The sequence below is a fragment of the Nostoc sp. genome (genome assembly GCF_036919495.1).
Taxonomy (GTDB): Bacteria; Cyanobacteriota; Cyanobacteriia; order Cyanobacteriales; family Nostocaceae; genus Nostoc.
This window is the reverse complement of the sequence record NZ_JBALBZ010000123.1, coordinates 1-57,671: the sequence shown is the minus strand read 5'-3', so window position 1 is coordinate 57,671 and position 57,671 is coordinate 1. Positions and strand designations below refer to the sequence as shown.

Annotated in this window: 35 protein-coding genes and 4 pseudogenes (1 of these 39 running past the window's edge); 20 read left to right on the top strand and 19 right to left on the bottom strand. The window is 41.8% G+C overall.

All coding sequences use genetic code 11. The annotated features are described in order from the left end of the window. Both V7K25_RS16950 and V7K25_RS16945 read right to left on the bottom strand, forming a co-directional pair. Nucleotides 1-881 carry the beginning of a type I polyketide synthase gene (locus tag V7K25_RS16950; RefSeq protein ID WP_335159706.1) on the bottom strand. 2,851 nt of this gene lie to the left of the window's left edge, so the window shows 881 of its 3,732 coding nt (coding positions 1-881); the start codon lies at nucleotides 879-881; the stop codon falls past the left edge of the window. Further along, nucleotides 878-13,846, bottom strand: a complete 12,969-nt coding sequence (locus V7K25_RS16945) for a non-ribosomal peptide synthetase (RefSeq protein WP_335159705.1) — start codon at nucleotides 13,844-13,846, stop codon at nucleotides 878-880. Before V7K25_RS16945 ends, V7K25_RS16950 begins: the two co-directional genes overlap by 4 nt. A gap of 727 nt (nucleotides 13,847-14,573) precedes the next feature. On the opposite strand from V7K25_RS16945, the gene V7K25_RS16940 reads away from it, so the two are divergent. From V7K25_RS16940 to V7K25_RS16925, 4 genes are all read left to right on the top strand, one after another. Continuing rightward, the gene (locus V7K25_RS16940; RefSeq protein ID WP_335159704.1) at nucleotides 14,574-14,681 is read left to right on the top strand and encodes a transposase family protein; all 108 of its coding nucleotides are present in this window, start codon (nucleotides 14,574-14,576) and stop codon (nucleotides 14,679-14,681) included. Nucleotides 14,682-15,900: 1,219 nt separating this feature from the next. Further along, entirely contained in the window at nucleotides 15,901-16,077 is a 177-nt protein-coding gene (locus tag V7K25_RS16935) for a hypothetical protein (RefSeq protein WP_335159703.1), read from the top strand. Nucleotides 16,078-16,337: 260 nt separating this feature from the next. Continuing rightward, complete coding sequence (locus V7K25_RS16930) at nucleotides 16,338-17,495, top strand: AAA-like domain-containing protein (protein WP_335159702.1); 1,158 nt, start codon at nucleotides 16,338-16,340, stop codon at nucleotides 17,493-17,495. 703 nt (nucleotides 17,496-18,198) lie between these two features. After that, nucleotides 18,199-19,614 (top strand): AAA-like domain-containing protein, encoded by a 1,416-nt coding sequence (locus V7K25_RS16925; RefSeq protein WP_335159701.1) that lies wholly within the window; start codon nucleotides 18,199-18,201, stop codon nucleotides 19,612-19,614. A gap of 303 nt (nucleotides 19,615-19,917) precedes the next feature. Here V7K25_RS16925 and V7K25_RS16920 read toward each other — a convergent pair whose 3' ends face one another. From V7K25_RS16920 to V7K25_RS16880, 10 genes and pseudogenes are all read right to left on the bottom strand, one after another. Continuing rightward, nucleotides 19,918-20,070 (bottom strand): hypothetical protein, encoded by a 153-nt coding sequence (locus tag V7K25_RS16920; protein WP_335159700.1) that lies wholly within the window; start codon nucleotides 20,068-20,070, stop codon nucleotides 19,918-19,920. 131 nt (nucleotides 20,071-20,201) lie between these two features. Beyond that, nucleotides 20,202-20,693 (bottom strand): HARBI1 family protein, encoded by a 492-nt coding sequence (locus V7K25_RS16915; RefSeq protein ID WP_335159727.1) that lies wholly within the window; start codon nucleotides 20,691-20,693, stop codon nucleotides 20,202-20,204. A 61-nt stretch (nucleotides 20,694-20,754) separates the two neighbouring features. Further along, entirely contained in the window at nucleotides 20,755-21,123 is a 369-nt protein-coding gene (locus tag V7K25_RS16910) for a helix-turn-helix domain-containing protein (protein WP_335159699.1), read from the bottom strand. A gap of 171 nt (nucleotides 21,124-21,294) precedes the next feature. Next, nucleotides 21,295-22,326, bottom strand: a complete 1,032-nt coding sequence (locus V7K25_RS16905; RefSeq protein ID WP_442948094.1) for an ABC transporter substrate-binding protein — start codon at nucleotides 22,324-22,326, stop codon at nucleotides 21,295-21,297. Nucleotides 22,327-22,341: 15 nt separating this feature from the next. Further along, a pseudogene (locus tag V7K25_RS31645) lies at nucleotides 22,342-22,470 on the bottom strand (class II aldolase/adducin family protein); the annotation flags it as partial. Between the two features lie 154 nt (nucleotides 22,471-22,624). Then, complete coding sequence (locus tag V7K25_RS16900; RefSeq protein ID WP_335159697.1) at nucleotides 22,625-23,698, bottom strand: aliphatic sulfonate ABC transporter substrate-binding protein; 1,074 nt, start codon at nucleotides 23,696-23,698, stop codon at nucleotides 22,625-22,627. Between the two features lie 440 nt (nucleotides 23,699-24,138). Then, a complete protein-coding gene (locus tag V7K25_RS16895; RefSeq protein ID WP_335159696.1) occupies nucleotides 24,139-25,377 on the bottom strand; it encodes an acyl-CoA dehydrogenase family protein in 1,239 nt (412 codons plus the stop codon). A 271-nt stretch (nucleotides 25,378-25,648) separates the two neighbouring features. Continuing rightward, on the bottom strand, nucleotides 25,649-26,986 hold the full coding sequence (locus V7K25_RS16890; RefSeq protein WP_335159695.1) for an LLM class flavin-dependent oxidoreductase: 1,338 nt from the start codon (nucleotides 26,984-26,986) through the stop codon (nucleotides 25,649-25,651). 510 nt (nucleotides 26,987-27,496) lie between these two features. Beyond that, on the bottom strand, nucleotides 27,497-27,634 hold the full coding sequence (locus V7K25_RS16885; protein ID WP_335159694.1) for a hypothetical protein: 138 nt from the start codon (nucleotides 27,632-27,634) through the stop codon (nucleotides 27,497-27,499). Nucleotides 27,635-27,731: 97 nt separating this feature from the next. Further along, nucleotides 27,732-28,841, bottom strand: coding sequence for an LLM class flavin-dependent oxidoreductase (locus tag V7K25_RS16880; protein WP_335159693.1), 1,110 nt, complete (start codon nucleotides 28,839-28,841; stop codon nucleotides 27,732-27,734). 646 nt (nucleotides 28,842-29,487) lie between these two features. On the opposite strand from V7K25_RS16880, the gene V7K25_RS16875 reads away from it, so the two are divergent. From V7K25_RS16875 to V7K25_RS16855, 5 genes and pseudogenes are all read left to right on the top strand, one after another. After that, the gene (locus tag V7K25_RS16875; protein WP_335159692.1) at nucleotides 29,488-31,035 is read left to right on the top strand and encodes an FAD-binding oxidoreductase; all 1,548 of its coding nucleotides are present in this window, start codon (nucleotides 29,488-29,490) and stop codon (nucleotides 31,033-31,035) included. Nucleotides 31,036-31,058: 23 nt separating this feature from the next. Continuing rightward, nucleotides 31,059-31,763, top strand: coding sequence for an actin-binding WH2 domain-containing protein (locus tag V7K25_RS16870; protein ID WP_335159691.1), 705 nt, complete (start codon nucleotides 31,059-31,061; stop codon nucleotides 31,761-31,763). Between the two features lie 42 nt (nucleotides 31,764-31,805). Beyond that, nucleotides 31,806-32,090: pseudogene (locus tag V7K25_RS16865) on the top strand (actin-binding WH2 domain-containing protein); the annotation flags it as partial. Between the two features lie 859 nt (nucleotides 32,091-32,949). After that, nucleotides 32,950-33,390, top strand: a complete 441-nt coding sequence (locus V7K25_RS16860) for a response regulator (protein WP_335159690.1) — start codon at nucleotides 32,950-32,952, stop codon at nucleotides 33,388-33,390. Between the two features lie 356 nt (nucleotides 33,391-33,746). Further along, entirely contained in the window at nucleotides 33,747-37,976 is a 4,230-nt protein-coding gene (locus V7K25_RS16855) for a chemotaxis protein CheB (RefSeq protein ID WP_335159689.1), read from the top strand. A gap of 174 nt (nucleotides 37,977-38,150) precedes the next feature. Here V7K25_RS16855 and V7K25_RS16850 read toward each other — a convergent pair whose 3' ends face one another. Continuing rightward, nucleotides 38,151-38,384, bottom strand: a complete 234-nt coding sequence (locus tag V7K25_RS16850; protein ID WP_335159688.1) for a hypothetical protein — start codon at nucleotides 38,382-38,384, stop codon at nucleotides 38,151-38,153. 497 nt (nucleotides 38,385-38,881) lie between these two features. Between V7K25_RS16850 and V7K25_RS16845 the strand changes: the two genes are divergently transcribed. The 3 genes and pseudogenes from V7K25_RS16845 (at nucleotide 38,882) to cruF (ending at nucleotide 40,699) form a co-directional block, all read left to right on the top strand. Next, nucleotides 38,882-39,151, top strand: a complete 270-nt coding sequence (locus V7K25_RS16845) for a hypothetical protein (RefSeq protein WP_335159687.1) — start codon at nucleotides 38,882-38,884, stop codon at nucleotides 39,149-39,151. 136 nt (nucleotides 39,152-39,287) lie between these two features. Continuing rightward, a pseudogene (locus V7K25_RS16840) lies at nucleotides 39,288-39,680 on the top strand (fatty acid desaturase); the annotation flags it as partial. Nucleotides 39,681-39,778: 98 nt separating this feature from the next. Further along, entirely contained in the window at nucleotides 39,779-40,699 is a 921-nt protein-coding gene (gene cruF / locus V7K25_RS16835; protein WP_335159686.1) for a gamma-carotene 1'-hydroxylase CruF, read from the top strand. A 119-nt stretch (nucleotides 40,700-40,818) separates the two neighbouring features. Here cruF and V7K25_RS16830 read toward each other — a convergent pair whose 3' ends face one another. The 3 genes and pseudogenes from V7K25_RS16830 to V7K25_RS16820 all read right to left on the bottom strand — a co-directional run. Beyond that, nucleotides 40,819-41,859 carry a chemotaxis protein CheB gene (locus V7K25_RS16830; protein ID WP_335159685.1) on the bottom strand — a complete coding sequence of 347 codons (1,041 nt, stop codon included), beginning with the start codon at nucleotides 41,857-41,859 and terminating at the stop codon, nucleotides 40,819-40,821. 132 nt (nucleotides 41,860-41,991) lie between these two features. Next, nucleotides 41,992-44,280: an NACHT domain-containing protein gene (locus tag V7K25_RS16825; protein ID WP_335159684.1), complete on the bottom strand. Its 2,289-nt coding sequence runs from the start codon at nucleotides 44,278-44,280 to the stop codon at nucleotides 41,992-41,994. A gap of 297 nt (nucleotides 44,281-44,577) precedes the next feature. Continuing rightward, nucleotides 44,578-44,658, bottom strand: a pseudogene (locus V7K25_RS16820) (response regulator); the annotation flags it as partial. Between the two features lie 385 nt (nucleotides 44,659-45,043). On the opposite strand from V7K25_RS16820, the gene V7K25_RS16815 reads away from it, so the two are divergent. Next, the gene (locus V7K25_RS16815; RefSeq protein ID WP_109009783.1) at nucleotides 45,044-45,448 is read left to right on the top strand and encodes an NIL domain-containing protein; all 405 of its coding nucleotides are present in this window, start codon (nucleotides 45,044-45,046) and stop codon (nucleotides 45,446-45,448) included. A gap of 37 nt (nucleotides 45,449-45,485) precedes the next feature. Here the strand turns inward: V7K25_RS16815 and V7K25_RS16810 are convergent, their stop codons facing one another. Further along, the gene (locus V7K25_RS16810) at nucleotides 45,486-46,553 is read right to left on the bottom strand and encodes a DUF3616 domain-containing protein (protein ID WP_335159683.1); all 1,068 of its coding nucleotides are present in this window, start codon (nucleotides 46,551-46,553) and stop codon (nucleotides 45,486-45,488) included. Between the two features lie 283 nt (nucleotides 46,554-46,836). Between V7K25_RS16810 and V7K25_RS16805 the strand changes: the two genes are divergently transcribed. Beyond that, nucleotides 46,837-47,820, top strand: a complete 984-nt coding sequence (locus V7K25_RS16805; protein WP_335159682.1) for a CHAD domain-containing protein — start codon at nucleotides 46,837-46,839, stop codon at nucleotides 47,818-47,820. A gap of 230 nt (nucleotides 47,821-48,050) precedes the next feature. Here the strand turns inward: V7K25_RS16805 and V7K25_RS16800 are convergent, their stop codons facing one another. Continuing rightward, nucleotides 48,051-49,376, bottom strand: a complete 1,326-nt coding sequence (locus V7K25_RS16800; RefSeq protein ID WP_335159681.1) for a calcium-binding protein — start codon at nucleotides 49,374-49,376, stop codon at nucleotides 48,051-48,053. A gap of 633 nt (nucleotides 49,377-50,009) precedes the next feature. Between V7K25_RS16800 and V7K25_RS16795 the strand changes: the two genes are divergently transcribed. The 6 genes from V7K25_RS16795 (at nucleotide 50,010) to V7K25_RS16770 (ending at nucleotide 57,098) form a co-directional block, all read left to right on the top strand. Further along, nucleotides 50,010-51,596 (top strand): B12-binding domain-containing radical SAM protein, encoded by a 1,587-nt coding sequence (locus tag V7K25_RS16795; RefSeq protein WP_335159680.1) that lies wholly within the window; start codon nucleotides 50,010-50,012, stop codon nucleotides 51,594-51,596. Between the two features lie 26 nt (nucleotides 51,597-51,622). Further along, nucleotides 51,623-51,868 (top strand): hypothetical protein, encoded by a 246-nt coding sequence (locus tag V7K25_RS16790; RefSeq protein ID WP_335159679.1) that lies wholly within the window; start codon nucleotides 51,623-51,625, stop codon nucleotides 51,866-51,868. A gap of 27 nt (nucleotides 51,869-51,895) precedes the next feature. Next, complete coding sequence (locus tag V7K25_RS16785) at nucleotides 51,896-52,936, top strand: DUF2891 domain-containing protein (RefSeq protein ID WP_335159678.1); 1,041 nt, start codon at nucleotides 51,896-51,898, stop codon at nucleotides 52,934-52,936. A gap of 302 nt (nucleotides 52,937-53,238) precedes the next feature. Next, a complete protein-coding gene (gene gap / locus V7K25_RS16780; RefSeq protein WP_190731386.1) occupies nucleotides 53,239-54,282 on the top strand; it encodes a type I glyceraldehyde-3-phosphate dehydrogenase in 1,044 nt (347 codons plus the stop codon). Between the two features lie 232 nt (nucleotides 54,283-54,514). Further along, a complete protein-coding gene (gene pyk / locus V7K25_RS16775; RefSeq protein WP_335159677.1) occupies nucleotides 54,515-55,945 on the top strand; it encodes a pyruvate kinase in 1,431 nt (476 codons plus the stop codon). A gap of 148 nt (nucleotides 55,946-56,093) precedes the next feature. Then, nucleotides 56,094-57,098, top strand: a complete 1,005-nt coding sequence (locus tag V7K25_RS16770) for a transaldolase (protein WP_335159676.1) — start codon at nucleotides 56,094-56,096, stop codon at nucleotides 57,096-57,098. 58 nt (nucleotides 57,099-57,156) lie between these two features. Here V7K25_RS16770 and V7K25_RS16765 read toward each other — a convergent pair whose 3' ends face one another. Continuing rightward, the gene (locus V7K25_RS16765; protein ID WP_335159675.1) at nucleotides 57,157-57,531 is read right to left on the bottom strand and encodes a hypothetical protein; all 375 of its coding nucleotides are present in this window, start codon (nucleotides 57,529-57,531) and stop codon (nucleotides 57,157-57,159) included. Nucleotides 57,532-57,671 lie beyond the last annotated feature (140 nt).

The window sequence follows — 57,671 nt, the reverse complement described above, 5'->3', positions numbered from 1 at the left end:
ACACTAGGAGCAGTGAAGCCCACTTTCATTGCACCATCATTATTAATTGCCGAACCTTTAATGATTGCATGGATGTGGTCGCGGTCTGCGATCGCATCCTTTAATCTTTTCAATACCACAATCCCAGCACCGCTACTGGCAATTGTTCCTTGTGCCTTAGCATCAAAAGCACGGCAGTGTCCATCAGGAGAAAGAATCATTCCCTCTTGATGCAAATAACCTATTTTTTGGGGAATGCTGAGAGTAACTCCACCAGCTAAAGCCATGTCACATTCACAATTTAATAGACTTTGGCAAGCTAAGTGAACAGCAACCAAAGAAGTAGAACAGGCTGTTTGCACATTCACTGCTGTTCCAGTCAAATTGAGTTTATATGCAACTCGTGTTGGCAAGAAATCTTTATCGTTGGAGATTGTTAATTGCAGTGGATCAACTGTCTCTAATAATTGATGATGAGGATAGAGATTGTTGACAAGATACCTGTTCATTCCCACACCAGCATAAACCCCTATTAACCCATTATAGGTATGCGGATCGTAACCTGCCTTTTCTATTGCCTCCCAAGCCAATTCTAAAAATAGGCGTTGTTGGGGATCTATTAACTCAGCTTCTTTCGCGCTATAAGCGAAAAAATTGGCATCAAACAATTCAATATCTGATAAAACAGCACTAGCCTTTACATAATTAGGATTATTCAGTAAATCTAGAGAAACGCCAGAATTTATCAATTCTTCATTCGTCAATCTGGAGATAGATTCTACGCCATCACGCAAATTTTGCCAAAAAGAGTCAATATCTTTGGCTTCTGGGAATCTACCAGCAAGAGAAATTATTGCTATTTCAGAATTATTGAAATCATTAATATTAAGGGAATTTATCATAATTTTTTACCCTTCCTTTGAGAAAGATACTGCTGCCTAAGCTGTAATTGTTGATTTCTGAAAGCTTTACTTTCAGTTGGAGATTGAGGGCGAGAATTATTTTGTTTTAATGTATCTCCTTTATTAAGTTTAGTGCTTAAGTATTGGCTTAATCTATGGATAGTTGGGTAATTAAACATATCAACTATTGACACTTCCAAACCAAATTTTTCTTGCAATTGCTGATTAATTCGTATCAGTAGTAACGAATGACCTCCTAGTTCAAAGAAATTATTGTAAATTCCCACCTTTTCTACTTCCAGTGTGTTTTGCCAAATGCCAGCAATGATTGTTTCTACTTCAGTATCTGGCATTACATAATTTGATAGTTCCTGTTGTAAATCTGGAGCAGGCAAAGCGCGACGGTCTACTTTGCCGTTGGGTGTCAGTGGTAAGGACTCCAGCATCACAAAAACACTTGGCACCATATACCCAGGCAGTTTATCGGAAAGAAACTGACGCAGTTCGTCCGTTGTGGGTGTCATCTGTAAATGCGGCACTACGTAAGCGACTAAGCGCTTATTACCTGAAGTTTCTTCACGAGCAATGACACAACATATCTGCACATCATCATGTTGTCCCAGTAATGCTTCAATTTCTGCCAACTCAATGCGGAAGCCCCGAATTTTTACTTGATTGTCAATGCGTCCCAGGTATTCAATGTTGCCATCGGGTAAGTAACGTGCCAAATCCCCAGTTTTGTAAAGGCGTGAGTACTTCGTACACGCTTCGCGAACGGAATTAGAGGATTGGCCTTCTGTTTCCCCTCTGCCCCCCTGCTCCTCTGCTCTCTTGCTTCTTTGGAAGGGGTTGCTGATAAATCTTTCCTGAGTTAGTTCTGGGCGGTTAAGGTAGCCTTTTGCCAATCCAACACCAGCAATATGTAACTCTCCTGGGATACCAACGGGAACTAATTGCAGGTTGCTATCTAGAATATAGATTTGAGTGTTAGCGATCGCTCTGCCAATACTCGGTGATATCTGATCTTGCTCCTTGGCAACTACCAGCCCAGAAGTTGTAACAACAGTATTCTCAGTTGGGCCATAGTTATTCACTAGTTGGAAGGGGATTAAATCTGATGGATACTGATGAAGCTTATCTCCTCCAGTCAGTATGGAACGCATTGCCAAACTTTCAGTTGGCCATTCCAAAGACAATAATTCCTGTGCCAATGGTGTTGGCAGAAAACTGATAGTAATCTGCTTGGAAATCAACCAGTCTCGTAGCTTCACTAATGAGCTAAGGAACTCAGATTTGACTAAGTAGATACTTGCTCCTGCGGTTAGGTAAGGCCATAATTCCCATACCGCAGCGTCAAATGCTGTTCCTGCTAGCTGAGTAGCTTTGTCTAAGGTCGTGATTTTAAAAGTACGTTGATGCCAGAATACTAAATTTAATAATCCTTGATGGGCAATCAGCACTCCCTTGGGTTGACCTGTAGAACCGGAGGTATAAATCACATAAGCCAAATTAGTTGCTTGTGTTTGAGTGATTAGATTATCCTGACTTAACTGAGAAATAAGCTGCCAGTCAGTATCCAAACAAACCAGCTTTGCTTGATGTTGGGCCAGTCTATCAAGGAGTTTCTGCTGAGTCAGCAACACCGAAATTTGAGCATCTTCTAGCATAAAGTGCAAACGCTCAGTCGGATACTCAGGGTCAAGCGGCAGATATGCCCCACCCGCCTTAAGAATACCTAGTAGTCCCACCACCATTTCTATTGAGCGTTCCACACAAATGCCCACCAGCATATCTGCTCTCACACCCAAAGACTTGAGGTAGTGCGCCAACTGGTTAGCACGACTATTAAGCTGCTGGTAAGTCAGTTGTTGGTCTTCAAAAACAACTGCCACTGCATCAGGTGTACGCTGAACCTGCTCCTCAAACAACTGATGGATACACTTATCTAGCGGATAATCTACGCCTGTATCAGTCCACTCTACTAATAGTTGATGTTGCTCAACTTCTGTTAACAGTGGCAGTTGAGAAATTCGCTCGCCTGGGTTAGCAATAATACCTTCAAGTAATGTCAGAAAATGACCCGTCATTCGCTCAATGGTGGATGCATCAAACAAATCAGTATTGTATTCCCACATCCCAACCAGTCCGGTGGCAGTGTTTTCCATTGCCAAGGTAAGATCAAACTTGGTAGTTGTACTTTTTACCACCAGTGGACTGACAGTTAACCCAGTCAACTCCAATTGTTGAGATATGGGAGCATTTTGGAGGACAAACATTACTTGGAACAGTGGTGTGTGACTGAGATCCCGTTCTGGCTGCAATGCTTCTACTAGCATTTCAAAAGGCAAATTCTGATGAGAGTATGCATCCATCGCCATTTCACGAACACGACCTAGTAATTCGCTAAAGCTAGGATTGCCTGCCAAATTGGTACGCATGACTAAAGTGTTGAGAAAAAAGCCAATTAACCCTTCTATCTCACTGCGATCCCGGTTAGCAATTGGCGAACCCACCAAAATGTCTTCTGTACCTGTGTAGCGGTAAAGTAAGGTATCAAACGCTGCTAACAGCGTCATGAACAAGGTAACTCCTTGTTGCTGGCTTAGTTGCGTGAGTTTATCAGTTAATTCCTTTGAGAGCGCAAACTGTTGATATGCTCCTGCAAAAGTCTGCATAGATGGTCTAGGTCGGTCAGTAGGTAGTGACAACAAAGCTGGTGCGTTTGCTAGTTGTTGTTCCCAGTAACTCAATTGACTTTGTAAGACATCTCCTTGCAACCAATTTCGCTGCCAAATTGCAAAATCTGCGTATTGTATCGGCAGTGGTGTTAAAGGTGATGGCTCACCTTGAGAATAAGCATTGTACAAGGCTGCTAGCTCTTGAACAAACACACCCATTGACCAGCCATCGCTAACTATGTGATGCATACAGACTAATAAGGCGTGTTCTGTCTGGGACAGCACTACTAATGTTGCCCTAACTAATGCTTCATTTGCTAAGTCAAAGGGCTGTTGCGCTAATTGCTGTGAAGTTGTTTCTTGCTCGGTTGTAGATAAATGCTTGAAGTCAACAACTGAGAGTGGGCAATTTATTTGTGTTTGAATAATTTGAGAAGGTTTTCCATCAACGATGACAAAGTTGGTGCGTAACGCTTCGTGGCGATGAACAATTTCTTGTAAGCTTTGTTCTAAGGCAGTTCGATTGAGAGTTCCGACTAAACGCAAAGCTATGGGGAAGTTGTAGAAGGCGCTGTTCGGGTTTAACTTGTCTAAAAACCATAGCCGTGTTTGAGCAAATGACAGTGGTAATTCTGCATTCTCTGCCCTTGGTAAGATGGGTGATGATGTTAGTTCTAAATCCTGTTGCTGTAATCGTTGAATGTTTTGGGACAATTCCGCAACGGTTGGTGCAGCAAATAAGCTACGCAATGGTAATTCTACTTTCAAGCTGGTACGCACACGGGAGATGAGTTGCGTTGCTAGTAATGAGTGTCCTCCAAGTTCAAAGAAGTTATCATGTATACCCACTTGCTCTACTTTCAGAACTTGCGCCCAAATTAGTGACAGGATTTCTTCGATTGGGTTACGTGGGGCAACATATTTGTCCAATAATTGGCTGTGTAAATCAGATGCGGGCAATGCGCGACGGTCTAGTTTACCGTTGGGGGTAAGCGGTAAAGCTTCCAAGATGACTATTGTACTTGGCACCATATATTCTGGTAACTTTTCCTTCAGGAAGCTACGCACAAAGCTGACTGTGAGCTTCTGCTCTTTTTGAGGCACAATGTAAGCGACTAGGCGTTTGTTCCCAGGAATGTCTTCACGGGCGATCGCACAAGATGCTTGCACATCAAGTTGGCTCAGTACTGCTTCAATTTCTCCCAACTCAATGCGGAAACCCCGAATTTTCACCTGATTGTCAATACGCCCCAAGTATTCAATATTGCCATCACTTAAATAGCGTGCTAAGTCCCCTGTTTTGTAAAGGCGATCGGAATTAAAGGTTTCCCCTCTGCTCCCCTGCTCCCCTGCTCCTCTGCTTTTTTTAAAGGGGTTAGGGATAAATTTCTCAAGTGTTAACTCTGGTCGGTTAAAGTAGCCTTGTGATAAAAGGACACCAGCAATGTACAATTCTCCTGGTACACCAACGGGTACAGGCTGTAGATACTTATCCAGAATGTAAATTTGCGCGTTGGCAATGGGACGACCAACGGGAGGAAGTAGCGGCCAAGTCTCCACTGAATTAGTCAGAGTAAAACTGGTGGCTAAATGGCTCTCTGATGGCCCATAGTGATTGTGCAATGTACAATCAGTTAGTTTGCTTAACCATTGGGAAATAGCTGGAGTAATCTGCAACTGTTCCCCAGCAGTAATGATTTCCCGCAAATGACTATTAACTAATTCACTACCAACAGCGACTTCAGCTAGTTGCTGTAAGGCAACAAAGGGGAGAAACATTCTTTCAATTGCTTTTTGTTGGAGAAAACCTAACAAAGCTGATGTATCTCTGCGTAATTCCTCCCCAATTAAGAACAATGTGCCTCCAGAACACCAGGTAGTGAAAATTTCTTGGAAGGAGACATCAAAGCTAATAGAAGCAAATTGTAAGGTTTTTGCTCCACGAGGAATTTTCAGATTTTCCCGATGCCACAAGATCAGATTGCTAAGGGCAAGCTGATTCATGGCTATACCTTTGGGTTGACCTGTAGAACCAGAAGTATAAATTATATAAGCTAAGTTATTTGCTTGTACGTCGGAGATGAAATTGTCCTGACTGCACTGGGAAATCAGTTGAGCGTCAGTATCCAAATAGACTTGGTTTGCTTGATGCTGGGGCAATCTATCAAGGAGTGACTGCTGGGTTAGCAATACTGAAACTTGAGCATCTTCTAAAATAAAGCTCAAACGCTCAGACGGATATTCTGGATCAAGTGGCACATAAGCAGCACCCGCTTTGAGAATCCCCAGTAATCCTATGACCATCTCTAAAGAACGCTCTACACACAGACCAACCAGGGCATCAGACCCTACACCCAAAGACCGCAAGTAGTGTGCCAACTGGTTAGCGTGGTAGTTTAATTCATAGTAAGTCAGTTGTTGATCTTCAAATACAACTGCCACAGCATCGGGTGTACTATCCACCTGTTTCTCAAACAACTGATGAATGCACAAATCTTCTGGATAATTTACCTGAGTATCGTTCCACTCAACAAGTAACTTTTGTTGTTCCGGTTGTGTCAGCAGTGGTAATTGGGAAATTCGCTCCTCTGGGTTAGCAATAATACCTTCAAGCAAGTTCACAAAATGACCAGTCATTCGCTCAATGGTACTAGCATCAAACAAGTCAGTGTTGTACTCCCACACCCCTACCAAACCAGTAAGAGTGTTCTGCATTATTAAGGTTAAATCAAACCTTGAAGTTGTACCTTTTATTGGTAATGAACTGACAGTTAACCCAGTTAGTTCTAATCCAGATGTGGGCGCATTCTGGAGGACAAACATTACTTGGAACAGTTGTGTATGACTGAGATTCCGTTCTGGCTGCAATGCTTCTACCAGCATTTCAAAAGGCAAATGCTGATGAGAATATGCCTCCATTGCCATTTCTCGAACACGACCCAGTAATTCGCTAAAACTGGGGTTGCCTGATAAATCAGTACGCATGACTAGAGTATTGACAAAAAAGCCAATTAACCCTTCTATCTCACTGCGATCGCGGTTAGCAATTGGCGAACCCACCAGAATGTCTTCTGTACCTGTGTAGCGGTAAAGCAGCGTATCAAACGCTGCCAACAGCGTCATGAACAGAGTCACCCCTTGCTCTTGGCTGAGTTTTGCCAGCTTACCAGTTAGTTCTTCAGAAAGTGCAAACTCTTGATGTGTCCCTTGGTAAGTTTGCACAGCCGGTCTGGGTCGGTCTGTGGGTAGCGACAATAAGGTTGGAGCCGAAGCCAATTTTTGTTGCCAATAACTCAATTGGCTTTGTAGTACTTCCCCTTGTAACCACTGTCTTTGCCACAGTGCAAAATCTGCATATTGAATCGGCAGTGGCGTTAAGGTCGAGCTTTTACCTTGAGAATAAGCATTGTAAAGTGCTGCTAGTTCTTGGAGAAACAAACCGATTGACCAGCCATCAGAGACTATGTGGTGTATACACATTAACAGTATGTGTTCTGTCTCGGATAGCACTACTAATGTTGCTCTTACCAATGCTTGTGTTGCCAACTCAAAGGGTTGAATAGCTTGTTGTTGCACTAATTGCTGTGAAGCTATTTCTTGTTCGGTTGTAGATAAATTCTTCAAATCAACAACTGAAACTGTCCAATTCGTTTCTGTTTGAATGATTTGTGTTGCCTGTCCATCAACCGTAATGAAATTAGTACGTAACGCTTCGTGGCGATGAATAATTTCTTGGAAGCTTTGTTCTAATGCGGCAACTTCTACAGTTCCTGCTAAACGCAAGGCTATGGACATATTGTAGAAGGGACTGTTTGGCTCGAATTGGTCTAAAAACCACAGACGCTGTTGAGCATAAGACAGTGCTAATTGTGCATTCTCCGCCCTTAGTAAGATAGGCGGTGCAGACAGTTGTAAGTCTTGTTGCTGTAATTGTTCAATTTCTCGTGCTAATTCGGCTAGTGTGGCGGCGGCAAACAACTCTCGCAATGGTAGTTCCACTTTGAAAATGTTGCGGATGCGTGAAACCAATTGTGTTGCTAATAGTGAGTGTCCCCCAAGTTCAAAGAAGTTATCATGTATGCCTATCTGTGGCAGTTGCAGCACTTGCGCCCAAATTTGCGCCAGTATTTCTTCAATTGGAGTACGTGGGGCTACATATTTATCTTTGATTTCGCTGGATAAATCCGGTGCAGGTAAAGCGCGACGGTCTACTTTGCCGTTAGAAGTGAGTGGCATTGATTCCAATATTACAAAAGCACTTGGCACCATATAGTCTGGTAGCTTTGCTTTCAGAAATTGCCGCAGTTCAGTGGTTGTGGGTTTAGAGTGCTGATGCGGCACTATATAGGCGACTAAGCGTTTATCCCCCGTCGTACCTTCGCAAGCAATAACACAAGATGCCTGCACCTCCTCATATTGGTTCAGTAATACCTCAATTTCTCCTAATTCGATGCGGAAACCACGTATTTTTACTTGGTTATCAATTCGTCCGATGTATTCAATTGTGCCATCTGGTAAATAACGCGCTAAATCTCCAGTTTTATATAATCTACCCCCTTCTACTTCCTCAAACGGGTTAGAAATGAATTTTTCTGTTGTCAATTCTTTTCGGTTCAAGTAGCCTCGTGCCAACCCCAAACCAGCAATATGCAATTCTCCGGCTACACCTACAGGAACTGGTTGCAGATGCTCGTCTAAAATGTAGATTTGTGTGTTGGCGATCGCACGACCAATCGGTACTGTCCTGAGATTTCCATCTGGAAAGCATTGCCAATAGGTGACATCTATTGCCGCTTCTGTTGGCCCATAAAGATTGTGCAATTCACACTCTAACCGAGTAAAAAAGCGTTCCTGAAGTTCTACAGGTAAAGCTTCACCACTACATATAACTCGTTTCAAGCTACGGCAATTTTCGAGACTTGGTTCTTCTAAGAAAACTTGGAGCATAGAAGGAACAAAATGCACATGAGTAACCTGCTGCTCTAAAATTAGGTTGACCAAGTAAGCACTATCTTTATGCCCATCTGGTTTAGCCACAACTAAACGCGCTCCTGTGATTAATGGCCAGAAGAACTCCCAAACTGAAACGTCGAAGCTAAAAGGAGTTTTCTGTAAAATGCAATCTACTGCTGTTAATTGATAAGCTTGTTGCATCCACAACAGGCGATTGCAAATTCCCAAGTGAGTGTTCATTGCTCCTTTGGGCTTGCCAGTGGAACCGGATGTGTAAATCACATAAGCCAAGTTACTATCTTGCACTGTAGTAATTGGATTTTCCTGACTGGACTGAGAAATAAATTGCCAGTCAGTATCTAAATATACAACCTGCCCTTGATGCTGAGGTAACTTTTCTTTGAGTTGCTGTTGTGTCAGTAGCACTCTCAATTGAGCATCTTCGAGCATAAAGCTCAGGCGCTCTTGGGGATAGTCTGGGTCAAGTGGTACATAAGCTCCACCTGCCTTAAGAATCCCTAACAGTCCTACTACCATCAAGAGCGATCGCTCCACACAAATGCCGACCAGCACATCTGCTCCCACTCCCAAAGGCTGCAAGTAATGTGCTAACTTATTTGCGCGACAATTTAACTGCTGGTAAGTCAGTTGTTGGTTTTCAAACACCACCGCTACAGCATCGGGTGTACGCGCTACTTGCTCCTCAAACAACTGATGGAGACATTTATCAAGAGGATAATCCACTTGAGTATTGTTCCACTCAACCAATAACTGTTGTTGCTCAACTTCTGTCAACAGGGGCAATTGAGAAATGGACTGTTGTGGGTTAGCAATAATACTTTCAAGCAATGTCACAAAATGACCCGTCATTCGCTCAATTGTTCCCGCATCAAACAAGTCAGTGCTATATTCCCACACACCTACTACTCCAGTAGCAGTATTTTCCATTGACAAGGTAAGATCAAACTTGGCAGTTGTACCTTCTATCAATGTTGAACTGACACTTAACTGATTTAGCTCAAAGGTCGATATGGGCGCATTCTGAAGTGTAAACATCACTTGGAATAGCGGTGTATGGCTAAGATCCCGTTCTGGCTGCAATGCTTCCACTAGCATTTCAAAAGGCAAATGCTGATGCGAGTATGCCTCCATTGCTATTTCGCGGACACGAGTCAGTAATTCGCTAAAACTGGGGTTGCCTCCTAAGTCAGTACGCATGACTAAAGTATTGACAAAAAAGCCAATTAGCCCTTCTATCTCACTGCGATCGCGGTTAGCAATGGGAGATCCCACCAAAATGTCTAATTGTCCTGTGTAACGGTAAAGTAAGGTATCAAACGCTGCTAACAGTGTCATGAACAAGGTAACTCCTTGTTGCTGACTCAGTTGTGTCAACCTACCGGTGAGTTCAGCAGAAAGTGCAAACTTTTGATATGCACCAGCAAAAGTCTGCACAGCAGGTCTGGGCCGATCTGTGGGCAGCGACAATAGAGCTGGTGCGTTTGCCAGTTGTTGTTGCCAGTAAGTTAGTTGGTTTTGCAGTACATTTCCTTGCAACCACTCTCTTTGCCAGATAGCAAAATCTGCATACTGAATTAGGAGCGGTGTTAAAAATGACGGCTGACCTTGAGCATAAGCATCGTACAGCGCTGCTAGTTCTTGGACAAACACACCCATTGACCAGCCATCACTGACAACATGATGCGTACAAACTAACAATATGTGTTCTGTCTCCGACAGCACTAGTAATGTTGTCCTGATTAATGCTCCGTTTGCCAGGTCAAAAGGCTCAATAGCTTGTTGTCGCGCTAATTCCTGGCTAGTAATTTCTTGATCGGTTGTAGATAAATACTTTAAGTCAATAACTGAAACTGTCCAATTCGTTTGTGTTTGAATAATTTGAGAAGGTTTTCCATCAACTGTAATAAAGTTGGTGCGTAAGGCTTCGTGGCGATGAATAATCTCTAGTAAGCTTTGTTCTAGGGCTGGTTGATTCAAATTTCCCACTAGACGCAAAGCCATAGGAATGTTATAAAAGGCGCTATTTGGCTCGAGCTGATCTAAAAACCACAGACGCTGTTGAGCATAAGACAGTGGTAATTCTGCATCCCTCACCTTTGGTAAGATAGGTCGTTCAGAAAGCTCTAAGTCTTGTTGCTGTAACTGCCTAATTGATTGTGCTAATTCGGCTACTGTCGCTTTTGCAAACAACTCACGCAATGGTAGTTCCACTTTAAAAACGTTGCGGATGCGTGAAACTAATTGTGTTGCTAGTAGCGAGTGTCCGCCAAGTTCAAAGAAGTTGTCATGAATGCCTAAAAGCTCTACTTTCAGCACTTGTGTCCAAAGGAGTGCCAGCATTTCTTCCATTGGATTACGAGGTGCAACAAATTTATCTTGTTGTTCGCTGTGTAAATCCGGTATGGGTAATGCACGGCGGTCTACTTTGCCGTTGGGAGTAAGCGGCAGTGACTCTAAGATAACTATTGCATTTGGCACCATGTAATCTGGGAGTTTTGCTTTGAGGAATTGCCGCAGTTCGCTGATTGTGGGTTTACAATCCTGATGTGCTACCACGTAGGCGACTAAACGTTTATCACCAGGGGTATCTTCCCGGACAATAACACAAGATACTTGCACATCCCTATGTTGACTCAAGACTACTTCGATTTCGCTCAATTCGATGCGAAAACCACGTATTTTTACTTGATTATCAATGCGTCCTAAGTATTCTATGTTGCCATCTGCTAAATAGTGTGCTAAATCCCCCGTTTTATATAATTTGGAATTATCAAACGGATTGGGGATAAATTTCTCTTTTGTCAATTCAGGGCGGTTGAAGTAGCCCTGTGCTAATCCTGCTCCACCAAGATATATTTCTCCTGGCACACCTACTGGTACAGGCTGTAAGTTTTGGTCAAGGATGTAGATTTGCGTATTGGCGATCGCCCGGCCAATGGGAATAGTTGTGGCTGTCGTTGCTAAGTCCTCTACCAAATACCAAGAAGAAAACGTGGTGTTCTCTGTTGGCCCATACACATGGAGCAAATGCTGGGGAGCGCCTTTATCTAGTACTTCAAGCACCCATTTAGGATCAACCGCTTCACCACCAAATAATAGATATCGTAGAGAACTAAATGCTTGCGGGACAACACTGGCTAACTGATTAAATAAAGCTGTGGTTAAAAATAAGACACTGACTTGATGCTCGTGGATATTGACAGCAAATTCTTGTGGGATCAGCAATACGGATTTAGTGATAATAACTAGCTTGGCTCCGTGCAGCAATGCTCCCCAAATCTCAAAGGTAGCTGCATCAAAAGCAATATTTGCCACTTGAGCAACGCATTCATCAGCTGTTAACTGTATATAGTTGGTGTTTAACACCAGGCGATTGACGGCCTGATGATTGACAGCGACTCCCTTGGGTGTGCCTGTAGAACCGGAAGTGTAAATCACATAAGAGAGGTTTTCTGCACTGACTGTGCTATTGAGATTACCCTGATTTGCTTGGCTAATGCTGTGCCAGTCTGTATCTAAGCAAACGACACAAGCTTGATGTTGAGGAAGAGATTCTACTAATTTCTCTTGAGTCAACAGCACTTTTACTTGAGTGTCTTTGAGCATGAAGCTTAAGCGTTCAGCAGGATACTCAGGGTCAAGTGGTACATAAGCCCCACCCGCCTTGAGAATCCCCAATAGTCCCACTACCATTTCTAAGGAACGTTCTACACACAAACCCACCAGCACATTTTCACCCACACCCAAAGATTGCAAGTAATGGGCTAATTGGTTAGCGCGACAATTCAACTGCTGGTAAGTCAGTTGTTGATTCTCAAACACAACTGCTATAGCATCGGGGGTGCTATCTACTTGCTCTTCAAATAACTGATGGATACATTTATCTTGGAAATAATCTACACCTGTATCATTCCACTCAACTAATAACTGCTGTTGTTCAATTTCTGTCAGCAGAGGTAATTGCCAAATCTGCTCTTGAGGATTAGCTACAATGCCTTCAAGCAATGTTTGGAAATGTCCTGCCATACGCGTGATTGTACTAGCCTCAAACAAGTCAGTATTATATTGCCAGCAGAGTTGCAATACTCCCTGAGCTTCCATCACCATTAAATTCAGATCAAAGTCTGCACCGCGTTGATGTCCCAGCAAGTATGGCTTCATTTCAAGCACTTGTTCTCCACTGTGCAATGAATTCTCTGTTTGTTCGCACCAACGTTGTCTTTGCCAAGTGAAACTAACTTGACATAAAGGAGAACGACTGGGATCTCGTTCTGGCTGGAGTTGTTCTGCTAAGAGAGAAAAAGGGTAATCTTGATGTTTTTGGGCATCTTTAACTGTCTTGCTGATTTGAGCCAGAAATTCTGTAAATGTGGCGTTTTCCTGTACAGAAGTTCGTAAAACCATCAGGTTAACAAAGTAACCGACAATCTTTTTAAAATCTCCACCCCATCTACCTCTCATCGGACTGACTATGAGGATGTCTGTTTGATTCGTGTAGCGATAAAGTAGCACGTAAAATGCTGCTAGCAAAACCTGATAAAGGCTTGTTTCAGAAGCTAGAGCTAAATATTTAAGTTTTTGAATTAACTGTTCGTCTAGTTTTAAACTATATCCTGTTCCTTGATAAGTCTGTATTGGGGAACGGGGTTTGTCTGCAAACAGATTTAAAATTGGTAATTCACCAGCTAATTGTTTTTGCCAGTATTGCCACAGTTTTTCTCCTCTAGAACCAGATAGCATTTCTGACTGCCAGCGAACAAAGTCTAGATAAGATTTATTTTCAGTCAAAAAATCTGGAGCGGTTTGGTTCTGCTCTTGACTAACTTGCTCAATTTCTTTGGCATACAAAGTTTGAAACTCACTCAGCAGTAAATCAAAAGACCACATATCAGCTGCAATGTGGTGCATTGTTAGCAAGAGAATATGTTCTTTTGTTGAGCGAGTAAATAAATTAATTCTCAAAACAGCATCTTTTTCTAACTTAAAAGGGCTGTCGGTTATAGCAAATATTTTTTCTTTTAAGTAATCTTCACTCCAATTGCTGGCATTTATTACCTCAACATTACATTTATATTCTTGATTAACTTGCTGAACGGGTTTGCCTTCAAAACTGGTATATGTGGTTCTGAGAATAGGATGGCGTTCAATAATTTTTTTCCATACACGATTGACAGTAACAATATTTAAATAAGAATTGATTTTTACAGTAATAAATATATTATAAGCAACGCTCTCTGGAGCAATTTGGTAGATAAACCACATTGCTTCTTGGCCAGAAGAGAGTGGGGAACTTCTTTTTATAATTCTATCCATTAAAACTCCTTAAGATATTGACAACCTTAGTTATAAAAATACAAATAATGCACAAATAGAGTCTTTGTTACTAAAAAAAGCCTTTTTTTAGATGAAGTTACTCTTTTTTTTACTATTATATTGGAAGTATTAGAACTGTTTATCTTGGCTAATATCTAGGTTTTCTACCAAGATATATTTTGCTCTTATGATAATGAAATTAGCTAAATATGATCAAATTCAAAATAACTTGAGGTTAACCAAGAAATAACCATCAAAATTATTTATCAAAACTTAATTTTTTAAATTTAAATATCTTGGTTATCGGTAAAATTTTCTGGGTTAAGTTAATTTTTTCAGTTTGATTTTTTACTCCTCTATAATCGGTAAATTTTTAATTTATTTGAGGAGAACTTGAACAGATTTGGTTTTGCTACGTTCTTTATGAATAGCCTTAAGAGACTTGTCGCTTAATAAGGTAAAGTGAAGTATCATCGACTGGAATGAAACGGGAAAATGCTAGATGACAATCGGGTAATAAAAGTAGATCGCCTACTGAGGGCATTTACTGGGCTAAACCACAAGGCATTTGATGAACTTTTACAAACGTTTGAAATTGTACTCAATCAGGAGACGTAGCTTGCCGCCGTAGGCATCGCCTCATCTAGAAAAAAGCTACGAAAACGTTCCTTGGGAGGAGGCAGACAGGCGAGATTGCAACGAGCAAAAGACAAGCTATTTTTCATAATTGTTCTATTTCAAGTGTTATTTTACCTTTGATATCGCAGGGGTTTTGTTTGACCTACACCGCAGTCGGGCACATCGTTGGATGCTAAAACTACAATCTTACTATTAATTAAAATTATTAATTTGTAAGCAACATCATAATTTATTTTTAATTATCCAATAGATATATTCAGATACATAATCCCAGTTTTTTAAATAAGATGCAAGACCAGTTAAGACATTTAAGAAGATATTTAAGAAAACAGTTAAGAAAGTTAGGAAATTTAGGAAAGTTAAGCACATAGATATTTAAAATATACGCCTTATGTGAATTAAGCTACAGGGTATTGAGCCGAGATATGAGTAAAAACCTGCAAGATGGTCTGAAAACTCTTACTATATATAGGGTTCAGCCATTTTTAAGTAAAATTGGCAGGAAAGCGTAAATCTTGGGTATGTATCGCTACAAGAACTGGAGTATTTATTAATTTTATTTACAAGTTTTACAGGTTTAACGATGAATATCTTTCACTGTAAATTCTCTGAAACTCCTACAGAAAAAGGATTACAGCTAAAAGCATTAGCATCCTACCACACAGTATTTATAATTCTCTTGGGTAGGCGAAAAGCAAATATAGGGTCATAAGTGCCAGTGCATTCATACACAAATTCTCATTAGACATCAAAAATACTAGAACGTATATATAGCAACGCTTTTCAGACCATCTTGCAGGTTTTTACACGTATCTCGGCTCAATACCTACAGGATGTTGTTCAAAAGTAAGGACATCAATGCCTAAACGCTTCATTTTTCGATTGGCAAATCATCCATAATCAGCACTGCCAGTAAAATCACTTTCGCCTTTGTCGCGTTTTTAGTCAACTACTGCTACTGGTTTTGTATCTAACAACAAGGTGCGCTCAAACATTACCCCTAAGTCTCAAACCCAAAAACGTCTTATACCAATTCGCAATGGGCTAACGCCTCGCTCCACTGTTTTCATGCCCAAAGGGCTGTACGCAATTAAGAAACTTAGAACTATCTCAAGAATTTATATAAATGTCTTAACTTTCCTTGATTTTTATTTTTAGCTAAGGGAAGATAAGTCTGCAAATAATATAGTAGTTTGGCACTATCTCTTGAGCAATTGCTCTTTAGTTGTCTAAAAATATATAATTTTTCTCAAAAAATTTACTTTTGTCAGAGAATAATTTAGCTCTCATTTTCCACTACACGTCTACTGTGAAAACTTATGAAATATCTTGACTTGCAGTCTTACTTGCATTGCCAACAAGTAGATGTACTTAATTAAATATAAAATACTCTTTTACTGGTTATGGCAGGTATAATGCCCATCTTACGAAAACAATTAGCCTCTTGTGGCATAGGTATCTCACCTGCCCTGTCTTCACTTTATTTATGTCCATCTACTTATCCAGAACTCAGGTTATTTACTAACCAAGACAAGTTGAATGAGGAATTATATGTTGCGATCAGCTACGCTGGGCAGTTACGCCATCGCTAAAAATCTTAACCTAGATTTATCAAAGTTAAATTCAACAACGCAATGAAAAGGAAGTAAGTGCAATGATTGAGAAAGGTTGGCACATAGCATAAAAGTTAGGAATCAGCTAGTTTCTGACAGTAAAGATAAGACCGTTAAAATTTAAAGAACAGTAAAAATGATGGTAACCATAGTTAAAGTCTATCAGAATATTGTTGTGTTTAAATATAGTATCAGTTACAAAAGTAGAAGTATCCCTATTTATGGGAATTGACTTGACTATGAAATATCAGGTCGGTGGTAGCCTGAAGTATGATGACTCTACATATATTGTCCGTCAAGCAGACAGACAACTTTATACTGGATTAAAAACAGGAGATTTTTGTTATGTCTTCAATTCCCACCAAACAGGAAAATCATCTCTAATACACCGGACTATTCATCATTTAGAAAAAGAAAATAATATATGTGTTTATCTGAATTTAGCTCTATTAGGTGCTAATAAAATTACACCTATACAATGGTATAAAGGCATTATTTTCAGCCTGTTTCACAAATTAAATCTGAGAGAACAGATCAACTTTGAAAGTTGGTGGGAGCAACAATCAGAACTTGATCCTATAGAACGACTTTATCAATTTGTTGAACAGGTGTTGCTGAGAAAAGTTCAAAATAATCGTATTTTTATCTTTATCGACAATATTAATAGCTTAGTAAGTTTGAATTTTCCGATTAACGATTTTTTTATCTGGATTCGTTACTGTTATGAGCAGCAAGCACATAACCCAAGTTTTCAACGTTTGGGTTTTGCTTTGTTTGGTGTAGCCAGTCCATCTAACTTAATTGCCGATCGACATCGAACTCCCTTTAACATTGGTCAAGCAATTAAGTTATGTGACTTTCAATTACATGAAGCTATGCCCCTACTTGAAGGTCTAGAAGAAGTAATCAGCCAGCCACAAGCTATATTGGCGTATATTATTCATTGGACAAGAGGACAGCCGTTTCTCACGCAAAAGCTTTGTCAGTTAGTTGTGCAAGTTGCCTTAGAAAGTTATAAGGAAACGATTACCATACCGAACGGTACTGAAGGATATTGGGTAGAACAATTGGTGCGATCGCGCATTATTCAACATTGGGAATTTCAAGATGAACCCGAACATCTCCGTACCATAAGAGATCGCCTACTTTTTGACAAATACAAAGCAGGAAAGTTATTAAATATTTATCTACAGGTGTTACAAGTAGAGAAACTAAGGAATAGAAACCCGATAGAGAACTTGATACCAGCCGATAATAGTCAAGAACAGACAGAACTGTTGCTATCTGGTTTGGTGCAAAATTATAATGGCTATCTGAGAGTTAAAAATCCGATTTACCGGAGTGTTTTCACTACTCAATGGATATCAAAACAGTTAGAAAATCTTCCCTTTTATTGATAGGAGCTAGTAATCAGAATACATCTGTTATATCGTGTCCGGTTAAAGTATTTCTCATTAAGACTTCAAGGGAGCAGGGAGCAAGGGGAGAAAGAATTTTCAAGTTTTTGCACAGGTTCGGGAATCATAACTAATCAGCCGGACATGATATTAGATAAGTTCTGCATTGCTTGCCTGGTAAATAAGTATAAATTGCACCAAATCATACATCATCTAGTCGTATATCTTTGGACTTTGCTTGTGCATAATTTCTGCCAAGTATTCAACCAAGTCTTGATTATAAGTAGTTCCACAACTATTAATACTTAGTATTTAGAGTTTTACTAAAGCGATAATATTTTTGCTACACACCAACAAAAGTAATAAATTATACAGGTTAAAAATGTTACATTATTTAATCACATTTGTCAAATTCAGGTAAATACAAGGTCTTCATTTCTTCAGAGAGTTTTTTGCAAGCCAACCATCAAAACAGCGAGTGAAAAAGTAGGAAAAGTAGGAAAAGTAGGGAAAATAGATAATTGATATCAGTGTTTACTATCAAGCTAGTATAATGTAACTTAGTTTATTAGAGTTCTAATTAATTTCAAAAACATTGAAATAGGAGTGTATCAAAAATTACTAAATTCAATCTTGCTTTCAGTATACTAATAGAAAAAAAGTTGCTCGCGACACTCGTGTTTAATAAATACTTGAACTACAAATGTATAAAACTAAACGTCAACGAGGAGTTGTACTAACTTCCATAGGAATTAAACGGTTGCAATCAGCAATTCTTTCTGTGGAGATAGTAGAAAATAAAGGCGAACACTTGAGTTTAGAAGAAATAAGTTCGCGCATTCATGTTTCTACTAGAACTTTGAGTAAATTATGGTCTTTAAATGAAAGTGTAGATCAAAAAACTATAAAACTCTGCTTTAGCGCTTTTAATCTAGAATTACACAGTGAAGACTACACCATAGTCAACAAAGCAAATGAGACTGAAACATCTAAGTTATTGTCCATTGCAAATGTAGAAAAAGATTTATCTCAACGTTCCGAATTAACCTTATTTATCGAAGAACATCATACACAAACTGAACAGATAGAAAATCTTTGGTCATACCCGGATGGCCCCGTACCTTTAGATTCTCACTTTTATATTGAACGTCCTTCACTAGAGAGAAAAGTTTATCGAGAAATAACTACTAGTGGCTGCGTGATTCGGATTAGGTCTCCCAAACAGATGGGTAAAAGTTCTCTTGTGTTGCGGCTTTGTGCCTTTGCACAGAAACTTGGATATCAGACTGTGAATCTGAATTGCTACCAATTCGATAGTGAGTGTCTAACTGATTTAAATAAACTGTTGCGTCGTCTTTGCTGGAAAATTGCAACAGGGTTAGGTATTGACCCCAACCTCAAGGAAAAGTGGAATGAAGAAATTGGTTACAACTTGAGTAGCGGCTTCTATTTAGAAAACTATTTACTCGAGCAATGTCAAAGCCCAGTGGTTTTAGTGTTGAATGAAATTGACCGTTTTTTTCAATATCCTCACATTTGTCAAGAGTTTTTTGCTTTGTTGAGGTCATGGTGTGAGGAAGCACGACACAATCCTAATTGGCAAAAGCTGAGGTTAGTAATGGTTTACTCAACCGAAGACTATATCTCTATGGATATTAACCTCTCTCCTTTTAATATTGGTCTACCTATTCGTCTGAACGATTTTACTCAACCACAAGTAGAAGATTTAGCTAGGCGGTATAGTTTAGACTCGTTTAAAGCTAAAGATTTTGCCCAACTAATGTCACTAGTAGGGGGACATCCAGCATTAATTCAGATTACTTTGTACTATCTTAGGTTTCAAGAAATGACCCTGCAAGAAATAATAGAGGAAGCGATCGCCAATGGTGGCATCTACCGCGATCATTTATGGCGACAGTTGATAAAACTGCAAGAAAATCCTAGACTGGCAAAGACTTATGCTGAAATTCTGGCAGCAAAGCAAGGTATTTCTCTTAATCCTATTGAGACTTACAAGCTTGAAGGTTTGGGATTAATTTGCTTTGAGGGCGATCGTGTCTTACCCCGTTACGGACTCTACCAGGCCTATTTTGCAAAACAGCTATCGACAATTGCTTGATAAAGGAACAGTAAGGCACTCACCTTACGGGGATACAAAATGCCTTGAAAAGGTTACAGTTTAAGTTTCACTGGAGTCATGAGCCAGAATAAAGATGCCTCCTGATTCTCTACTTCAGGCTAGATTCAGCGCTGTTGGCAAGCTTCTTTAGAGTTATCAGAAGAATGGGTTTAAAACCCCGTCGTTCTACGACGGCTTTAGTAACCGCTCAATAATCCGGGGTAAATCCCTCACTGACAAGGCTCAAATGGCGTAAACTCGTTCCTGAACTGGTAGTTCGCCCCGATTTATTGAGCGGATACGTCAGCGTGTAACACGCTGACGATCAGCAGATTCTTGTGGCGGGAATTCCCAAATATCACGTATCTCATGTTCTTGCCGATCTGTTAATTGGAGATTATGTGGTAATTGAGACTGTTGCCCAAATAACCAAGAGACATCTCCGAAAACTATCAAAGCTTTGCTGTAGCTAGTTTATAAGATGTCGATGCAAACATCAAAAACTAGCTAATCAGTACGATAAAATAGGAATTTGAGATACTTGCTGATAATAACAAGGCAAAAATATGTAGTTATATGCATTAATTTTAGCCTGACGGCAGAGGATATATTTCGACTGGTAATATTAGCGCTCCAATTCGTAATCTTACTAGTCCACAAATAGTCAAGATAACTTGTTCATACTTCTTAGGATTCAACCTAAATCTGTCTTGAACAACTCGAAAGATTTTTACTGAGCGGATTCGATGTTCAACAAATACTCGTTTTGATGAAAACTCCTTGTTTGATGTTTTCTGTTCAGTTGTTAACTCTTTCTTTCTTGGTTTCTTAATCGGAGTATCAATTAAATCTTCTCCTATATAACCCAAATCTCCCTTAAAACTTTGTTTTGGGTCAAAGTTATCACGATTTTCTCTAAACATTGTTATATCGCTTTTTGGCCCAGGTTCTCCTGCCACAACATCAACAATATCACTACCATTAGGCAGGATAATTATCTGACTTTTAAATGTATGTTTACTTGCCTTACCTGAGTAATATTCTTCTTGCTCTTTATTGTCTCTAGGTCTTTCCCTCAGTTGCTCATAGCTATCTACAATTAATTCATACTCTGTGAGTATCTCTTTAACTAATTCATAGTCAGATTCTTTTTTTTACTTGTTCAATTAAACTGGATGGTAATAATTCTCTTAAAAGGGGCAACCAATAGTTAAATGTATCATTTGCCGTAGACTCACTGACTCCAAACTGGATACCCAAAAGTTGAAAAGTTGTCAGATGCCTCAGATATACTAAGGTTAAAATTATTTGTTCTTTGATAGATAGTTTTGGTTTACGACCTCCACCACCAGTAATAATTCTAACTTTCTTAGATTCTAACAACGCTTGTTTCTCATAGTGTAAATTCTCCGCATTTTGGATTAATTGTTGTAACTGTTCATACTCCATACCAATTAACCGCTTTGTTTCTTTCTTGTTCTCTTCAATGTGTTTCAGTATGTTGCTCATATTTCTATGTCAAAAAAGCTCTCTGATGTTCTTTTACCACAGAACGTTACTATTTTGGAGATGTCTTAGGTACTCCATTTAATAATTCTCTTTCTATTCCATGAAACATAATTTTTACCCTTATTAAAAATAAGGTGATTTTGACATTTAGCTTTTTACTTCTTGCTGCAATTATTGGCATTTGGCGATATCTTCCTTAAAACTGCTGTCCCAAAGTTGTTTTACATCAACTTTTGTGGAAATTACACCCGCTTGAAAAAAGGTATCAGCAACCTTTTGCTCAGAAGCAATAGCTGCATCAGAAATAGGAAGTAATTCTTGACGACGCTGTTGTTGTCCTTGCTTGGCATCCTGATAAACGATGCCTTCATCAACATCAATGGTAGTTGCATAATTCTTCGACCATTGCTTGAGATTAGATTCCCGCCAAGTTTGAGATTTCTGTAAACGACAGAGAAAATCAGCAATTACAACTTTCTTTTGCGGATCGGCGATTGCATTGGGTGAAGCAATAATCACGAAGTTACCACTCAAAATATCTTTTGCAGATTCCAGCACCCGCGCCCCTTCTTTTTCGGCTTGGGGGATGGAGTAACCGTAGGTAGCCCAAGCATCAAGCTGTCCTTTACGAAAAGCCGAAAGTCCATCGGGTATCGATAAAGGAATTGCATTGATATCCTTCATCGTTAGCCCGACTTTTTCCAACATCTTAATCAGGAAGTAGTGGGCTGTTGTAGCTTTAACGTAACCCACTCTCTTACCTTTGAGATCAGCGATCGTTTTGGCAGTCGAGTTCTTGGGTACGAGTACAACTTGACCAACCGTCGGCCCTTTGAGAGTGGCAATAATTTTTACAGATGCTTTCGATTCAATCGCAAAAATCGGCGGAATTTCACTAGCAGAGGCTAAGTCAATCGCACCAGCATTGATTGACTGTACCATCAAATTACCCCCGGTAAACTCAGTAAATTGAGTTGTGTAAGGGAAATTATCTAGTCCAGCTAACTTTAAATTTAAGTCCCAGCCACCTTTATATTTAGCAACATGCAATTGAGTTGTATTCGCTGCAATTTTAGATGGACTAGGATTAGCAGCGCTCGTTGCCGGACTGGTAGACTTAACCTCTGAGCAAGCTGTTGTTGCTACTAACAAGTAACCCAGAGAGAAGAAAAAATTCTGCCGCAGCCAATTATTGGTATACACGTTAATTTTTGGATATGCTGTTCCCTCACTAAAGCCAAAACGAGCAAACAGCCGAAATGCAGCCGCAAGGCGTTGTTTGCGGTAGAGTCGTTCTTCTTCAACTCGTTCAAAGACTGGCGGTTGTGGTCTAGTGAAATTTGCCATGATTTTTTCTTTCTTGTTTCATAAGTACATTGGAATATCCAGAGCGTAAAGACCGCAGACTCTTTTGTTCGAGATGATAATGATGTCGCAAATAGTAGCAGTATCATTACCCATGACATGGATTAAGATAGATCGATCGAATACTGTATCTTTGCTACCTAGCGGCGGTAGTTTCTAACGGACACATAGCTGTAGCAATATCTACTCGTTGCGGAATAATTTTTTGCTCCAATAACCAGTCAACTGTTTTCTGAAGCTTGGCGATATCTTCAGTATTAGGAAATACGTAAGACTCTGGTCCTCGATTTTTAGTTACCTGCTTGGCTACTCCATCAGAAAGTTTTAGCTCTTTAACTAGAAAATCTGATGCAGCATTAGTATGTTGATTTAACCATTCACCATCCTCACTCAAAGCAGTGAGAGCAGCTTTCACTGCTACAGGATTTTCTTTAGCTGCATCACTACGGACAACCATAATGCTGTAGGTAGGAGCAGGGTGTGTAGTAGTGATTCTTCGCGCCTTATGTTCTAATTGGGCAATGGAAATATAAGGTTCCCAAACTGCCCAGGCATCAACAGAACCTTGAAATAGAGCAGGTGCAGCGTCATTCGGTGATAGATAAACTCGCTGGACTTTATATGAAGGAATATTTTCTTTTTCTAAAACTTTTAATAATAGATATTCCCCTGCACCACCTTGATTAACAGCAACTTTTTTACCTACTAAATCAGCCGGTTTACGAATGGGAGAATCACCACGAACTAAGATGGCATTACTCAAAGAATCTGGACTAGGACGCTGTACAGAGCCAATACAAAGAGGTTGTCCCGCAGCAATTCCAGAAATGGAAGGAATATCACCACATCCACCAATATCTGCCCGATTACCATTGAGAGAACTTAAAAGCGTAGCGCAACGGTCAAATGGTCCACTCCATTCAACTTTAATATTTTGCGTCGCTAACTTACGCTCTAACTCACCTCGTTGACGTGCAATGGGAATAATCCCCCCTTTTTGGTAGCCCAAACGAATCACATTGTTTTTCTCTGTAGTTTTGGTAGTGACAGTGTTTGAGGAGGAATCTGAGTTAGCTGTGGCATTGATAGCTGTTTGTTGACTGCAACCAGAAGCTATAAAAGCAATAAAAGACATTGCGATCGCAATGTTCTTACTATCAGAACATTTTTGTTTATATTGAAAGCGGTGTTCTTTTAAATAATTCACCACAATTGAATCCTTGATATCAACTTTTAGGAGTTTAAGCAGCTATATCTATGATGATAACGAAGTAAATACAGTAATTCGATCGATTTGCAGTAGTATTCAGAGAAAAGATACCACCTTTTGATGGGCTGTTCAAATATAATCAATATTTCTTTATCTTTGACTATGAGAATTTAGCGCAGGTATTTCTATGTGAAGCTACACTCAAGTAGTGAGAAAATAAACTGCAAAAAAACCATAGATACAACAAGTTATCTCTCCAAGTTAGTAGTCTAGCAACCTAACTTTCACAGGAAAAGGAACGAACCGCAAAGTACGCAAAGTACACGTTTGCGTCTTCGCGTCTCGTAGAGAAGGAAGAAGGAAAGAAGAGAAATCGAAAAGTTGATTCACCAAGGATTGTTGAGTTGCCAGACCACTAGAAGTCAGGGATTTGAACAGAATTAAAAGAATCCTCTCTGCGGTAATGGTGTACCATTGATCTCGTAGTCGCCGATCGCACGAGCCTTAAAGTGATTTGGGTTGTGTGAGGATAAGGTACGGGCATTGCGCCAATGACGATCAAAGTTGGAGCTTTTCTTTGTTGTAGAAGCCCCACCAACTTCAAACAACAAGGTAGCCGAACGTAGAGCCAAATCATCAACAATCAATTTGGCTTTGGATGCACTTAGAGAAGTTGCTAGTGCCGCAGCCGTCTCTGCCTCTTCACCCTGAGCTTGGCCAGTAGGGAGGCGATCGAGACCATCAGCTGCCGCCAAGACGATCGCTTCGGCCGCAAAGGCATTGGCGGCAATCTGCCCGACAGTCTGCTGCAAGATTGGGTCTTCTGAGGCTTGCTCGGATACGGCATGGTAGAAAGTCCGGGGTCTGTTACGGATGAGGGCTGTAGCATCATGTAGAACGCTGCGAATAATACCGGCGTTGATGGCAGTCAGGAATAATTGCGGGACGATGTTGTACGGCAAGTCGTTTTTGTCTGTATCTGTCTCAAAAATTACTTCTTCAGCCTCTACACGGAGATTCGTGAAGGTGGTCGTTCCCGTACCTGTCAGTCTTTGTCCAAAGCCGTCCCAGTCGTCCACCAGTTCAAGGCCCTCGCGGTTAGTAGGAATGAGTATAAACGCTGTAGAGCCATCTGGTGCTAACACACGCACAAAAATCAAGTCTGCGTAAAGGCTGCCAGTGCTGTAATATTTCGTTCCATTCAAACGATAGCCGTCGCCATCAGGTGTTAATTTTGTATTCACGACTTGGCGACCACCTGAACGCTTGGCTTCTAGTTCAGTCGAAGCGAGTCCAATAATCGCGCCATCGACGACGGCTTTGAGCCAGCGACGATTCCTTTGGGTGCGCTCAGAACGCAAAATTCGCTCTGTAACAGAGAAATGATTCCGCACAATGTGAGCCACGTTTGGATCAGCATTCCCCAGCCGAATCACGACCTCGAATAGTTCGCGCGCGGTGCTACCACCACCACCTTCGGCAACAGGGATTCGCAATGCACCCAACCGAGAATGCCGGATCAATTCAACCACATTATAAGGAAGGATGCGATCGCGATCGCGCTCACTTGCCCCCAGAGCAATAAAATCAAAAAGCTGCTGGAGTTCCGGCGAGTTTGCTCTTACAGGAGCCGAAAACTGAATTGTTGTATCTGCAAGTTTCTCTGGACTCTTAATCATTAGTTTCTATCTCCGAATATACTGTGGAAAATCTATCTTGGTGAGTGGTGAGGCAATTGCTATTTCTGGGTGATGCGACTTTAGCACTACAAAGTTGAAGAATGTTTCCAAATTTAATGAGGTTGAGATAACTTGCACTGTTATATGTTGCATCCCATCGATAAGAGCGATAGACCACTTCACCAAACAAACCTGTTTGCTCAATCTCACTTATTTTATTAGGGACTTCCTGCTCACGCAAAGGAGGCTCATAGCATACTGAGATCGCAGCTTACACCAAACTAGTCTGGAAGAAGCGATTTGCAGGGCGTGCCAGTCCGAGATTTTCGCGCAGCGTCTTACCTTCATACTCTTTGCGGAAAATCCCACGCCGTTGGAGTTCTGGCACAACTTTATCGACAAAATCATTCAATCCTTCAGGAAGAAAAGGGAACATGATGTTGAAACCGTCAGAGCCTTCCTCAAGCAGCCATTGCTCCATCTCATCGGCGATGCTTTGGGGCGTGCCGACAAAGGCCAGTCCGCCGTAACTGCCAATGCGTTGTGCTAGTTGTCGAATAGTCAAGTTCTCACGTTGCGCTAAGGCTATTACTCTTTCTCGTGAAGAATGACCAGCGTTATTCGGTGGGATTTCTGGCAAGGGGCCATCTGGGTCAAAAGCCGAAACATCGTAGCCAAGCGCACTATTGAGGCTGGCAATACCACTGTCATAATGTACTAGGCTGTCCAAATGAAGACGCTTGGCATGTGCCTCGGCGACGGTTTCCCCCACGATGACTAAAGCACCTGGAAGGATTTTTATGCTGTCTGGGTCACGTCCAATCGCCTGCGCCCGTGCCTTAATGTCTGCAAATAAAGCTTTGCCAGCTTCCAGATTACTAGCAGGTGCAAACACAGCCTCGGCGGTTTCGGCAGCTAATTGCCGTCCGGCTTCGGATGCGCCTGCCTGAACGATTACCGGCCAGCCTTGAACAGGTCTGGCGATGTTCAATGGCCCTCGCACCGAGAGATATTTTCCCTGATGATTCAGAACGTGAAGCTTTGCAGGGTCGAAATAAATTCCTGCTTCCACGTCTCGAATGAAGGCATCGTCAGCAAAAGAATCCCAAAGACCCGTGACGACATCATAAAATTCTCTAGCCCGCCGATAGCGTTCATCATGCTCTATTTCTTCTTCTAATCCAAAGTTGAGTGCTGCGTCTGGATTGGCTGTGGTGACGATGTTCCAGCCAGCGCGACCGTCACTAATATGGTCAAGAGACGCGAAGCGGCGAGCGATGTGGTAAGGCTGGTCATAGGTCGTGGAAGCGGTGGCTACCAGCCCAATGTGTTCGGTGACGCTGGCGAGGGCAGAAAGCAGGGTAAAAGGCTCGAAAGAGGTGACAGTATGGCTGCGTTTCAGAGCGTTAACTGGCATATTCAGCACCGCTAGGTGGTCAGCCATGAAGAATGCGTCAAACTTGCCTTGCTCTAGTTTCTGGATGAATCGTTTCAGTGCTGGAAAGTTAAAATTAGCGTCAGGCAAAGCCCCAGGATAGCGCCAAGCGCCTGTATGTATGCTTACTGGGCGCATAAACGCACCTAGTTTTAATTGCTTCGATTTACTCATTAGTCCTCCGTATCAAGATTTAAAATACAGGTGCGATCGTCCTCTTTAAGTAATTATTGATATAAGCCTTCAATTTGGGATTGACAACCAATTGATTTAGTCTTTGGATATTGGGATCGTTTACTTTTGATTGTACTAGTTTATTGACTGACTAATTGACCCGTAGATTAATTTTGTTTTGGTGTACAACTGGCGAAAAAATAGATGCGATCGCTAACCCTATTGTTAGGATACAATAGCATTGCTCAAACTTTGGATAAAACATAATAGTTAGTAATTTTTAATAAAGGTTAGAAAGAAAATTATGTAATTGAGAAGATCAGATTTAATTTTGATTTTATTCCCAATTCTTATTCCCCAATACAATGCAATACGGTTCAGTTAAGCATTTATTTCTTTTCTCTGCGTCCTTCTCTTCGAGACGCTTCGCGTTGGCGGAAGCATCTTGCAGAGAGGATGTTCTCGGCGGTTCGGTAAAAATTTTCTCTTTCCTCATCAGTTTCTGGTGGTCTAGATTCTTGCGTAGGCGTAGCCCGCCGCAGGCATCGCTTTTTCGGAATGTGAGGGGCATACGTTATCAAGTAGTTTGTCAAAAATTTCCAGTTCTAAATCAGTAATCCAAGCTGGACGAGTAAGTATTGCTGTCATAAAGTTTCCTTTGGGTAGTGGAGAACAATTTTATCCAAAATCTAAAATCGTTCGACTGAGCGTAGCGTTCTGTAGGAAAGTCCAAAATCTAAAATTCTTAGCCTCTAGCCCCTATTTTCAAGTTAGTGTAGGCGCAGCCCGTCGCAGACATCCCTTCACTATCTACTGTTAACGCTCGCACTCTTGGTATGATTTCGGCAGCAAAACGCTCCATTTCTGTGGCAAAAGGCTGGAATTGCAGCATGAAAGTACCAATTCCTACTTTGGTAAATTCAGCAATCTGATGGGCTACAGTTTCATAGCTACCAACCAATCCTGCTGCTGTACCGCCATTGCTCCCCACACCAGGGTACTTAGCCATGTTTTTGAACATAACTACTTCAGAATCTACTCCTTTGAGTAATTCTGAGCGATCGTCTTGTGCTAGTACCATTGCTCTAAGGTTTTGATATTCTGCTTGTGCCTCTGCGTCTGTTGGTCGAGTAATTACAAAAGCTGACATAGCAAAGCCCAGAGGTTGAGAACGAAACTTAGTTTTTTGAGTAACAGCCACAATGGTTTCGCGGATGACTTCAATCGGACGACCATTTAGGAAAAATGTATGGGCTTCTTTTGCGGCTAGTTCTTGGGCTGGTTCTGACTCTCCTCCTACATATACACGCGGGTGTGGTTTGGCTATAGGTGGAGGATTGAGCTTCAAATCATCGATCTGAAAATATTCACCGTTGAAGTTGACTTTTTCTCCACTCCACAAAGCTCTTACGACCCTAATCCATTCATCTGAATAGCGATAACGCTCATCGTGGGTAAGGAAATTTATCCCTGATTTTTCCATTTCTGGCTTGAACCAGGCACTTACTAAGTTAATCGCAAAACGTCCACCACTAATTGCATCAATGCCTAAGGCCATCTTTGCTAAGACGGTGGGATGAAACAATAATGGCTTAACAGCTGCAATAATTTCGATAGAGTTTGTTGCTTCTGCCAGCGCTGCTGCTGCTGTCCAGGTTTCTAGTTGGTCAAGTTCTTGGTTCCTGGGATTGATGATATGTTGCGCTATTAAAGTTGTGGTAAACCCGCACCTTTCGGCCAACTGAATTAAATTCTTGGCTCGTGAGTAACTAGCATCACGAGGTTCTAGAGGATGGTTCATCACACCGCAGTTGCCGTAAACAGGAATCCAAATCCCATAGCGTGGTTCAGACATAGTTTTCTAGAACCTTTGTAGTAAGCACTAAAACTTTATTTTTAAATTCTACGACAAATCTATCGATTTACCGTAATATACTATGAGGTTTGCATAGATGAGGATAAAAAACAAGAGGGTATCTGGATTCTGTGGTTGGGGAAAGGGAACTTGAGGAAAGGAGAATAATTAATAAACTAATGAGACAAAAACATCTAGCCCAACAGAACCTACAGTAATCACTATGTTGAAAGGGATATTTACAGGCTTACCTGGTTGAAGCCGGTAATAAATTATTGCCTGCCATTTCTAAATTATTCGGTTTGGGATAATTTAACGTGAGTTAGACAAACCTCTCCTAGCTTAAATTAAAGCTCAATTCTTTCCCTTGACTTAAAGCTCAATTCTTTCCCTTGACTCAAAAGTCGAATTACCCCCCTTAATCCCCCCTTGTAAAGGGGGGAAAATCTAGTTCCCTCCCCTTTACAAGGGGAGGGTTAGGGTGGGGTAAAACGCTGGTTAATCAGCTATTTCAGACTTGTCTGTACGCTGCGTAGCCGACTCGGAGACGGACGTTTTTAGGTAGTAAAACCAGGGAGAGGTCTTTTTATTCAGCTAGTTTCTTCATTCTCAGGTAATTTTGGAATGTAGAGTTGAGTTTTCCAAAATGTCTTTAACCGAAGAAATTCTTTCTCAATTACCCGGCGATGTTTTAGCAGGATTGCGCCAAAGCGATCGCATCTTAACATCTCTGCGCGAAAACTCCGCACCAGTACCAACGTTAGTTAAAGAAAATCAACAGCTTTTAGGCGTTGTAGACAACGATTTGCTTATCTGCGGTGGTACTTTAGGTATTTTAATTGGTTGCGCCTTAGCGGTGAAGGGACTGCGGGTGGCGTTGATGGAACGGGGTATTTTGCGGGGGAGGGAGCAAGAGTGGAATATTTCTCGCAAAGAATTAGATGTGTTTGTGGAATTAAACTTGCTGACTGAGGAAGAATTAGAGAGTGCGATCGCAACTCAATATAACCCAGCGCGAGTTAGTTTTGCTGGCGGTACAGAAGTTTGGGTAGAGGATGTTTTGAATATTGGTGTAGATCCAGTTTATCTACTAGCTACTTTGAAAACGCGATTTCTCGCCGCAGGTGGAAAGTTGTTAGAAAACACACCCTTTACTGAAGCGGTAGTTCATCCAGATGGGGTGATGGTAAATAACCAATTTAAAACTCGGTTATTAATCGATGCAATGGGACATCTTTCACCCATCAGCCAACAAGCACGTCAAGGCAAAAAACCAGACGCACTGTGCTTAGTTGTAGGAAGTTGCGCCCAAGGTTTTGCGGAAAATAACTCAGGTGACTTGTTATTATCATTCACACCTTTGCAAAATCAATGTCAGTACTTCTGGGAAGCTTTTCCAGCCAGGGATGGCAGAACAACTTACTTGTTTACTTATATGGATGCAGATCCCCAACGTTTAAGTTTAGAAGCTCTATTTGAGGAATATCTGCGTCTTTTACCAGAATATCAGGGAGTGGAGTTGAGCGAACTGAAATTTCAGCGATCGCTATTTGGTTTCTTTCCCACCTATCGCCAAAGCCCTATCAAAACCCCTTGGAGTCGCATTCTACCAGCCGGAGATAGCAGTGGTAGTCAATCTCCCTTGAGTTTTGGTGGTTTTGGGGCAATGGTGCGTCACCTGAAGCGTTTAACTTATGGCATTTACGATGCGCTAGAAACAGAACAATTATCAGCAAAAGCCTTAGCACTACTGCAACCCTATCAACCAAGTTTGACTGTTACCTGGTTATTTCAAAGGGCGATGAGTGTTGGTGTAAATCAGAAAATTGCCCCAGATCAAATTAATCAACTACTCTCGGCGGTATTTGAGGAAATGCAACAGTTGGGTACACCAGTGCTAAAACCATTTTTACAGGATATAGTGCAGTTTTCGGCACTAACAAAAACACTGTTAAAAACTGGTTTAGATCATCCGGTATTAGTTGCCAAGATAATTCCGCAAGTAGGTTTGGCAAGTTTGTTAGATTGGATGGTGCATTATGGCAATTTAGGTGTATATACTGCCTTGTTTTGGTTGAGTCCAATGTTAGAAACATGGATTAAGAATCAACCAAAAGAACAACAATATTATTGGCATCGTTTGATTGATGCTTGGAAATATGGTTCTGGCGATGATTACTCAGATGAAACTTAGAATTTTAGCTATGTGAGGATAACATGATTGAACGTAAATCTTTAGGAATCAAATACTTTGCGGTGCTGATTGGATTCCTGCGCGATCGCCAAGGATTTTTAGAAGAAGTTCGCCAAGGTACGAGATTACCAAATAAAATTATTTCTCTACTAGTTTGCAGTTCCTTATTTCTCGCCGCTTATGGCGGAATCATTGGTGCATACCATAGTTGGATGCAAGCTTTGTCTTCCGCTATTAAACTTCCAGCCCTTTATTTAATTACGCTTCTAATTTGTATTCCAACGTTGTACTTTGCTAACGTCATTTTTGGTTCAAAGCGCACATTTGGACAGCATTTAGCGTTAGTCTTGACTGCTGTTTCAGTTACGAGTGTACTTTTATTCAGCTTTGCACCAATCACACTGTTTTTCTTAATTACCACTAATAATTACCAATTTTTAATTCTGTTAAATGTATTCATATTTGCATTAACTGGATTTATTGGTGTTTCGTCTTTATATCAGGCTACAAGTTTAGTTTTAGAACAAGATAATGAAGGTAGTAAGACACGCCAGAAGATTTTACAATTTTGGCTATTTCTTTACGCTTTCGTCGGTAGTCAGTTAGGATGGACTCTCAGACCATTTTTTGGCACGCCTGATTCTGCTTTTCAACTATTCCGCGAAAGAGAAGGTAATTTCTACTTGAGTGTGATTCAAGCTATTAGCTATCTCTTAGGAATCCGTTAATCAGTCATTAGTAATTCCATAAAATATCACAAATATAAAAATATGCGGAACAAGGAAAAGTTCGGAATTCAACAATTTGGTGTGTTGGTTAATTTATTGCGCGTAGACGCGTAGCGGCTTGTCGTCAGACATCGCCAAGCGTTTTTAGAAGAAATTCGTCAGGGAGTCCGATTACAAAATAAAATTAGTTCTCTGTTTGTATCTAGTTCCATTTTCTTTGCAATATATGGCGCAATTATTGGTGCATCCAACAGTTGGGCGCAGGCATTATCTGGTGCTATTAAACTCCCAGCGTTGTTCTTTTTTAACGTCTTGTTTGGTTCCCGGAGCAGCAATACTGCTCGGTTAAGCGGAAAAAGCTTAAAATTCGTAGGTTGGGTTGAGGAACGAAACCCAACATTTCTGGGGCTTTGTTGGGTTTCACTTCGTTCAACCCAACCTACAAATATTCTTAACCGAGCAGTATTCAACAGCATTTTGTTGTGTTGCTTACATCTGTATCAGTGATTAGTGTGCTTTTATTCAGCTTGGCACTCTTGCATAAATCAAAAAAAAAGAACCCCACCCCGCCAAAGCTACGCTTTGTCTCCCCTCCCGAAAAGCGGGGAGGGGTTGGGGGTGGGGTGTTAGGGACTTTTGCAGGTTAGCGTTCGCGTAGCGTCTCGTAGAGAGGAACGAGCGTCCGTAGGAGCGTCATTGCGTTAGCGTCTCCAAGAGTTGCCCATTACGAATTGCGAATTGGTATTAAATACTACTGAGCGATAGAAAAGTTCTTCTTCTTTAGGCATAATATTGATAGCAGTAGTTACCGCTCATCGTAATACTTTAAAAATTTTTATATTATACAATTTATACAAATCATACAAGTTATACGTTATTAAAACATTTTTTTAAACACGAATTATAACAACAGGATGTTATAGTCAAAATTATTAAGTAATATTTGTGTTGTAATGTTCAAATAAATAGTTAATATTGGTGATGCTGCTATGAAAGCTAGTACGTTTAGCAGACTATTTGCTGCAATAAAAGCTGCTAAAGGAGTAGATACTCTCCAAGAAAATAGTTCGCCATCTCACCCTTTTTATTCTACTGAGAGACGTTTACTTAACTTCAAATTAACACACATAAATGCACTGTTTAAGGGTTCTCCAAAGCTCAATAAAATCTTAATTTTGGAACTGTGATGCATATAAATAATAAATTTTCTACTAACTTTTCATGTATACAAGGGCTACGAGTACTCCTTGTAGATAATGATGTCAATTTCTGCAATTCGTTAACCCCGATGTTGCAATCCTATGGTGTGAAGGTGCAAGCGGCATTTTTAGGAGAGCAAGCTTTGGAAATATTTGTGCGATGGCAACCTGATGTCCTCTTGAGTGATATTTCCTCGCCAAATGAGGATGCCTATGCTCTGATTCACCAAGTAAGAACACTTGCGGGAGAACGAGGCAAAGTAGTACCAGCGATCGCTCTGACAAACACTGTAACAGAAGATATGTATCAACATGCACTTTTAGCTGGGTTTAGTCTATGCTTTGCTAAACCCGTTGTTATTGATGATTTTGTTGCAGTGCTTGGCATTTTAGCAATTGCTAATAATCCTCATCCTCATGCTAACTAGCTTTAATTAATGTCTTAGATATAGTAGTCTAACTCTTTAGAAGTAATGATATAAATCATTTATTGTTGGAAATATTTTTTATTAGAAGGCTACTAATAAATTTGATAGACGATAAAATTAATCTCAGGAGTTATCAAATGTATATTTTAACTCAATTAACTTTGCTTTTGGGTAGTGGAATTATTGGTATTGCATTTATTCTAGTTTCTTATTTATTGGCAATGACTTGGATTTAGAAAACTTAAGTTGTTTATTTAAGTTATATTTAAACTATTATTAAATACAAGGCAAGTAAGTAAACTGACCTAAAACATAAACCTAATCTGCCAAATCATTGCAGTGCAAAACTTCATCCTATGACATCCGATCAACCTTTTGAGCAACCTGTATCTGAATCTACCGCTAATGAAGCGTTCAACGTAGAGCAGCAAGACATTGCAGATGCTTTATTTCCCGTCGTTGGCATTGCCGCCTCTGCGGGAGGATTAGAGGCGTTTACGCAGTTGCTCAAATATTTGCTTACCGATACAGGGATGGCATTTGTGCTGATTCAACACTTAGACCCTAATCACAAGAGTCTGTTGAGCGATATTCTGGCAAGAAAAACTCAAATGCCCGTCACTGAAGTGCAAGACGGCGTGACTATAGAACCTAACAAGGTCTATGTTATTCCGCCTAACGCTAAGATGATCTTATCTAATGGAGTGTTGCAACTCACGCCCCGAGAGAAAGTTCAGGGGAAATATATGCCTGGTGATGCGTTCTTTACTTCATTGGCAGCAGATCGAGGGCACAAAGCGATCGCAGTGGTTTTATCTGGAACCGATGGAGACGGTTCACTGGGGTTAAAGGCAATCAAGGCAGCCGGAGGCGTGACTTTTGCTCAGTGTGAAGACACGGCAAAATTCGATAGTATGCCCAATACTGCTGTTGCCACAGGGAATGTTGATTTTGTGCTGCCGCCTCAAAAAATTGCCGAGGAACTAGCAAACCTCAGTCGCAATCCTTTTATTTCTAACTCACAGCCACCGATCGCAATTGAGAAGTTGCCAGAACTTGGGGATGCGCTGGCGACTATATTTGTGTTGTTGCGATCGCAAACTGGCGTTGACTTTAGCCACTACAAGCCCAACACCCTCGATCGCCGAATCCAGCGCCGAATGCTGTTGTATAAACTAGAACGCTTGGAGGATTATGCCCAGTATCTACAAGAGAATCCGGGTGAAGTCAAAGCCCTCTATGAAGAAATTTTGATCCACGTTACCTATTTTTTCCGCGACCCCGAAGCATTTCAACTCTTGAAAGAGCGAGTTTTTCCCACTATCATCCAAAACAAATCAGCATTGCCATTTCGGATTTGGGTAGCTGGGTGTTCCACGGGCGAAGAAGTCTATTCGATCGCCATCTCCTTACTGGAGTTTTTGTCGAATAAACTCACCCCGCCGCCGATCCAGATTTTTGCCACAGACATCAGTGAGATAGCGATTGACAAAGCCAGATCGGGCATTTATGTAGAGAATCAAATGGTGGAAGTCTCACCAGAGCGCCGCCGCAGATTCTTTAATGCCCTTGAAGGCGGTGGGTATCAAATTAGCAAAGCTGTCCGCGAACTGTGTGTGTTTGCCCGACAAAACTTGGGTAGCGACCCCCCTTTTTCCAACTTAGATTTAATTAGCTGCCGGAATGTACTAATTTACTTGGACGAAGCGTTGCAAAAACGGATACTGCCCATCTTCCATTACAGTCTCAACCCGACTGGCTTTTTACTGCTAGGAACTTCAGAAAGCACAGGTAAATATTCGGAGTTGTTTACTCCCATTGACAAAAAGTATAAAATTTATGCCAAGAAGCTAACTGCAAATCGTCCAATTCTATCGTTCGTTACCAGCAATTATCCGCTAACAAAAGTGGAGCAACCCAAGCTGACTAATGAGAATTCATCAGATGAGTTTGATTTAGAGAGAAAAACTGACCAACTGATCTTGAATCACTATGCCCCAGTGGGTGTAGTAATCAACAACAAGATGGAGGTGCTGCAACTTCGGGGAGAAATCGATCTCTACCTAAAACTTACACCTGGAAAACCGAGTCTTAACTTATTTAAAATGGTGCGCCAAGGCTTGCTCGGAGAGGTACGCGCTACAGTTTATCAGGCACAACGGCAAAAAATTCTAGTTAGAAAGGAAGGGTTACGAATTCAATCCGGCAATCTTTCAAGAATCATCAATCTTGAGGTGATTCCATTCCAGCCTTCGACCGACGAAGAATTCTACTTTTTGGTTTTATTTGAAGAAACCCCACCCACGGTTAACAATCTCAGCCCGGTAAATCCTGAAAGCCAAGAGCAGCCAGACTTAGAGCGAGAGATTGTTCGGCTAAGGCAAGAAATAGCAAACGCCAATCAAGAGAGGGCTGCAACTCAAGAATATCTGCAAGCGGTGATCCAAGAGCAGGAACACATCAATCAAGACCTGAAAGTTGCTAATGAAGAAATCCTCTCCAGCAATGAAGAGTTGCAAAGCACCAATGAAGAGCTAGAAACTGCCAAAGAAGAGATTCAGGCAACCAACGAAGAACTTAACACAACGAATGAAGAACTTCGCTTTCGAAATCTGGAATTAAACCAACTTAACAACGATCTGACAAATTTGCTTGGCAGTATCAATATTCCTATTTTGATATTGACTTCAGACTTACGGGTTCGACGTTTTACGCCAATGGCGCAACGGCTTTTCAATTTAATTCCCGCCGATGCTGGACGACCTTTGAGCGATATCAGAGCCAATCTCGATCTTCCTAACTTAGAAACTCTAATTTTAGAGGTACTTGATACACTCAGCATCAAAGAATTAGAAGTCCAAACTCTAGGGGGACATTGGTACAACCTCCGCATCCGTCCTTATCGCACCACAGAAAACCAGATTGACGGTGTAGTGTTGGTGTTAATAGATATTGATGTTCTCAAACGCAGTGCCGCAACCTTAGAACAAGCCCGGAATTACGCTGAAGCAATTGTGGAGACGGTACAAGTGCCGTTAATCGTGCTTGATTCTGATTTCCGGGTGAACAAAGCCAATCGCTCGTTTTATGAAACATTTCAGGTTTCACCATCAGAGACAGCGCAATCTCTGATTTTTGAACTAGGGAATGCTCAGTGGAACCTACCTGGACTACAACAGATCCTAGAAGACATTCTCGCCAACGATATCACTATTCAAAACTTAGAGGTAGAGCATCGTTTTGAGCAGATTGGGCAGAAAACCATGCTGCTCAATGGTTGGAAAATTATTCAACAGGGAGAAGCCCCAAGGATTTTGCTAGCGATTGAAGATATTAGCGATCGCAAGCAGTTTGAGTTAGAGCGATCGCAACTTTTAGCACAGGAGCAGTCAGCCCGTCAAGAGGCGGAAAATGCCAACCGAGCCAAAAATGAATTCTTGTCGAACCTCTCCCATGAACTTCGTAACCCGCTTAATATTATACTAGGCTGGGCGCAACTTTTCCGCACCCGCAATTTAGATTCTTCAGGAGTCACTCATGCCTGGGAAGTAGTGGAGCGGAGTGCTAATGTGCAAGCTCAGTTAATCGATGATATGCTAGATGTCTCACGGATTACGAGTGGAAAGCTTCATTTAAACACTCGTCTAATCGATCTAGTTTCAGTAGTGGATGCCGCCATTGAGTCTATCGAATTTTCCGCAGAAGCGAAAGGCATTCAACTTATTTCACAGTTGAACTCGGCGACAGTTGTCGGAGATTTTGACCGTTTACAGCAAGTTCTGTGGAATTTACTTTCTAACGCGATTAAGTTCACTCCAGCCGATGGGCGAGTGGGAATTATCCTCGAAGCTGTATATAGTCACGCCGAGATTCGAGTCAGCGACACAGGAATTGGCATCCCAGCAGACTTGCTGCCGTATGTGTTTGAGCGCTTCCGCCAAGGAGATTCCGGTAGTAGTAAAACAAGTCAGGGACTTGGATTGGGCTTGTCAATCGTCCGTCATATTGTCGAACTTCACGGTGGAACAGTTCAAGCGCAAAGTCCAGGCAAGGGACGAGGAACCACGATCGTCATCAGGCTGCCTCTGCGCTCAATGCCGCCGGAAATTACACCGCCAACTTATTTAGAGCCGATCGTTTTGTCAGAGACTCGGCATACATTAAATGGTAAAAATCCATCCTTGAGCCTTGAAGGGTTATGCATCTTGGCTGTAGACGATCAAGCGGATAGCCGCGACTTAATCAAGTGGATGTTACAAGACTTCGGGGCTGAAGTAGTGGTTGTGACATCGGCAAGGGAAGCGATCGCTGCTCTAACTGAATCTCCTGGCAGATACGATCTGCTTCTAGCAGATATTGGGATGCCAGATGAGGATGGTTACTCCCTGATTCGTCAGGTTAGAGAGCTTGAGGCTGAAGCTGGGGGACAAATTCCAGCAGCAGCAATGACTGCTTATGTCACCGAGCAAGAGCGGCAAAGGGCGATTGATGCTGGTTTTCAAATGCATCTAGCTAAACCGATTCAGCTTACTGAATTAGTATTGATGATTGCAAAGTTGAGTGGACGAGTCATAGGTAATTCGTAATTCGTAATGGGCTACGCCCCGCTAGGCTAACGTAATTCGTAATTGAAAGTACTGTATTTAATTTGTGAAAATGCGCGGTGTCCAAATCCCCGACTTCTTTGAGAAGTCGGGGATCTAATTTTTTATAAATTATATGATGTCCGCATAATTAGGGACTTCCGAAATAAAAAAATGCTAAAAAAACTTGTGTTCTGAACGAAAGTACTTGTGTTCTGGACGAAAGTACTTGTGTTCTGGACGAAAAGCCTTGTGTTCTGAACGAAAGTACTTGTGTTCTGGACGAAAAGCCTTGTGTTTTGAACGAAAAGCCTTGTGTTCTGGACGAAAAGCCTTGTGTTCTGGACGAAAAGACTTGTGTTCTGAACGAAAAGACTTGTGTTCTGGACAAAAGTACTTGTCACAAGTCAAATTACCCCCCTATAATCCCCAATACGGTTCAGTTAAGGTGCATAGGTCTTAAAGATCCCCCTTAGTCCCCCTTAAAAAGGGGGAAATAGAGCCATTTTTAGCCCCCCTTAAAAAGGGGGGTTGGGGGGATCGAGTCTTATCCGAACCGTATTGCCTTAATCCCCCCTTTACAAGGGGAGGGTTAGGGTGGGGTAAAACTGACGCGAAAAACCAGGTGAGTAAAGTATTTCAGGCTGTGTGTACACCGTAGCCCTGCAAGCGGGGAGGGGTTGGGGTGGGGTTCTTTTATGGTAATTTGGCGGACATGATATTATTCAGGACTGCTATATATTATGTTTGAATAAATGTTTGAATTACGTATAAATTGTTTAATTTGCATCTAAAACATTCAAAAGTTATAGACTATGTTTGACATTTTTACTTAAAAAGATACAAAACATATTTAATTTATTCTATTAAAACAGAAGGTATCAACTATGAATTGAGGAGTTTTACGCATGACTGCAACCTTCATGAAAGTGCCTAAGTTTCGTGCTACTCAATGGGTGAGCTTTATTGGCGGAGAAGGGATTGTACGCAGCTACACACCTGAATCTGGTACATGGACGTATCTTATTGAGATGGCATTAGGGTTAAAACCTGACTTTGGCAGAGTTGGTGCAGAAACGATGATACTCCTTACCGAGGCAGATTTACATCTTACACGCATTGCTAGTGAGGGCGAGCTTACCCTTAAGAGGTTCGAGGCACTTTACAACCTCAAATGACTTAGTTCTGAATGATGCCATTCAAAGACTTCAAAACTGATAGCTCCTCCTTGAATGAAGTCCTCCAAAAATCTGATTTGGATGAAGAATTAGAACAAGACTTCAATACCATTGATGCTCGTTTTTGCCGATTAGACGCGATGCGTTTTACTCGTGGCTCGATCGCTATTTCTTACTGCTGCAACTGCCGTTAGGAGTTCTACTGTATGTACTAGGTGGCTGGTCGTTTGTAGTTTATGGGATATTTGTCAGAATAGTTTTCCTCTGGCACACGACTTGGTTAATTAACTCAGCGACACATTTGATTGGGAATCGAACATTTGAGACTGAAGATGGATCTCGTAATCTCTGGTGGGCAGCACTCTTAACCTTTGGGGAAGGCTGGCACAATAATCATCATGCTTACCCCAAAGTGGCAAAAGCTGGCTGGCAGTGGTGGCAGGTAGATGTGACGTGGTGGGCAATTCAAACATTGAAGACACTGGGGTTAGCCAAAAAAGTGGTAATGCCTCCTGCAAATCTCAACTGAGGCTCGATTGTATTTGATGACTTTCTAAATATCTTCTTAAAGATTTGGAACTTTTCGCAGCCGAGTAGGCGCGTGTCATATTTTGTTAAGGAATTATCATGAGACAACTTGTTATTGCTGAACGCATAAGCCTTATTGGTCATATCGTGTCAATGGTATTTGGATTGGTAGGGATATTACTGGTTGTACCTAATGCCCAAGTAATTTTGAACTTATCCGAGGTTGGACAAACTGCCATGCAATGGAGTATGGCAGGAGGCGGTGTAGTTTATATGATTTTAGGCGCGGTAGGTGTTTTCTTGTATGCCATGCGGACTTTGGGTTTAGGTCGCGCTTTGGCATTTCTGTTGCCATCTGTATTTATTTCTCTAGGAAGTGAATTACTAGGAACCAGTACTGGTTTTCCATTTGGCCATTATAGTTACCTAAGCGGTTTAGGTTATAAGATTGCAGGTTTAGTCCCATTTACAATTCCCTTGTCGTGGTTTTATTTGGGATTTGTTTCTTACCTACTAGCACGTGCAGGTTTAGAAGTGGACAAAAAACCCAACTTGTGGCGTCATATAAGTGCGATCGCTTTGGGTGCTTTGTTACTAACCTCCTGGGATTTTGTTCTCGATCCCGCAATGAGTCAAACTTCCCTGCCCTTTTGGTATTGGCAACAACCAGGCCCCTTCTTTGGAATGCCTTACCAAAACTTTGCAGGGTGGCTGGGTACTAGCTCAGTATTTATGACTGTGACTGCACTGTTGTGGAGAAATAATCCAATTAACTGGGAGCGAAACCTGCGGTGGGCTTTGCCAACGCAACTTAATATACCTTTAGCAGTTTATTTAAGTAACTTTGGTTTCGCTACAGTCATGAGCTTAACAGCTGGATTCTTTGTACCCGTGTTGCTAGGCTTATTACTGGGTGTCACTCCCGCAGTGCTGTTGTGGTTGAAAGGCTCATCTATACCCGGACAAGTTTCCACTGAACAACCAGAAATCTCTGTAGCTAGAGTCATTGCAGTGAAATGAAAGGGCATTGGGTACAAGAGGCAGAGGAGTAAAGGGGCAGAGGGAAAAGACTTACTATAGCCGTAGTCACATAGGTTAGGACAGTATTGGTTGCTAAAAACCTTGAATTAACTGGATTTTTACTCAGCACGATCTTCCTCTATTGCAGCAATAGTTCGTTTCGTGGCAAAGCCGTTGAGAATTATGCCTCGAACTAAGGACACCTCTTTATCCAAATTCATTGCATGATTCTCATATTTTGTTGCGGCAATAGTTAAATTGTAGTTTCTCATCTGTTCTGCCATTTGACGGGAGAATGTAACCTTTTCTTCCATTACCCGCACAGCCGACCACAGCGCATTTTCAAGATTCTGAGTTTGCTCTGCTAGGAACACATTAGCTGTAAAGGAATGCCCTATGTGACAGCGAAACCGTAGCGGCTGTTCTTTGCCAATTTGCCAAATGCTGCCGTTGCATTCAGGGCAGGTGTAAGTCGTTCTAGTCCCGATCGCTTCTACATTCTTTAAAAACTCCTGGGTATTCATCTGCTGTTCAGCAATCTTGGATTCAATTTCGATCTCTTCGGTCACGGGATATGCCTCCTCTTGGGCGGCGCGTTCCTTTGATAACTCCACTAGTAGGTCTGGGATTTCTGCAAGCGGCAGGCAGTAATCGACATTCACATACCGCAGGGCGCTCTTGGCCATGCTGGGGTATTCTGCTTCGTTCGGGTCTTGAACGATCGCTACTCCGCCCCGTTTCTTGATTGCCTGCAACCCCACCGTGCCATCATCAAGATAGCCAGTGAGTACCACACCTACCACCCTTGTACCATAAGCGCGGGCGGCTGAACGAAATAACGCATCGATCGCGGGGCGAAAGCGGTTTTCTTGAGGCCCGCGCACGACACGCATCGAGCCTTGATTGACCAACAGGTGATAATCGGGCGGTGCGACATAGATTCGCCCGGTTTGAATTGACTCTCCATCTGCCGGGTGAGATGCTGGGAGAGAGCCTACATCTGTAAGAATTTGGGGGAGAATGCTGGGCTTATCTGCTGCGAGGTGCTGAACAATAAAGAAGACAGCATCAATCTCAGCAGGCAGAGCGCCTAAGATTGCGCCCAGTGCTTTGAGTCCGCCTGCGGAAGTGCCAATAACAATAATGTTGTGTCCAAGCATAGATTTTTTTCTTAGTGAATAAAAGCGTTTTAGGGAACTCCAAAAAATAGATTATCCAATTTCACTCTTTCAAAACGACACTTCGGCATCGCTCAGTGACTACTTTCCCTCCCCCTGCTCCCCTACTCCCTGTCATTCTGGCTTGGAGAGTTCTTTTATCGGCAACAACAAACTGGCTTCAATCTCCTGGCGCACAATGTCTGTGATCTCACAGTTGCTATTAAGGCAATCGATAAGCAACTGATTGGCATTGTAATATTCTTGCAATACTTGTTGTTGCTGTGGGCTGAAGTCCCAGTGATGCTGAATGTTTCGATGCTTGGCGATCGCAGTTTTTAACTGTTCCATCCAAGCAGGATAACTTGTTTGCCACCATGTTTGAATGCTTTCTCTACTTTGTTCTGGATCGGGCAGTAGGTCTTTAAGTTCTTGTAAAGCTTGATGTAAGCCAGCATCTTGAACAATTGCTAAAGCACTACTCAGAGCATCGTTGCACCCATAGACATCGGCAAAATTAGATTTGCATTCCATTACTAGGTTATCTAATGCCGCATCCAAAAAAATATCTTGATCGAAGATGCAGACAAGGGCAAAGTACGGGGTAAGGTGAGGAGTCCTAGCCAGGGCAAGATAAAACGCCCGAATAGCAGCAGAATCAGGAGCAGCGAGAGACTTTTGACTTGTCCAAGTTAAAAATTTTTGCAAATATGGATCTTGAGCCGCTAGCGCCTCAACTTCTTGCTTCATCAACAGTACCAAAAAATCTGCACTCCGCAGCATAGCAACCGTTAACAAAAAGATTTCACGCCACCTGGGTTCAGTAATATGAGTCACCAGACGTTCTAACGGTTGTTCTAACGCCTGTAAATTATAACTGGCAACGATTTTTCGAGCAGTCAGGTATTCTTGAAACGTCAAATAAGAGAAAGAGAAAATCCCCCGCACTCGTTCTGCTAGTAATCCATGTTGCAACTCTATCGCCTGAAGTACCCCTTTACTATCTAATTCCAATTCCTCTGGTTCTGTGGAAGAATTCGGCAAATCACCGATATAATCGCTAATGTATTGCTCAACAATGCGTTGTTCAAAAAAGTAATTACCCTGCTCAAATGTCGCGCTAGCAACCTGACTCAGCAACTTAAGTTTTTGTGGTAATAAAAAACCTTGGTATACTTCATCCCGCTCAATTGCTTTAGTTTCGTCCCATTTGCCCAAGAGCAGGTCTAAACACTGCTTATAAAACGCAGTTTTTTGAGTTGGAAATTTGTTCTGATGATGAAAAACCCAGCAGGCGAGATGCAAAAACAAAGGAGTGATAGCAAGTCTCCGAAATTGTAAATTTTCGGGTAAATCTAGTTTCTTAATAAACTCAACTGCCTGTTCTTGTTTATCTTGGATGTTTGGTTTCGTAACTGCTGTAAACCACTTCTGAGCAAAAGCAACAATTTGCTCTTGAGTAAAAGGGGCAATTTCAACATCTGTAAAGCGTTTGAGGTTTAAAGCTTTAGCTGCTGTGCGGCAGGTGACGACAAACATATTCTTTTGATACTTTTCAGATAGTCTGCGAATCTCATTGACGACACCCTTACTCTGTTGATAGAGTACTTCATCTAATCCATCCAGCAACAGCAATACTCTGCCTTCCAACAACAAAGTTTCCAGCACAGATGGAGGATCTGAAATTCCACAGGTGAGGAAGTCTTCGCAAATATAGTTAAGTAAATGGAACTCTCCTACAACTCTCGTTTCGTTGGCAAAATCTCTTAAGTTGACAAAAATAGGAACCCGATTTGCTGCAAATCTCCCTCGGTTGCATTGAATCGCCAGATGTTGTAAAAAAGTGGTTTTACCTGCTCCCGGTTTACCCAACACCCGCAGCTTTGAGTAAGTTTGAACTGCCGTGATCCCCGCCATTTGTGTTTGAGATACTTCACCTAAACCAAAGCAATCAAATTCTTTTGATGTAAAGTTTTGCAAATCAGCAAACTCTAACCACTGAAGGCTGGCAATCTCCTCCAAAATGTTGAGATCGATGTAAATGTCGTCGATTCTAACGGGCCGAGTAACATCTAATAACTGCAAAGTGCCGCACTGGTCTTGAATTTTGTCGAAGCGTTGCGATCGCACTTGTTGTATTAGAGCATCAATATCCAAAAATTCAGCAGCATCAAGTTCTTTTGATTCAGGGAATTCTTCTGGAGGATTAGCCGCAATCTCCCGCCAATTCAACGACAACAGAGAACAAATTTCTATAAATATATGACGCTCAATGGGACGCCCAGTAAAAAACCGCCAAATTGGTTGGCGAGTCTTTAAGTTGACTTCAAAAGCCAGATTTTCTTGTGTCCAGCCCTTATGAGCGAACGCTTTTTTAGCTTGTTGAATCCCGGCGAGTGATCCCTGGAGCGATCGCTTGACCATAGGAGCTTACACACATCAAATAAGAATTCTTCAATTTGACATTATTGCAACATACAGTTTCGGAACTACTTACAAATCAAGTTAACTATTTTTAAATGTTAATGATTGATTGCCAGCATCTTCAGCTAATATTGCGGCATTGCATTCTTCTCAGTTAAATCTGATTTATTTCAGTATCATTTTTAACTTCCCATCTTGTGTATTAGCAGATTTTGCTATTTTGTAACTTTGCCTCTATGGAAAGTTTAAACTTTATGTACGTTATGAGTACTCACTATTATTGTACCATTTGCGCCCCTACTTTTCTAGACTCCAGCCCAGCGCTACGGCTACTTCAGCAGCTAATTCTAGAGGATTAAATGGTTTCGCGATCGCACTGATCGTTAGTTTGTCTAGATGGGATACCGCGTCCGGTATCTTTGACTATCAACAAAACTTCATTCCCTTGTTGTTGCGCCCCAACCAAACTGTAGATCCAGGAGACGAAAACTTAATGGTATTACTCAGTAGATTGGTCAAAGTTTGGACAATGCGATCGCAATCTGCCAATACTTGACCGGATAAGGCAAAAATGGATAGCGTTACTCCCGCTTTGTCGGCCAGAGGCTGTATGACATTTACTGATTTGCAAAATCAATTACAGTGCTTTTCAAGTAATTAAACCACACCATTCCCTACTCGTTACATCCTCTAACTGAGTAACGATCTTTCAAGCCATAAAATTTCCAATACGCTACAACAGAAAAAACCTTCTGCTAAACCTGTGAAAAAACGAGTAACTCTTACCTTCCCTAAACGCGCTGTACAAATGCCAGTCACTTACGTACTGGCCAAAGAATTCAACGTTGCCGCTAATATTATCCGTGCCCAAGTTGCCCCAAATCAAATTGGCAAACTGGTAGTAGAACTATCGGGAGATATCGATCAATTAGATGCAGCGATTGAGTGGATGCGATCGCGCCATGTTAATGTTTCTCATACCTTAGGCGAAATTGCGATCGACGAGGATGTGTGTGTCCACTGTGGCTTGTGTACTGGGGTTTGTCCTACCGAAGCTCTCACTCTCCACCCAGAGACATACAAACTCACATTCACGCGATCGCGTTGTATCGTCTGCGAACAGTGTATCCCCACCTGTCCTGTACAAGCAATCTCCACTAACCTTTAACAATTCAAAATTTAAAATCTAAAATCCAAAATTCATATTATACCAGCTTAAACACATCCGCTATTACACCACCATCACCCACCAGTCTAGTTTTTGCTGGAGAGTCATAAACTACCAATAGCGAAGGTATGCCAGCAATATCCTGAAACAGCGTCATTCCCTCAGCATGATCTTCCCGATTTCCATAGGGAATATCTTGTACAAAATCTGGATTGCTGAAAACATTTTCTCGCAAGTTAACGCCATTTATCCAGCGATAAACTTGCACGGGCCCATCTAAATCCATCGTTGGCCCAGCTAAAATCAACAAATCTTTTCCATCTACACACAAATCCCGAATTCCCAAACCATTCAACCAGATAAAATGCTTTTTATATGACTCCTTCGCTTCTCCAATTTGCCGTAGTTTCAGAATTCCAGGGCTAGAATCTTCTAACTCAATTTCCAGAATAACAGCCCAACCCCGCAATACAGGCCCACGCAAACCCAAAAAAATCCGGTTTTGATAAATGCCTATTCCTTCAATATCAAAGCCGTTATCTTTTCCCGCAGTTCCAGCCTTGATAAATAAGCCTAAATGGGCGTCATCTGCTAAAGCAGTAAGAAGCAAATTCCCCTGGTTTGTCACCTCTAGTTTAGCGGCATTCAATTGCACATCTGGGTTTTGGGGATGTGGGCAAGATGAGAATAACTTACCGTCTATCAAAGGAATCCTTCCTAAAAGGTAACGGTTGGGTTCTGATTCAATTTTGGTCAGCCTTTTAAAGTTTTGTGCATCGGTTTTATCAGGTTTCGGTTTTTTGCGTTTGTAACTATGAGAACCAACAAACCACAAGTAATAATCTGTGTAAGCAAGTCCCTCTATATCAATTTCTTGGTCTTCTGGCGCAGGTAAATTGATAAATTCTGCTACCCTAAATTGTTGATGATCTGTAAACTTATCAGTATCAACCAAAGAGAGACGTTCAATAGTTGAAGTTTCATCTGACCCCAACCATAAATATTTATCTTGTGTTAAAAGCAGCGCTGATAAGTCTTCTCTATGTTCTTTAAAGTTATCTACAAAAGTTAAGAAAACTTGATTGAGCAAATTTGAGTTTGACATTTTTTGATTTCAGAAAGAAAGATTAATTATGTTATAATAAATGATTATCATACTAAATATTTGATTTGTAAAAGCTATTGTATATATGAAATCGTTATGATAAATCTGCTCTTTAGACCTTTGATAGATATTTGGATATTTCTTAAAGAGGATGCAAGTATTAATGCTCCTTAGTAGCATACTTGATAATACTCACTCAAGAAAAAGATAAAAACTAGATACAAATTTTTAACTAATGTTATTATTCAATAGCCTCATGAGGTAATGTCATTTAAGATCAATTATGAAACTAGCCACACAAACCACGGTAAAAACTCTAGGGGGCTACGCCTACCAAGCGATTGAAAAACACTTTAAGAAAACCTTGAAGTGGGAAAAATTAGTAAAGAAAGATGAAGATCCAGAAGCGTTGCACCAAATGCGAGTGGGAATGCGTCGCTTACGAACATCTGTAACTAGCTTTGGACTAGCGGTGGATTTGCCGAAACCAGTCAACGATAAAAATATTGGTAAAATAGCCCGTCGTCTTGGTAGCCTGAGAGATTTAGACGTACTTAAAGAAAGTTTGGAAAACAATTACAAACCAAACTTACCTTCCAAAGAGCAAGAATCTCTACAAACAGCTTTCAAAGCTTTAGCTAAACAACGTGAAGATGTACAATCAAGCGTACAGAAAACGTTAAAAGATGAAGCTTATAAGTCTCTAAAAGATGCATTAGATAAGTGGTTAGAGAAACCTAGTTATCAACCTTTAGCATCTTTTACCATTCAGCAGGTACTACCAGATTTACTTTTACCAGAAGTGAGTAGTTTTTTACTGCATCCGGCTTGGCTAGTTGGTACTGAATTTGTAGAATCAGAAGTGATAATCCAGAAAAACTGGAAACCAGAAAAGATAGAAAAACAATTGACAACAGAAGGTGAAATTATTCACAGTTTGCGAAAAGAAGCAAAACGTCTACGCTACCAGATGGAGTTATTTACTGACTTATATGGCGAATCTTACGAAGCTTATCTTACAGAAGTGAAAAATATCCAAGAAATTTTGGGTACGATGCAAGATAGTGCTGTCTTAACTGACTGGCTTACAGATGTCTTCAAGTCAGAAATCCAGACTGAACTCCCTACCCTTGCTGCTTTGTTAACTGAAAATCGCTACCAGTCGTGGCAGAAGTGGCAGCCCTTACAAGAACGGTATCTGAAAGCTGAAACTAAGCATAGCTTTCATTTAACAATACTGCACCCGCTTTCCGGAGTAATAACGTGAACTACCCACACTGACATTGGACTCTATCAGGACAAGGGATCTAAATATATTAAATATATAAATAATATATTGACGAGCCTGAATAAGAAGCGGATTCTATTTGTCTAATACTTTTAAAACAACCTCTTATGGTAAGGGGAGACACAGTGACGTGTCCCCCTAATCAGCAGAAAAAGTAGTCTCCTTCAATCTGCCTTTTAATGTCAGTACCCCTTAAGTTGATAAAGTTCTTATTTTGTAAAACCGACTCCTAGCGTATAGGAAAAATCAGGTTCAGAGTTGGTACCAAAGAAAGCTCCATTATTTTGAGGCAAGAAAGAATCTTTACTCACTGAAATTGAGTACGCACCTGCACTCACTAAACCAGTGATTGATGACGAATTTTGACTGGTCACTAAAGTCCCATAGTTAAACAGTCCGATATTTGCCTTTCCCGATGTCGCTATGTTGATAGTGACGGTTCCTGGATTTGGTAAATAAAATGTAAAAAAGTCAACATCGGGATTACTGCTCGATTCAACTGTTACTAACTCGCCTGAAATATTAACTTTTGAGCCTGATGATAAAGAACCTAAATCTTCAGCGTTCCCTAGTGTGTTGTTTGTAGCTTGTCCAGTATTTTCCCGTTCATAGTAAAGGAAGTCATCGCTACTAAGTCTGAGATTGTTTTTTCCCTCCACAATACCTATGAGTTCATTTACCTGTCCCGGTTGCTGTGAGAATATTCGTGTGTTGCTTCCAGCAACTTGCAGACGGTAGTCTTGTGGAGTTCCTTTGAGTTGAATTTTATCTTGGCTAGAGTCGAAGTCACTAATAGTAGCGAAGTCAGCAAAACCAGTATTCGTAGAGTTGTTATCGTCGTAGAAAATATTTGCAGCGTCCCCTAAGACAAATGTATCTGCACCAGTTCCACCAGTTAAGATATCAGTTTCTCCTACTCCAGGTGGAAGCAGACTACCAGGATAAACACCGATGAGGATATCATTTCCAGCCCCCCCATTGAGTACGTCATTGCCGGGCCCGCCTTGTAGGCTATCATTGCCGTCCTCACCATTGAGGATATCATCGGCTAAATTACCATCTAGTGTGTCATCGCCCGCTCTTCCATTCAGCGTATTGTTAAAATCATTACCGTTGATAAAGTTGTTAAGACTGTTACCTGTACCGTTGATGGCGTTACTTGTGAATCGCAGTGTTAAGTTCTCCAGATTTGCGCCCAGTGTGTAGGTGATAGAAGACCGAACGCTATCTGTGCCTGAATTAATAGCTTCCCGAATCGTGTCACTAGAACTGTCAATAATGTAAGTGTCGTCGCCTGTTCCCCCATCCAAGATGTCGCTACCTGTGCCGCCATCAAGTGTGTCATTGCCACTGCCACCGATTAGACTGTCGTTTAGCGTCCCACCTGCGAGAGAATCGTTACCAGCCAAACCATTTAAGGTATCGTTACCCGACGGACTAGTGACATTACCACCACTAGCCCAACCAACTATTGTGTCATCTCCCAAAGTCCCATTTATCTTATTAGGACTTGTAGTGCCGAAAGTAATAGCCATATTATCTCTCCTGAATTTCTCACCAATACGTAAGTTGAGCCTCAGTCTAAAAACTATTAATCAGTTAAATGCAGATTACTTGCTATTTGCGTAATCTTAAAGTTAGAAAACATTAATTATTTTGTTAGAAACTTCTCAAGAAAAATATCCAACTAGTTATTGTGGGCTGACCCAAAAAGCCCACCTTTGCTTGCGGACAATTAACATGCCTACTCTAAAAAATTAGATAGTTTATTTTTTGAAAATCTCTTAAATAATTAACCAAATGGTAAGTAATTAGGTCGCGCTGCTTCTGTAGGAGACGCTGTGTATAACTTCCTTAAGAGAAGCTATACGCTCAGAATTCAAGATTTACGCATTACAATCCTCATAAATAGATTTAAGAGGTTGTTATAAGGATACCGTATTTTCTTCTATTTTTTTGAAGCTATCCGTAAATAATTTTAGCAATTTTGATTTATCTCTAGTCTAAAAGCACTAATAATTACCCTTCAACAATATTGCTTTGTCTAAATCAGTCATAGTAGAGGTTACAGCTACTGGATACAAAAGCTCCTCTAATGTGTTGTCAGAGTGGTTAAGTTGTATGTAAATTCAACCAGCAGCTAAGATGAAGGTTTATAAGGGTCAAATATGAATGTATTACTTCTATACCCCCGTTTTCCAAAAAGTTTTTGGTCTTTTGAAAAAACACTGGCTTTGTTAGACCGTAAAGCAATGCTACCGCCTTTAGGCTTGGTAACTGTAGCTGCGATATTACCTCAAGAATGGGAGTATAAGTTAGTAGACCGAAATGTTCGCGTCTGTACGGAAGCAGAGTGGGCTTGGGCAGATTTGGTTATTATGTCGGCGATGATTGTGCAAAAAGAGGATTTACTCTCTCAGATATTAGAAGCAAAACGCAGAGGTAAACGGGTAGCTGTGGGTGGCCCTTTCCCGACAGCGCTACCAGATGAAATGACATCCGCCGGAGCAGATTACTTGATATTGGACGAAGGGGAAATTACCCTACCCTTATTTGTAGCAGCGATCGCACGGGGCGATCGCACAGGTATTTTTCGCTCTGGCGGTGAAAAACCCGATGTAACTAACACTCCAACTCCTCGCTTTGACTTGCTAGAGTTTGAAGCCTATGCGGAGATGTCGGTGCAATTTTCGCGTGGATGCCCCTTTCAGTGTGAATTCTGCGACATTATTGTGCTATATGGTCGCAAACCCCGTACTAAAAGCCCAGAGCAATTATTAGCAGAACTAGATTATCTCTACAAACTGGGTTGGCGACGCAGTATTTTTATGGTGGATGACAACTTCATCGGGAATAAGCGGAATGTCAAATTATTTTTGAAGTCCCTTCTGCCCTGGATGGTAGAACATAATTATCCATTTTCCTTTGCCACAGAGGCTTCAGTTGATTTAGCCCAAGATCAAGAACTGATGGATTTGATGGTAGCGTGTAATTTTGGTGCTGTTTTTCTGGGAATTGAAACCCCAGACGAAGAAAGTCTCACTTTTACTCAGAAATACCAGAATACCAGAGACTCGCTTAGTGAAGCGGTGAATAGGATTACCCGCTCAGGGTTGCGAGTTATGGCAGGTTTTATCATTGGGTTTGATGGCGAGAAAATCGGAGCCGGCGCACGAATTGTCAAGTTTGTCGAGCAAACAGCAATACCCACCGCCTTATTCAGTATGCTGCAAGCACTTCCAGATACAGCCCTTTGGCATAGATTAGAAAAGGAAGGACGACTCCGCAATAAATCAGCCAACATCAACCAAACCACGTTGATGAACTTTGTCCCAACTCGACCGTTAGAAGACATCGCTCGCGAATATGTGCAGGCGTTCTGTGATTTGTATGAGCCAGAGCGGTTTTTGGAACGTACATACAAACACTTCCGGCTTTTGGGCGAAGCAACCTACCCGAAAAAGGGCAAAGCTGCTAAGAAACCATTGAATTGGAAAGTACTCCGAGCGTTTCTGATTATTTGTTGGCGGCAAGGTGTACGTCGTCAGACGCGCTGGCAATTCTGGCGTAACTTGTGGAGCATGTATCAGCATAATCCGGGTGGGGTGAGTAGCTACTTAGCTGTTTGTGCCCAAATTGAGCATTTCTTGGAGTATCGCCAAATTGTTCGGGATGAAATTGAGGCTCAAGTCGCTGAATTTCTGGAAGCAGAAGCTAGGGTAAAATCAGAAGTAAAAGTGATGGTTAATTCGTAGCGAATTAAATTTGGCAATACCACGCAATGCTAATGTATCCCGATGCAATGTTAATGCGTTCCCCTGCAATGCCAATGCATCCCGATGCAATGTTAATGCGTCGCCCTGCAATGCCAATGCATCCCAATGCAATGTTAATGCGTCGCCCTGCAATGCCAATGCATCCCGATGCAATGTTAATGCGTTCGTCTGCATTAAAAGCGCTACGCTTTTACCGAGCTATCCGCGCCGAGAAAGCCCCTAAATTTATTTATGGGGTTCAAAATTATTGACTTTTGACTTCCCTAAAGGGGCTGACCATGCCACCCGATAACTTGGAGATTAATGAAGCGATCGCAGCACAATTTGCTCAATTAGTGCTGGATTGTATCGAGCGGGAGTATCCCCACAGTGGTCTGTATTGGGCTGATAGCGACGAGGATATAAAACCACCGCGTGAATTGACTCCTGCATTTTATGGCTGCTTAGATTGGCATTCAGCCGTACATGGTCACTGGTTGCTGGTACGTCTGATGCGTCACTTTCCTGAAGCCCCTTTTAATGCAGCGTCAAAGCAAGCACTTGAGCAAAGCCTAACACCTGAGAAGATTCAAGGAGAAATTGCTCATTTCCAACGGCTACCCTTTTTTGAATTTCCTTATGGTGTGGCATGGCTTCTGCAACTGGCTGCGGAACTTCACGAGTGGAATCATCCTCAAGCGAAGCAATGGCGGGTTATATTGGAACCGCTAGAAAAGTTAATAGCAGGTAACTTACATCGCTGGATTAACGGACTGAAACTCCCAAATCGCACAGGGATGCATAGCCAAACAGCTTTTGCACTTGGTTTGATGCTAGATTGGGCACGGATTACCGAAAATGCTGACTTCATTCAGTTAGTGGAGAACAAAGCACGGCAATTTTATTTTAGCGATCGCAACTACTCGCTGCAATTCGAGCCGCTTGGTTACGATTTTCTCTCTCCTGGACTTGCTGAAGCAGACCTGATGCGGCGAGTCCTGCCAACAACAGCTTTCACTGACTGGCTCACCGATTTTCTTCCACAAATACCCATTGATAATTCAGCAAATTGGTTACAAGCACCTGGAGTAGATAATCCTCAAGATTATATGCAATCCCACTTCTACGGTCTTAATCTCAGTCGCGCTTGGATGCTTGAGGGGATCATTTCTAGATTGGCAAATAGCGATCGCCGCCGAGAAACACTTCGCTCTGCTGCCCTTCACCATCGTCATCATGGATTAGCAGATATTGTCAGCGAACATTATGCAGCTAGTCACTGGGTAGGTACTTTTGCTGTTTATCTCCTAACAAATCGTGGATTACCTTTCATGAGTTGAGTGCTGAGTGCTGTTAGCGATAGCGGGGCGTTTAGCCCGTGCTGAGTTAGGTGTAGGTTGGGTTGAGGAACGAAACCCAACATTATCAAAGCTTTGTTGGGTTTCACTTCGTTTAACCCAACCTACGATTCTTCTTAACTCACCATTCGCAATGCCCAATGCCCCAATCCTTAAAATATGCCAAGTAAATATGCCTTAGCTGACTGAGACTGTCAGGATCATAGAGTAAAGAGTAAAAGGCAATCTATTTTGACTTTTAACTTTCTCCTTTTGTTCAACTTTCCACAAGGGTAGGTTTAATCTTGACTAAATTGAAGGTTGGTATCAATGGCTTCGGTCGAATCGGGCGACTTGTGCTTCGCGCTGGCATCGATAACCCCAACATTGAGTTTATAGGCATTAACGACCTAGTACCACCAGATAACCTCGCTTACCTATTAAAGTACGACTCAACCCACGGCAGATTAAAGCACAAGGTTGAAGCTAAGGAAGATGGTATCCTGATTGACGGGCACTTCATTCCTTGCGTGTCGGTGAGGAACCCAGCAGAGTTACCTTGGGGAAAATTAGGTGCAGATTATGTGGTGGAAGCTACCGGACTTTTCACTGACCACGAAGGAGCCGCAAACCACCTGAAAGCAGGTGCAAAGCGAGTGGTAATTTCCGCTCCCACTAAAGATCCAGATCGAGTTACTACCCTACTAATGGGTGTAAATCATCACTTATTTGATCCCAGCAAGGATATCATTGTCTCTAATGCTAGCTGCACTACAAACTGTCTAGCTCCTATAGCTAAGGTCATCAATGACAACTTTGGGTTGACTGAAGGGTTAATGACCACAGTCCATGCGATGACTGCTACTCAGCCAACTGTAGACGGCCCCAGTAAGAAAGACTGGCGGGGTGGTCGAGGTGCAAGCCAGAATATTATTCCCTCCTCTACAGGCGCAGCTAAAGCTGTAGCGTTGGTTTTACCAGAATTGAAGGGCAGGCTGACTGGTATGGCTTTGCGAGTTCCAACTCCTGATGTCTCTGTAGTTGATTTAACTTTCAAAACTGCCAAAGCTACTAGTTATAAAGAAATCTGTGCTGCCATGAAGGAAGCTGCCGCAGGTTCTCTAGCAGGTATTTTGGGTTACACAGATGAAGAAGTAGTTTCTACAGATTTTCAAGGCGATACCCATTCTAGTATCTTCGACGCAGGTGCTGGGATTGAGTTGAACTCCAACTTCTTCAAGGTAATTGCCTGGTATGACAACGAGTGGGGCTACTCGAATCGCGTGATTGACCTGATGTTGTCTATGTCACAGAAGGAAAAACTCGCACCGACAGCTGCTGTGGTTTGATTGGTTATTAGTCATTGGTCATTGGTCATTAGCTTTTGACTTTTGACCCTTGACTTTTGGGATTTGGGTCAAATGGTAAATACCGCGAAAACAAAACGCCATTTAGTATATTTCCTTAGAAACCCAGTTATATGAAGCACATGTGAATTTGGATGCGAAGTCTCTTAATGACGAATTACGAATTGGTATAAACCATCCAAATTTGCAGGTTACTCCTCAACCCCTAATCCCTATGCGTCGAACCAAAATCATTTGTACTGTTGGGCCGGCTACATCTGCACCCGAAAAGCTGCAAGCTTTAGTAGAAGCTGGAATGAATGTGGCACGGCTGAATTTTTCCCACGGGGCTTATGAATTCCACGCCCAAACTGCTCACTATCTCAGACAAATTAGTACTGAGCAGCAAAAGCCGATCGCAATTATGCAAGACCTGTGTGGCCCGAAGATTCGCTTGGGAACTTTACCACCGGAAGGGTTAAATTTAGAAGCTGGTAGTGAAGTCACCTTTGTTTTGCAAGAAAAAGGTGAGAGTATCGACGAACTACCCCTACCATTGCCGACTTTGTTCGCAATGGTGCGACCAGGCGAACCGATTTTGATTAATGATGGTCGCGTCAAGTTGATTGTTACCGATCGCGATGCCGATCGCATTCGCGCCCAAGTAAAAATTGGCGGGTTAATTTCTACACATAAAGGAGTAAACCTACCACAAACTCCTTTACCTGTTAGTTCGATTACCGAAAAAGACTTGCTGGATCTGCGCTTTGGGATTCAGTTGGGTGTAGACTGGGTAGCGGTGTCCTTTGTGCGATCGCCACAAGACTTAGAACCCGCCAAGCGAATGATTGAAGCTGCTGGTGCTTCCATCCGCTTAATTGCCAAAATCGAAAGAGCAGAGGCAGTAGAGAGTTTTGACTCCATTCTGAAAGTTGCGGACGCAATTATGATTGCTCGTGGTGATTTAGGGGTAGAAGTGCCAATTCACGAAGTACCCTTAATTCAAAAAGATATTATTCGTCGTTGCAATCGTGCTGGCAAGCCGGTGATTACAGCCACCCAAATGCTAGAGTCGATGATTAGCGCCCCCGATCCCACCCGCGCCGAAGCAACCGATGTCGCCAACTCCATCTTAGATGGAACAGATGCGGTAATGCTTTCTGGTGAAACAGCTGTCGGACAATATCCCATCGCCGCCGTCGAGATGATGCACAACATCGCCGTGCGGACAGAACAAGCTCTAGATGAGGGTAGCAAACATGCCTGGTGTCATGAAGCAGGCAGTCTTAGCGTTACCGAATCTGTAGCAGAATCCGTGTGTCGCATCGCTTATGAAACAGGCTCACGAGCAATTCTTTGTAACACTTCATCAGGAAATACAGCGAGAATGGTATCGAAATATCGGCCTACTTCTCCTATTATTGCCCTTACCTCTGACATCACTGCTTATCGCCAACTAGCGCTTTCTTGGGGTGTAGAAGCTTTGCTGATTCCACCAGTCCACAATGCCGAAGAGATGTTTACCAATGTGGTGAACACAGTTGTAGATATGGGTTTAGCGAATAAGGGCGATAAAGTAGTTATTACCTCTGGTGTTCCAATTGGTAAATCAGGAACAACTAGCTTAATCAAAGTGCATTCCATTGGACAGCCAATTTCGGCATAAGGCACTTAGAATAGGGCTGTGGCTGAAGATAGTAAGCAAAATTGGGCAATGATTAAGAAAAATTGCCAGAATCAGAATTGAAGGAAGAGTAAAGAGTGTAAAGAACTGGGGAATAAGTAAATCCTAAACAAACATTACGGAGTATTTTATGTCTAAGAATTTACTGGAACAATTGCGAAAAGTGACTGTTGTAGTCGCAGATACAGGGGATATCCAGGCAATTGAAAAGTTCAAACCCCAAGACGCCACCACCAATCCTTCGCTGATTACTGCTGCGGCGCAGATGCCAGAATATCAGGGAATTGTCGATCAAACTTTACTCCAAGCGAAGAAAGATGCTGGAGCCGGAGCCACCCAAGCACAAATAGTTTCTCTAGCTTTTGACCGTTTGGCAGTTGCTTTTGGATTAAAGATTTTGCAAATCATTCCCGGTCGCGTGTCTACGGAAGTTGATGCTCGCTTGTCTTACGATACCGAAGCTACCCTGACTAAGGCACGGGACTTAATTGCTCAGTATAAAGCCGCTGGAATTGGCCGCGATCGCGTTTTGATTAAAATCGCCAGCACTTGGGAAGGTATTCGCGCTGCGGAAATTCTCGAAAAAGAAGGTATTCACTGTAACCTTACCTTGTTGTTTGGTCTTCACCAAGCGATCGCCTGTGCAGAAGCTGGCATTACCCTAATTTCTCCCTTTGTTGGCCGGATTCTCGACTGGTACAAAAAAGATACCGGACGCGATAGCTACCCAGCAACCGAAGATCCAGGAGTTTTGTCCGTCACCAAAATCTACAACTACTACAAGAAATTCGGCTATAAAACCGAAGTTATGGGAGCTAGCTTCCGTAACCTTGGTGAAATAACTGAACTTGCAGGTAGTGATTTGCTAACTATTTCGCCATCACTTTTGGGTGAATTACATGCAACTGTTGGAGAACTGCCACGCAAACTCGACCCCGCCAAGGCAGCAAACTTGGAAATCGAAAAGATATCCATTGACAAAGCTACTTATGACAAGATGCACGCCGCAGACCGCATGGCAACCGACAAACTAGATGAGGGTATCAAAGGTTTCACCAAGGCATTAGAAGACCTTGAGAAACTTTTAGCAGACCGACTAGTTCGCCTTGAAGGAGAGGTAGTAGCAGCTCATTAGAACGTAACGATAGTTAGTGGTTAGTGGTTAGTGGTTCAACCACTAACCATAGCCATCATCAATAACGACGGCGGATAATCTGGTATCGTCCGGGCTGTCGGCGTTGGATTATCTGCCGTTGTTGAAACTCCTGTCGGCGTCGAATATTTTGGTATCGTCCGAAAGGCTGGCGTCGTCGAATATTTTGGTAGCGTCCAAAGGGCTGCCGACGTCGGATGATCTGCCGTCGTCGAATATTTTGGTATCGCCCTGGTCGCCGTTGAGCAATTAAAAGCTCTCCAGTTTTATCTCCAACTAAGTTAGCCTCTGGTGCAGCGCTTTGTTCATTGCGAGCATTACTTAGAGAAATATCCTTTGCTTGAGCTAATGAGGGCGGATACACAAAGGCACATAGCAATAGCGCTATTGAAGATAACTTCTTGAAACCTTTCATGTTTTTGCTTCTACTAGACTTTCGGTAATAACTTTATTAAACACCTTACTGGAGTTTAGACTAAAAGCGATAAGAGAGAACGCAAATCAAAAGGAATTAGAGGTTAAAAATATTCTCAAGTCAGCCTTAAAGCATCCTGA

Coding starts and splice junctions, on each gene's coding strand:
- V7K25_RS16945 (WP_335159705.1), bottom strand. CDS start 13,846: ATGGATAGAATTATAAAAAGAAGTTCCCCACTCTCTTCTGGCCAAGAA.
- V7K25_RS16935 (WP_335159703.1), top strand. CDS start 15,901: ATGCCCATCTTACGAAAACAATTAGCCTCTTGTGGCATAGGTATCTCA.
- V7K25_RS16930 (WP_335159702.1), top strand. CDS start 16,338: ATGAAATATCAGGTCGGTGGTAGCCTGAAGTATGATGACTCTACATAT.
- V7K25_RS16925 (WP_335159701.1), top strand. CDS start 18,199: ATGTATAAAACTAAACGTCAACGAGGAGTTGTACTAACTTCCATAGGA.
- V7K25_RS16910 (WP_335159699.1), bottom strand. CDS start 21,123: ATGAGCAACATACTGAAACACATTGAAGAGAACAAGAAAGAAACAAAG.
- V7K25_RS16895 (WP_335159696.1), bottom strand. CDS start 25,377: ATGATTAAGAGTCCAGAGAAACTTGCAGATACAACAATTCAGTTTTCG.
- V7K25_RS16890 (WP_335159695.1), bottom strand. CDS start 26,986: ATGAGTAAATCGAAGCAATTAAAACTAGGTGCGTTTATGCGCCCAGTA.
- V7K25_RS16885 (WP_335159694.1), bottom strand. CDS start 27,634: ATGACAGCAATACTTACTCGTCCAGCTTGGATTACTGATTTAGAACTG.
- V7K25_RS16880 (WP_335159693.1), bottom strand. CDS start 28,841: ATGTCTGAACCACGCTATGGGATTTGGATTCCTGTTTACGGCAACTGC.
- V7K25_RS16875 (WP_335159692.1), top strand. CDS start 29,488: ATGTCTTTAACCGAAGAAATTCTTTCTCAATTACCCGGCGATGTTTTA.
- V7K25_RS16870 (WP_335159691.1), top strand. CDS start 31,059: ATGATTGAACGTAAATCTTTAGGAATCAAATACTTTGCGGTGCTGATT.
- V7K25_RS16860 (WP_335159690.1), top strand. CDS start 32,950: ATGCATATAAATAATAAATTTTCTACTAACTTTTCATGTATACAAGGG.
- V7K25_RS16855 (WP_335159689.1), top strand. CDS start 33,747: ATGACATCCGATCAACCTTTTGAGCAACCTGTATCTGAATCTACCGCT.
- V7K25_RS16845 (WP_335159687.1), top strand. CDS start 38,882: ATGACTGCAACCTTCATGAAAGTGCCTAAGTTTCGTGCTACTCAATGG.
- cruF (WP_335159686.1), top strand. CDS start 39,779: ATGAGACAACTTGTTATTGCTGAACGCATAAGCCTTATTGGTCATATC.
- V7K25_RS16830 (WP_335159685.1), bottom strand. CDS start 41,859: ATGCTTGGACACAACATTATTGTTATTGGCACTTCCGCAGGCGGACTC.
- V7K25_RS16825 (WP_335159684.1), bottom strand. CDS start 44,280: ATGGTCAAGCGATCGCTCCAGGGATCACTCGCCGGGATTCAACAAGCT.
- V7K25_RS16810 (WP_335159683.1), bottom strand. CDS start 46,553: ATGTCAAACTCAAATTTGCTCAATCAAGTTTTCTTAACTTTTGTAGAT.
- V7K25_RS16805 (WP_335159682.1), top strand. CDS start 46,837: ATGAAACTAGCCACACAAACCACGGTAAAAACTCTAGGGGGCTACGCC.
- V7K25_RS16800 (WP_335159681.1), bottom strand. CDS start 49,376: ATGGCTATTACTTTCGGCACTACAAGTCCTAATAAGATAAATGGGACT.
- V7K25_RS16795 (WP_335159680.1), top strand. CDS start 50,010: ATGAATGTATTACTTCTATACCCCCGTTTTCCAAAAAGTTTTTGGTCT.
- V7K25_RS16790 (WP_335159679.1), top strand. CDS start 51,623: ATGCTAATGTATCCCGATGCAATGTTAATGCGTTCCCCTGCAATGCCA.
- V7K25_RS16785 (WP_335159678.1), top strand. CDS start 51,896: ATGCCACCCGATAACTTGGAGATTAATGAAGCGATCGCAGCACAATTT.
- pyk (WP_335159677.1), top strand. CDS start 54,515: ATGCGTCGAACCAAAATCATTTGTACTGTTGGGCCGGCTACATCTGCA.
- V7K25_RS16770 (WP_335159676.1), top strand. CDS start 56,094: ATGTCTAAGAATTTACTGGAACAATTGCGAAAAGTGACTGTTGTAGTC.
- V7K25_RS16765 (WP_335159675.1), bottom strand. CDS start 57,531: ATGAAAGGTTTCAAGAAGTTATCTTCAATAGCGCTATTGCTATGTGCC.